The organism is Roseibium sediminicola, assembly GCF_023156505.1.
GTDB classification, from domain to species: Bacteria; Pseudomonadota; Alphaproteobacteria; order Rhizobiales; family Stappiaceae; genus Roseibium; species Roseibium sediminicola.
On record NZ_JALNMJ010000002.1, the window covers coordinates 57,523 to 115,193 of the forward strand.

Genomic DNA, 57,671 nt, shown 5'->3' on the forward strand with positions numbered 1-57,671 from the left:
TACCACATCATTTGCAACACGGAATGGAACGGGATCGCCAAAATCGAGATATGTTCCAGGCTCTATGATTGCCAAATGCATGTCGGGGGTTCTGGGATCGGCAATGATCTCCTGAACTCTTGCAACAGCGAAATAGCCTTTGGTGCCCTTCACCTTGCCGGGTTCGAGGTAAACGATCCAGTCTCCCTGACACTGTTTGGCACGTGTTAGGTATTGTTTTGGGAACTGATACCGCTCGGACGGAACGTCGTCATAGATTGAATCAGTTCGGTGAAGGAAAACACCAAATGTCATGCCTTGAAACATGACGGGAAATTGCGGCCCTGCCAATCCGCGAAGTTGTTGATATTGAGATTTTCAACTAGCTGAACCTTGGGTTGGTCGGTTCGTGGCGAAGGTTTGATTGGCATCAATAAGCCGATGCATTCCAGCCGCTGTTCTCCAGCCCACACAAAAACCCGCCCACCGTCACCGGCAAGCGGGTCTTTTCTTGTCTGGGCGCCGGGAGCCGCGCTGAGACCGGTGGTGAAACCGGCCTGGGCGAACTCCCGGCTAAGCTTGGGACAGTTCAAAAAAGTCAGGCCTCCGTTTGAGCGGAGGCCTGCTGGTTTTTAGCTGCAGCCGCTTGTGCTGCCGCAGGTGTCGCATTTCAGGCAGGTGCCGTTGCGGACCATGGTGAAGTTGCCGCATTCGCCGCAGCTTTCGCCTTCATAACCCTTCATGCGCGCCTGGGCGATCTGCTGGGCGGCCGTCTTGACCGGGGCAGGGGCGGTGGAGACCTCCACGGCTGCCGCCGCTGCCTCGCCGCCGCGCGCAAAGGCCGTTGCCACGGCTGAGGTCTGCGCCGAGACGGAACCCGCCAGTTCGACCTTCACCGTTTCCGTGATCTCACCCGCCGGCTCGGAGCCGGAGACGAGGCGGAAGCGTTCGGTCTGGCCGCGGACCAGGCCGTGGGAGACGACGCCGCCCGAGGAGCCCTTGTCCATGGTCTTGACCGCGCCGGCGCTGACCGGGCCGTTGAAGGCTTCCGGCGGCACATGGGCCAGGTCATGGCGGCCGAGATAGGAGACCGCCAGCTCGCGGAAGACATAATCGAGGATCGACGTCGCGTTCTTGATCGCGTCGTTGCCCTGGACCATGCCGGCCGGCTCGAATTTGGTGAAGGTGAAGGCGTCGACATATTCCTCCAGCGGCACACCGTATTGCAGGCCGAGCGAGACGGAGATGGCGAAGTTGTTGATGAAGGCGCGCAGGGCCGAGCCTTCCTTGTTCATGTCCAGGAAGATCTCGCCGAGACGGCCGTCGTCATATTCGCCGGTGCGCAGGAACACCGTGTGACCGCCGATCTTGGCCTTCTGAGTGTAGCCTTTGCGGCGTGCCGGCAGCTTTTCCTGTTCGCGCACGACCCGCTCGACGATGCGCTCGACAATGCGTTCGGCGACAACCTCGGCCTTGGCGGCCAGCGGCTTGGCGGCAATTTCCTCGATCGCCTCATCCTCGTCCTCGTCGTCATCGGCCAGAAGTTGGGCGTTGAGCGGCTGGGAGAGCTTGGAGCCGTCGCGGTAGAGCGCGTTGGCCTTCAGCGCCAGCTTCCAGGACAGCATGTAGGCTTCCTTGCAGTCCTCGACCGTCGCATCGTTCGGCATGTTGATCGTCTTGGAGATCGCGCCGGAGATGAACGGCTGGGCCGCGGCCATCATGCGGATATGGCTTTCGACCGACAGGAAGCGCTTGCCGATGCGGCCGCACGGGTTGGCGCAGTCGAAGACCGGCAGGTGCTCGTCCTTCAGGAACGGTGCGCCTTCCAGGGTCATCGCGCCGCAGACATGGGTGTTGGCGGCTTCGATCTCGCCCTTGGAATAGCCGAGGAAGGTCAGGAGGTCGAATTCCGGATCTTCCAGCTGCTCGTCGGAAACGCCGAGGGCCTTCATCTGCTCGTCGCCGAGGGTCCAGCGGTTGAAGACGAACTTGATGTCGAAGGCCGACTTCATGCCGTCTTTCAGCTTGGTCAGGCTCGCGTCGGTGAAGCCTTTTGTCTTCAGCGCCGACGGGTTGATGCCCGGGGCCTGGTCGATCGAGCCGTGGCCGACCGCATAGGCTTCGATCTCGCCGATCTCGCTTTCCGAGTAGCCGAGCACTCTGAGGGCTTCGGGAACCGCGCGGTTGATGATCTTGAAGTAACCGCCGCCGGCCAGCTTCTTGAACTTCACCAGGGCGAAGTCCGGTTCGATTCCGGTGGTGTCGCAGTCCATGACGAGACCAATCGTGCCGGTCGGCGCGATCACGGTGGACTGGGCGTTGCGGTAGCCGTTCTTTTCACCCAGTTCCAGGGCGCGGTCCCAGGCCTTTCTGGCCCGTTCCACGATGACCGGATCCGGGCAGGAGGCATGGTCGAGGGCGACCGGGTTGGTGTTCAGGTCCTCGTAGCCGTCCGTCTCGCCATGGGCGGCGCGGCGGTGGTTGCGGATGACCTTCAGCATGTGCTTGGCGTTTTTCTTGTAGCCCGGGAAGGAGCCGAGCTCGCCGGCCATCTCGGCCGAGGTCGCATAGGCAACACCGGTCATGACGGCGGTGAGCGCACCGCACAGCGCGCGGCCTTCATCCGAATCGTAGGAAATGCCGGAGGTCATCAGCAGGCCGCCGATATTGGCGTAGCCGAGACCGAGGGTCCGGAACTTGTAGGAGAGCTCCGCGATTTCCTTGGAAGGGAACTGCGCCATCAGCACCGAGATTTCCAGGACGATGGTCCAGAGGCGAACGGCATGCTCGTAGTTGTCGATGTCGAAGGAGCGGTCTTCGCGGCGGAACTGCATCAGGTTCAGCGACGCCAGGTTACAGGCCGTGTCGTCGAGGAACATGTATTCCGAGCAGGGGTTGGACGCGCGAATTTCGCCATCGGCAAGGCACGTGTGCCAGTCGTTGATGGTGGTGTGGTACTGCAGGCCCGGGTCGGCGGAAGCCCAGGCGGCATAGCCGATCTGTTCCCACAGTTCCTTGGCCTTGACGGTCTTCAGCACGCCGCCGGTCTTGCGGGCGGTCAGGTCCCATTCGCTGTCCTCGACAACGGCATTGAGGAAGCCGTCGGTGACGCGTACGGAGTTGTTGGAGTTCTGGCCGGCAACGGTCAGATAGGCTTCGCTGTCCCAATCCGTGTTGAAGGTCGGGAAGTCGATCTTGGTGAAGCCTTGGCGTGCGAACTGGATGACGCGCTGGATGTAGTTTTCCGGCACCATCATCTTCTTGGCGGCGCGGATCTCGCGCTTCAGCGCCGGGTTCTTGGACGCATCGAAGCAGTCGCCATTGTCCGCCTCGCAATTGACGCAGGCGCGCATGATGGCGGTCAGGTGCTTCTGGCAGATCTTGGAGCCGGTGACGAGCGCGGCCACCTTCTGCTCTTCCTTGACCTTCCAGTTGATATATTCCTCGATATCCGGGTGATCGACGTCGACCACGACCATCTTGGCCGCGCGGCGGGTGGTGCCGCCGGACTTGATCGCGCCGGCCGCCCGGTCGCCGATCTTCAAAAAGCTCATCAGGCCGGAGGACTTGCCGCCGCCGGAGAGCTTTTCGCCTTCGGACCGCACATGGGAGAAGTTGGAGCCGGTGCCGGAGCCGTATTTGAACAGGCGCGCCTCGCGGACCCACAGGTCCATGATGCCGCCTTCGTTGACGAGATCATCGCCGACGGACTGGATGAAGCAGGCATGCGGCTGCGGATGCTCGTAGGCGCTCTTGGACTTGGTGAGCTTGCCGGTCTGGAAATCGACATAGAAGTGGCCCTGGCCCGGGCCGTCGATGCCATAGGCCCAGTGCAGGCCGGTGTTGAACCATTGCGGGGAGTTCGGCGCCACCTTCTGGGTCGCCAGCATGTAGCGCAGCTCGTCATAGAAAGCCTGGGCGTCACTTTCCTTGTCGAAATAGCCGCCTTTCCAGCCCCAATAGGTCCAGGTGCCGGCGAGACGGTCGAAGACCTGACGGCCGTCGATTTCCGAGCCGTATTGCTCGTCTTCCGGCAGGTCGGCAAGGGCGGCCTCGTCAGCCTCGTGGCGCCACAGCCAGGACGGGACGGTGTTTTCCTCAACGGCCTTCAGCTTGGCCGGAACGCCGGCCTTGCGGAAATATTTCTGCGCCAGGATGTCGGACGCGACCTGAGAAAACTGGGCCGGGACCTGGATGTTCTCCAGCCGGAACACGATGGAGCCGTCCGGATTCCGGATCTCGCTGGTCGCGTTCCGGAATTCGATGCTTGCGTAAGGCGATTGACCTTCCTTGGTATAGCGCCGCTCGATCCGCATTCTCAATGTCCCCTTTAAATCCCGGCCGGTTCCCCCGAACCGGTCTTGTCCGCATCTCATCCGGCGCGGCGTTTCCGCCTGCCTCGTCACCGGATGTCGCCCTGCATGGTACAGGCTTGTGAGCCTGTATGTAGCGTATCTTGTATCTTGATCCACTATATATAGTGGTCATCAACAGGTTTGTCACGACATGCGCCGGAAAAACGGCACACAAATACCCGTCTCCCGGCTTTGGCTGAAAAGGCGCGGAAGCGGTACGCGGATACTGGTGGATTTGGATGACCGGAGCGCCCGGAAGGGCTCCGACTACGCACATCGCAATGATTAGGAAACTAATGTAAATGAATTCTTAAGGTCAAGGCGCGAGTGACAACAGCTAGTGCCGAGATTGTGGGCAAACGCAAAATATTGTGTGCTGGTGTGGATAGTGGGGAGCGGAGTGGGGACGGCCTGGAGCCTAGGAAATTAGCGCTTGCTTTCCAGGCGAAGGAGTGCCCGATCCAATGGCAGCGATCCCTGTGGATGAGGATAGATCGAATTTTATGAAAATTTGAAGAAAATGGCGCTGACCAATTTGAACCGGGTTTAAGCCGGGTCTGGTTTTATGCGGAACCGTTAGGGAAAGGGTCCGCATTTCATGAAACATCACGCCGCTTTCGGACTTGCGATGGAGGACATCGATGCTGTCGTCGTTGAGGACAGCAAACCGATGCAGACGATTCTCCGGTCGATTCTTCTGAGCTTCAAGGTCGCGCGGGTGCGGGTCTTTGATTCGGTCGACGAGGCGCTTGAAGCGAGCCTTGCCGAACCGCCCAATGTGATTCTCACCGACTGGCGCATGGCGCCGACCTCGGGCTATCAGTTCCTGCGGCTGGTGCGGCACCGGCACATGGAGCCGCTGTGTTATGTGCCGATCCTGTTCATCACCGCCCATGGCACGCGGCCGCTGGTCGACAAGGCTTTGAGGGCAGGGGCCCATCACGTCCTGGTCAAGCCAGTGTCGCCGTCGACCCTGTTCAAGCGCCTGCGCTGGCTTTTGAACGACGACCGGCCGATGATCCTGGAGCATTCCGGCTTCTACAACATCTATGGCATCCAGAAGACGATGGACGAACAGGCGGAGAAGATGCAGTCGCTTGCCGGCGCGCGCCTCCACCATCGAATCGCCACCCAGAAGCGGGCGGAAGTGGAAGACGCGGTCGAGGCCGCCTTCGACAAGAAGGAGCCGGAACCGCGGAACGCCTTTGCCAGCACACGCAAGGGCAGGGCGAAGGACGAGCAGCAGGACAAGCCCAGGCAATCGGCCGCCGCGAGACACATCCGCAACGCCGGTTTCGCCGCCGTCAAGGGCATAAAGGTCCACTGAAATCCTGTCCTTTGTCCGGCCATTGCCAATGCGGCTGCGGCACAAGGACCGAACGCCGATATTCCCGCGCTTTTTAGGGACTTGCGTCTGGACAGACGCGGTTGTTGCCGCCATAGTCCGCGAAATTCCTCTGGGCTCTTTCCGGGGGAACACCGCGCGTTTCCGATTTGCAATCAAGGGACCTTCTAAGGGCCATGAAAACACTGCTCCTCGAATTCTTCACCTGGTGGAACGGCCAGACCATGGGCACCCGCTTCTTCACGTGGCGCAAGGGTGAGTTTGTCGGGGAAGACGAGTTCGGCAACAAGTACTACAAGGAACGCGCCGGCAAGAAGCGCTGGGTGATCTATAACGGTGTCGCCGAAGCGTCCTCCATTCCTCCGGGCTGGCACGGCTGGATGCATCACCGCGTCGACACGCCGCCAACGGAAGAAACCTATCACGCCAAACACTGGCAGCAGCCGCACAAGGTCAACCCGACCGGCACTCCGGGCGCCTATCGCCCGCACGGCTCGATCCTGACCCCGGAAAAACGCCCCGAGGTCACCGGCGACTACGAGGCCTGGACCCCGGGTAACTGATCAGCGAGCGACCCGCGCGACATTCGATGAGCCCCGCAAATGCGGGGCTTTTTGTTTTCGGAGACCCTCACGGTCGTCATCCCGGACGCAGCGCAGCGAAGATCCGGGACCGGGGTGCCGAGGACCAATCGAATGTATGTTTCCGTCAGACGCCAGACTTGTGGCTCCCCAGTCCCGGCTCGCGCTGCGCTTGGCCGGGATGACGCAAGTGAGGGTGGGGGGATCAGGGCCTCGTGAGTGAACCACAGCCGTGCAGCTGCACTCTTATCAGCCCGGGCGAGTGAAGTGAGACCCGAGCCCCACTCATCATTTCCAGAGCGTTTCGATCCTGCAAGTGGTTTTCTGACGCCAGCAGATCATTAGCGAGCGAGTCCCGGATCGGCGCTGCGCTTGACCGGGGTGACACCTGATCCGCCTACCGCGCCTTCCAACTGTCGAGAACGTCCAGGATCTCCGCGCCGCAAGCATGGGGGGAGAGGGCGTAGAAATCGGTTTCCAGTTTGAGGGCGTCCGAGAGCCTCGTGTTGTAGTCCGCCTGGGTGACTTCCATCGTGCCGAACCTGCTGAGGTGGTCCGTCACGAACTGGGTGTCGAGCAGGGAATAGCCGCCGACGATCAGCCGGGCGACCAGATGGGCCAGACAGACCTTGGAGGCGTCCGTCCGGAACGTGAACATGCTCTCGCCGAAAAACGCCCCGTTCAGGCTGACGCCGTAAAGACCGCCGACCAGCTCGCCGTCCTGCCAGGCTTCGATCGTGTGGCAATAGCCCATGTCGAAGAGTTCGCCGTAGAGGCGGCGGATCTCGCGGTTGATCCAGGTTTTCTGCCGCCCGGGCATGGGCTCGGCGCAGCCGTCGATGATGCCTTGAAAATCCGTGCTCACCCGGATCTCGAAAACGTCATTGCGGATCGTGCGGCGCAGGCGCCGGGGCAGGTGGAAACTGTCAAAAGGGAGAATGCCGCGGCGTTCCGGTTCGAGCCAGAACAGGCCCGGATCGTCCGCGGACTCGGCCATCGGGAACAGGCCGCAGGCATAGGCCTTGAGAAGCACCTGCGGCGTGATTTCCATGACGATGTCGTCTTTGTAACCTGCCATTTGGTCTCACTGTCCAAGCGCCGGGGGGGCTGGGCCCCCGGCCTCTGTCGGTCAGCTGGACTTCGTAGCCAGGTATTTTTCCAGCCAGTGGATGTCGTACTGACCGTTCGCTATGTCCTGATTGTCCACCAAATCGCGGAAAAGCGGAATAGTCGACTTGATTTCGTCAACGACAAATTCGTCCAGGCAGCGGCGCAGGCGCATCATGCATTCCACCCGGTTGCGGCCATGCACGATCAGCTTGCCGATCAGGCTGTCGTAATAGGGCGGGATCTTGTAGCCCTGATAGACGCCTGAGTCGACGCGCACGCCCAGACCGCCCGGCGGGTGGTAATAGGTGATCGTGCCCGGGGACGGGGTGAAATTGACCGGGTCTTCCGCATTGATGCGGCATTCGATGGCATGGCCCTCGAAAGTGATGTCGTCCTGGGTCATGTCCAGATCGCCACCGGCGGCAATGCGGATCTGCTCGTTGACGAGGTCAATGCCGGTGATCATCTCGGTGACCGGGTGTTCCACCTGCAGGCGGGTGTTCATCTCGATGAAATAGAACTCGCCATTCTCATAGAGGAACTCGACCGTACCGACGCCGCGATATTTCAGCTTGCGCATGGCGGCGGCGACAATCTCGCCGATCTCGTTGCGCTGGTCGGCATTGAGGCTCGGCGACGGTGCTTCTTCCAGAACCTTCTGGTGACGGCGCTGCAGCGAACAGTCGCGTTCGCCAAGATGCACCGCGTTGCCCTTGCCGTCGCCAAGCACCTGGATTTCGATGTGGCGCGGCTTGCCGAGGTATTTTTCCATGTAGAGCGCATCGTCGCCGAAGGCAGCCTTGGCTTCGGCGCGGGCGGTCGACAGGGCGGTGTTCAGCTCGGCCTCGGTCTGGGCGACCTTCATGCCGCGGCCACCGCCGCCTGCGGCGGCCTTGACCAGAACCGGATAGCCGATCTCACGGGCGATCGCGTGGGCATCGTCCTGGGGCGTAACCGCACCGTCGGAGCCCGGTACCACCGGAATGCCGAGATCCTTGGCCGTCTGCTTGGCCTGGATCTTGTCGCCCATGATGCGGATATGTTCGGCCGTCGGGCCGATAAACTCGATGTTGTGAGCTTCGAGAATTTCCGCGAACCGGGCGTTTTCCGACAGGAAACCGTATCCGGGGTGGACTGCGTCGGCGCCGGTGATTTCACAGGCGGCCAGAAGCTGCGGAATGTTCAGATAGCTGTCGCGGGCAGCCGGCGGGCCGATGCAGACGCTTTCATCGGCGAGGCGCACATGCATGGCGTCGGCGTCGGCGGTCGAATGCACGGCAACGGTTGGGATGCCGAGTTCCTTGCAGGCGCGCAGAATGCGCAGGGCGATCTCGCCGCGATTGGCAATGAGGATTTTGGAGAACATGGCCGAAGCGGCTCCTTATTCGACGATGATGAGAGGTTCGCCGAATTCCACCGGCTGCGCGTCGTCGACCAGGATTTCCTTGACGATGCCGGATTTGGTGGAGGGAATGTGGTTCATGGTCTTCATGGCTTCGACGATCACGATCGTCTGGCCTTCCGTGACCTTGTCACCGACCTGGATGAAGGCGGCGGCGCCCGGTTCCGGAGACAGATAGGCCGTTCCGACCATGGGGGATGTTACGGTTGTCCCGGATTTCGCCGGTTCCGCAGCAGGTGCTGCGGCCGCGGCGGGAGCCGCAGCAGGCGCGGCAACAGGGGCCCCCATCGGCGCGGCCATGCTGACCGGTGCATTGATCGACATCTGCCGGGCCACGCGGATGCGGGTGTCACCCTGTTCCAGCTCGATTTCCGAGAGGTTGGTCTCATCCAGAAGGACGGCGAGATCCCGGATCAGGGCCGTGTCGAATTTCTTGTTATCATTACGCATCATGTTTGGCTCTCATACTCGGTCCGCAAGTAACGCGGCATGCCGTTCTCCGGAATGCCCGCTCCACATCACGTGGGGGCTGTCCCGGCCGCTCCGGAGAGACCGTTCTTAAAAAGGTCCATCCGACCGCGCAGGTGATGCCGCGTTCTTTGCTTCGCCCGGTTTTCAGGCGGACAAAGGTCTTTTGGCCCGTTTCCTGACGGGAGACGGGCCAAGCTTCTTATAGGGATTCAATTGGAACAGGAAAACCCCCGATTTCTCATTGACATCGAGCACCGGAGGTTTCCAACAGGCTAGATCTCGTCTCCGCGGACGCTGAACCGGATCAGCAGGTTGTCTGATCGCAGTTCTGCAGAGACTTTATCTTCTCGCTGAGCTGGTCGTAGCCGACGGCGCCCATGACAACGTCGCTGCCGATCACATAGGAAGGCGTGCCGGTCAGGCCCAGGCGATTGGCGAGAGTGTAGACTTCTTCGATGGTCTGACCGGCTTCGTCGGTCTTCATGGCGATGAGCAGATCCTCTTCCGCAAGACCGGCATCGAGGGCCGCCTCGATGGCGCTGGTGCGGTTGGCCTGGCCACGGCTCAGCAGCAGCTTTTCGTGGAATTCGCCGTATTTTTCCGGTGCGATCGTGTTCACGGCGACTGCGACCTGAGCGGCTTCCATTGAGCCTTGGCCGAGAACCGGAAATTCCTTCAGGACGACTTTCAGGTCCGGGTTTTCCTCGATCAGCTTGACCATGTCGCCATGGGCGCGTTTGCAGTAGCCGCAATTGTAGTCGAAGAACTCGACCAGGGTAACCGAGCCTTCCGGATTACCAAGAACGACCTGGCGTGTGGAGTTGAACAGGATATCGGCGCTGTCTGTCAGGGTTTGCAGGCGGGCAGCTTCCGCGGCCGCCTTTTCGCGGCGGTCCAGTTCGGTCAGCGCATCCGCGATCACTTCCGGATGTTCCAGAAGATATTCGCGCACGATTTTTTCGATTTCGCCGCGGTTGAGCTCCTGTGCGGCGGCGGGCACCGCCAGCAGCGACAGGAGCAGGGCGCAGAGCGAAAGAATACGCATCAGCGCCGGCGGACAGAGCGGCCGGATGGATTGAAGGGGGTTGGTCATCAAGGGCTCCTTGGGTGGCGATTTCATTGTACTTGCTTACGCCACCGTGCGTGTCACAGATCTTATCGGCGGTTTGGCATGTTAGGTGGTTTGTACGCGACAATGTCGTCCGCTTGAAGCCATGCCGGCGATCCGCGCTTCAAACTTTTTTGAGCGCGGGCGGCGTAGCGTTTCGCAGCCTGGAAATCTCCAGTCACCATCAGGCCCTTCGCAGTCGCCAGATCCGCCTCGGCGCGTTCGCCCTGACGTCCATGGGCAATCGCCAGCTGGCTGTAGGCCACACCCGAATTCGGATCGCGCTGAATGGCCTTTTTCAGGATGCTTTCTGCTTCGGGCAGGTTGGCCTTGTTGTTGGCGGCGACCAGGGCATATCCGAGCCAGACCATGAATTGCGGTTCATCGGGTTTGAAGGAAAGCGCCTTGCGGAATGGGGCAATGGCGCTCTTGGGATCGCCGCCTTCCAGGAGGGCCTGGCCTTTCAGCTCGTAATAATAGGGATTGTTTGGCTGCGTCCGGATCAGGGCGTCGATTTCCTTGACAGCGCCCTTGCCACGGCTCTTCATCGCGGCCACAGCGCGCGCATATTGTGCCGGCGGGCTTTTGTCGCTTCGCGGGTAAGCACGCATCGTGGCCGACGGGTGGTTGGTAAACGCAAACAGCTTGGCTCGTACCAGATCATGCCGGTATTGCAGGACATAGTCCTCGGGTTGATTGAAATATTTCGACTTTTCCGCCTCACGCAGAAGGCCGTTGTACCGGTCCTGGGCCATCGGGTGGCTTTGCGCGTAAGGGTCGGAGTATTGGCTCTGGAACATCTGTTGTTCCGACATGCGCTGGAAGGTCTTGAGCATGCCGCGCGCGCTCTGGCCGGTGGCGTTCAGGTATTTGAGGGCAGCACGGTCGGCTGCGGCTTCCTCGCCGCGCTGATAGGCCAGAAGCGAGCGCCGGCCGACGGAACCGGATCCCATGATGATGGCGCCGCCGCTGCCGGCGACATCGCTAGACCCGGCGGCGGCCCCGGCGGCGGCCGCGCCCGCGCCGACGATCATGCCGATTACCGACATGATTTGCGCATTCGCGGCGGCCGAGCGCAGGCGCACCAGGTGGCGGCCCGCGATATGGCCGCTTTCATGGGCAATCACACCAATGACCTCGCTGGGCGCTTCGGCCTCCATGAGCACACCGATATTGATGAACATGCGCCGGCTGTCGGGCACGAAAGCGTTGAAGCTCTTGTCATTGACCAGAATGATCTGGGGTTCGGAATTGGAAATTCCGGCGACCTTGAAAATCGGCTTGGCATAGTCGCGCAAAAGCGCTTCGGCTTCCGCGTCGCGCACAAGGGGCAGCTTGCCGCGCTGCGCATTGGCCGGCGTGATGGCGACCGGCAGGACCAGTGCGGCGGAACACGCCAGCGCAACCGCGTTTCGAAGCACGCGGCTTGCGAAACGCCGATGTGAATGAGAAAGGCCAGACACAGAACGCGTCACCGTAAGTAGTCTCCAATCCAAGGCAGGGCGCTTCATCCAAGCGCATAATCGTGTGGCGAAGGTATGGAGCGGCGCGGTCCGGGTCAAGAAATCCCCACTTACAAAACTGTCATGTGGACAGCGCAGGCCCGGTTTTGAGTTTCTGCGGGCCGTCCACGCATTGCATCGGCGTTGAAAATTCGCGATAGGGAAGGTTCCTCACAGACCCGCCAGCAGGATCCAATGACCCATTCAGCGTTTCAACCGTCCCGTCGCAGCGACGTTGCCCCCTTCATCGCCATGGATGTTCTGGCCGAGGCGGCGAGGCTGGAGGCGGAGGGACGGAAGATCGTCCACATGGAAGTCGGTCAGCCCTCAGCGCCTGCGCCGCAGGCAGCTCTTGAAGCCGCGCGCCAGGCTTTGGAACACGGCCGGCTCGGCTACACCGAAGCCCTTGGTATCGCGCCGCTGCGCCGGGCGTTGTCAGCCCATTACAGAAGCACTTATGGCGTCGATGTGCCCAGCGGGCGGATCATGGCCACCACAGGGTCGTCCGCCGGCTTCAACCTGGCTTTTCTTGCTGCTTTCGATCCGGGTGACAGGGTGGTTCTGACAGCGCCCGGTTATCCGGCCTACCGCAACATTCTGAAAGCGCTTGGACTGGTGCCGGTGGAGATCGAGGTTGGCGCCGAAACACGCTGGAGCCTGACACCCGAGCATCTGGACAAGGCCCAGGCGGACGGGCCGGTAAGGGGCGTCCTGGTGGCAAGTCCCGCCAATCCGACCGGCACCATGATGACACCGGACGCGCTCGATGACCTGGTCCGTTATTGCGAGGATGCCGGCATTTGGTTCATTTCGGACGAGATCTACCACGGACTGGACTATTCAAGCGGTCAGAAGACCGCGCTTGAGACGTCGCAGAACGTCATCGTGATCAACAGTTTCTCGAAATACTACTGCATGACGGGCTGGCGGATCGGCTGGATGGTGTTGCCGGAGCAACTGGTCCGGCCGACGGAGCGCATCGCGCAAAGCCTCTATATCTCGCCACCGGAACTTTCGCAGATAGCGGCAACAGCGGCACTTGGCGCCGTCCAGGAGCTGGAGGCCGTCAAGGCGGTCTACGCCGCCAATCGCGATCTTCTGGTCTCGGGTCTCCCCAAGGTTGGCCTCGACAAGCTGCTGCCCGTCGATGGAGCCTTCTACATCTACGCCGATATCAGCCGTTTCAGCAGCGACAGCCTGGCTTTTGCCCGCCAGATGCTGCAGCAGGCAGGTGTCGCCGCGACGCCAGGCGTCGATTTTGACCCGGTGCACGGACATGATTTCCTGAGGTTTTCCTTCGCCGGCGCGCATGACGACATGAAGGAAGCACTGGAAAGACTGTCCGGCTTTCTGTCCTGACGGCGTCCTGAACAGGGCAACAAAAAAGGCGGCCAGAAGCCGCCTTTTCACTGATGGAATGCCGTCTTAGAAGAACGAGCGTCCGCGCTGCCACCATCCGCCGCGCTTCGGCTTGTCTTCCTTGTCGTCACCGGACGTTTCGCTGGTCACGACCGGTTCCGCCGGGGCGGACGGCTGCTTCTGATCTTCCGGCTCCGCGGCCTCGTTGGCAACGGGCTGTTCGGATGTCGGCGTGTCGACAACGATCGTGCCTTCGTCACTGTCGGCTTCCGCTGCAACAGCGCCTGCTTCGCCGTCAACAGCATCGTTAGCTAGTGCTTCAGCCGTTTCAGGCTCGGCCTCTGTCTCGGTGCTTTCCTCGGCGGGCGTCTCTTCGGTTTCAGAGGCCTCGGCAGCGGCGGCAACCACTTCTTCGGTTGCAGGTGAAGCCTGCTCGGTCACCTCGGCCGGGCTGTCTTCCGCCACCTGAGCATCGCCTGCTTCCACGTTGGCGCCGGAGTCCGCGACCTGCTCGTCGCCGGCTTCGGCCGCGATTGCATCGCCTTCAACTTCACCTTCGCCTTCACCGTTGCGACGGCCTCGACGGCCACCCCGGCGGCCGCGGCGGCGCTTGCGGCGCGGTTCGTCGTCGGAGCCGTCTTCGTCGTCTGCGCGCGCGTCCTGAGACTGTGCGCCGTCGGCGTCGCCATCGGACTCGTCGTCACCAGCGCTTGCCTGACGGCTGTCGCCGTCGTCCTGCTGGTTGTCCGATCCGCCTCTGCGGCGCTTGCGGCGGCGGCGGCGGCGGCGGCCGTCGCCCTCCGACTCATCGTCCGCTGCGATCTCTTCGACTTCGGGCTGCTCGGTGTCTTCGTCGATAATGTCGATCGTGTCCGGCTGAACGGTCAGCGACGGGGCCGGGAACCGGTCCCTGTCAACCGCAGCGCCGCGCTCCAGGACATAGAGCTGGCCGTTGACCATGTCGTCCGCGTGCACTTCGATGTCCACTGCGAAACGGGTCTCCAGATCGACCAGGTTCGAGCGTTTCTGGTTGAGGATATAGAGCGCGACCTGCGTGGTCGTGCGGATGATCAGGTTGTGCGAGGCACCTTTCAGCAGATTGTCCTCGATCGAGCGCAGGACGTGCAGGGCGACCGATTCCACAGACCGGATCATGCCGGTGCCCTGGCAATGCGGGCAAGGCGTGGTCGAGCTTTCCAGGACGCCTGTGCGGATACGCTGGCGCGACATTTCCAGAAGGCCGAAATGCGAGATTCGGCCGACCTGGATGCGCGCCCGGTCATTCTTCAGGCAATCCTTGAGCTTACGTTCGACGGCCCGGTTGTTCTTCGATTCCTCCATATCGATGAAGTCGATAACGACAAGGCCGGCCAGGTCGCGCAGGCGCAGCTGCCTGGTGACCTCTTCCGCGGCTTCCAGGTTGGTTTGCAGCGCGGTGTCTTCGATGTTGTGTTCCCGGGTCGACTTGCCCGAGTTGACATCGATCGAGACCAGCGCTTCCGTCTGGTTGATGACAATGTAGCCGCCGGACTTAAGCGTCACCTGCGGCGAGAACATCGCATCCAGCTGCGGTTCGACACCATAGCGGATGAAGACAGGCGAGGGGTCCCGGTAAGGCTGGACATTCTTGGCATGGCTCGGCATGAGCATGCGCATGAAGTCCTTGGCTTCCCGATAGCCTTCGTCACCGGCCACAAGGATTTCGTTGATGTCCTTGTTGTAAAGATCGCGGATCGAGCGCTTGACCAGGCTGCCTTCCTCGTAGACGAGGCTTGGCGCGCTGGATTTCAGCGTCAGCTCGCGGACATTTTCCCAGAGCCGCATCAGGTATTCGAAATCGCGCTTGATCTCGGCCTTGGTGCGGCTGGCGCCCGCAGTCCGCAGGATGACGCCCATGCCCTCCGGCACGTCCAGCTCGGAAGCGATCTTCTTCAGGCGCTTGCGGTCGGTCGGCTGCGTGATCTTGCGGGAAATGCCGCCGCCACGGGCCGTGTTAGGCATCAGAACGGAATAACGGCCGGCAAGCGACAGGTAGGTGGTCAGAGCGGCGCCCTTGTTGCCGCGCTCTTCCTTGACGACCTGGACCAGAATGATCTGGCGGCGCTTGATGACTTCCTGGATCTTGTACTGCTTGCGCAGGGGAATAACGCGCTCCGGAACTTCTTCCATCGCGTCTTCGGCGCCGACAGACTCAACCGCGTCCTCATCGGCGTCGCCGTCGTCGTCTTCATCGTTCCGGCGGCGGCGGCGACGGCTGCGTGAAAGGACCGGAGCCTCGTCCTCCGCTTCTTCCTGCTCGTCTTCGTCCTCATCGGCGGAGGCGGCCGCGTCGTCTCCCTCGGTGCTGTCGTCTGTTTCGTCAGGGGCGCGGGCAGCGATTGCGGCGTCGTCCGTTTCGTCGCCGGAAGCGGCTGCTTCGACGGCTTCGCCCTGGTCGCCACCAGCTTCGGTCGAGGAAGCATCGGCGTCTTCGTCTTCGACCTTCTCGCTGGCAACGGTTTCCGCGGCGGCCTCGTTTTTCGCGGCACGTGAGCGGCGACGGCGCTTCGGCTTTTCCTCGGCGTCCGAATCCTCGCGTTGACGATCGGCGGCTTCTGCCGCGAGCAGAGCTTCGCGGTCCGCGACCGGGATCTGATAATAGTCCGGATGGATTTCGCTGAAGGCGAGGAACCCGTGACGGTTGCCGCCATATTCGACGAAGGCCGCCTGAAGCGATGGCTCGACCCGAGTGACTTTTGCTAGATAGATATTCCCGCGCAGCTGCTTCCGGTTTGCTGCTTCAAAGTCGAATTCTTCAACCCGATTGCCACGCACGACGACGACCCGGGTCTCTTCCGGGTGGCCCGCGTCGATCAGCATTTTGTTTGCCATTATTAAACGTCTCCACGGCAGCGCTCATGGGCGCGTATGCAAAACGCGCATCGCCCGAAAGGAGGATGGCTGCCGTACTGGTTTTGCTAAGATGAGGAAGGGCGTCTGCGCCCGGCGCGGTCGTATGATCAACGCAAGCGGCCGCAAAAGCGGTTCCTTGCTGTATGTCGATCACCATGTGCATCGCGCGGGTCCTTCGGGGCAACGCAGGCCCTAGAGTTAAGTCGTTGTACCTTGTCCGGATTGCAGGTTGGCTTCGCCGCTTGACCTGCCTCCGGTCGCGGAAGGGTTCACTCTTTCATCTCCGCCGCGAACCTCGCCGGATAAACTGCCATTTGGTGTGGGCATCACGTCGCGAGGCGGGGCGGTCTCAAAGAGGCACCGTTACCTTGTCCGTTGCCTGTCAGGTGGTGTCTGGAGCTGTCAGAACGGCCTCTGTTCTGGCGCTCGAAGGCCTGGCAGTGCGATGACGTTGTGGATAGACACCCATGTCGGTCAATCGGAAAGGTATCGGTATCGAACCGAAATCCGTAAGGTACTATTACGATCCGCTGCGCCGCATTGCAAGCAATGTGAATTGGATAAGGCATTTTCCTGTCGCATTGGATGGCGTATGAGATGGCGGGCGCGGCCCAGCCGGGCAGAATACAAGCAAGTTAGCCGGAACACTTGAATTGATTGACGGAATGCAACCAGAACGGATCTTGCGCCGGACCGCCGCAGGCAGCCAGCTTGGGGCGCTTGGCCTGCTGCTGGCCGTGATGGCGGCCGTTTTGGGTGTGTTTGCGACGCCATCGCTCGCGCAAACGGAAAAACCCGTTGTGACGGGTGCAAGGGTTGCAGGCGACGAGACGCGCACGCGATTCGTTCTCGACATGGACCGTCAGGTCACTCCCGTCATTTCCGGGCTGGCCAGCCCATACCGGCTGATCATCGACTTGCCTGAGGTGAGTTTTTCCATCCCAGGAGATGCCGGCAAGGCCGGGCGGGGCCTGGTCGCGGACTGGCGGTTCGGGCTGTTCGCTGTCGGCAAGTCCCGGGTCGTGATGGATCTCAAGGGACCGGTTGAAGTCGACAAGACCTTTTTCCTGCCCTCTGTTGACGATCAACCGGCCCGGCTTGTGGTGGATCTGGTCAGCGCGTCACCGGATGCCTTTGCGGCCTTTGTCGAAAAGTCCCGGTCGGGCAGGGCCGAGCAGGTGAAGAAAACCGCTCCAAAAAGCGACCGTCTGACCGATCCCAAGAACAAGGAAAAGCCCTTGATTGTTCTGGATCCGGGCCATGGCGGCATCGACAACGGCGCGACCGGCGTTCACGGGACGCTGGAAAAGGCGATTGTCCTGGAATTTGCCAAGCTGTTAAAGACAAGACTGGACGAAGGCGGTTTGTACGATGTCCGCCTGACCCGGGACGATGACACTTTTGTGCCCTTGTCGCGCCGGGTGGAAATCGGGCATGAGCTGGAAGCGGATCTGTTCATTTCGATCCACGCCGATTCCGTTCGGCGGGGCCAGAAATTTGCCCGCGGCGCCACGGTCTATACCATTTCAGACAAGGCGTCGGACCAGTTGGCCGAAGACATAGCCCAGTCTGAAAACATGTCCGATGTGATTGCCGGGGTCGAGCTTAGGGAAGAACCCACCGAGGTCGCCGATATCCTCATTGATCTGGCGCGCCGGGAAACTAGGTCCTTTTCGGTCCACTTCGCGCGTTCGCTTGTCAGTGAGCTGGAGAGCGCGGTCCGGCTGATCAATAATCCGCACAGATCCGCGGGGTTCCGGGTGCTGAAGGCGCATGATGTGCCGTCGGTGCTTGTCGAACTCGGCTATCTGTCCAACGAACATGATGAAAAACTGCTTGTTTCGGATGAGTGGCAGCAGCGCATGGCCGGCGCCATGACCGAGGCGGTGCACGGCTTCTTCAGGCCGCGTCTGGCGCGGCAGCAAGGGGCACCTTCTCAGTAAAAACGTTGAATTGCCTTGTAAAATCGAGGGCGACCGCCGCGATTGCCTCAGCATCGCCATAATGGTGCAAGAGGAAGACGCATAAGTTTGTGTGTCAGTCGGCATCTGCAGGTGCCGTGATTGGTGTTCCGTGTTAAAACGGATTCCGGTTGAGCGAGACTGATCTAAGACGGGGAAAGACGAGCCCGCAGTATGAAATTCTTGGTGAAATTCTTTGGTTATCTGTTCGGAATCGGGGCGGTGTTCGCGCTTCTGATTGCCGCTGGCGTATGGATGTATCTGCAGACCCTGTCGCAGGATCTGCCCGATTACACCGCGCTCAAGAACTACGAGCCGCCGGTGATGACCCGCGTGCATGCCGCCGACGGCAGTCTCATGGCAGAATATGCCACGCAGCGGCGCATGTTCTTGCCGATCCAGGCGATTCCCGACCGGGTGAAACAGGCTTTCATCGCCGCGGAAGACAAGAATTTCTACAAGCATATCGGCGTTGACCCGGAGGGCATCGCCCGTGCCGTGGTGCGGCTTGTTCAGAATTACGGCTCCGGGCGCCGGCCCGAGGGCGCATCGACGATCACCCAGCAGGTCGCGAAAAACTTCCTTCTGTCCGATCTGGTAAGCGAAGAGCGCCAACGCCGTTCCGCCGCCTATGAGCGCAAGGTGAAGGAAGCCATTCTGTCTCTGAGAATCGAGCAGGCCTACACCAAGGATGAGATCCTCGAGCTTTATCTCAACGAAATTTATTTCGGCTTCGGTGCTTATGGCGTGGCCGCGGCCTCGCTGATCTACTTCGACAAGTCGGTCCATGAACTGAGCCTGGAAGAGATCGCCTATATGGCGGCGCTGCCCAAGGGCCCGAGCAATTATCACCCTTACCGCAAGACGGAAGCGGCGGTTGCGCGCCGCAACTACGTGATCGACCGCATGGTCGCCGATGGCTATGTCACTTCGGAAGAGGGCGAGGAAGCCAAGCAGAAACCGATCGTGGTCAAGCCGCGTGAAACGGGGTCCCGCCTGTTCGCAGCCGAGTATTTCACCGAAGAGGTCCGGCGCGAAGTTGCCGATATTTTCGGCGACAAGCGTCTCTATGAAGGCGGCCTGTCGGTGCGGTCCACGCTGGATCCCGAGCTGCAGAAAATGGCGCGCAAGGCCCTGATGGACGGGCTGATAAATTTCGATCACCAGCGCGGCAGCTGGCGCGGTCCGGTCGACCGGATCACGCTCGGCGCCGATTGGGGCATCGACCTTGCCAAGGTCGAGGCGCTCAGTGACATCCCGGAATGGCAGCTGGCGGTCGTGCTGGACAGCGGCAGCGATCAAGCCAGGGTTGGCATTCAGCCGAAGACACTGGTCAGCGGCAAACTGTCCGATGAACGCCAGACCGGCGCACTGTTTCTCGACACGATGAAATGGGCAAGGGTCAGCGGACGGGCGCCGAACTCCGTGTCGGAAGTGCTGGCTCCGGGCGACGTCGTTTATGTTCAGGAAAGTGCCGTTGCGCCGGGTACGTTTGAATTGCGCCAGATCCCGAAAGTGTCCGGTGCGCTGGTGGCGATGGACCCCTATACCGGCCGCGTCCTGGCCCTGGTCGGTGGCTTCAGCTTCGCCCAGAGCGAGTTCAACCGCGCCACCCAGGCCTATCGTCAGCCCGGATCTTCCTTCAAGCCGTTCCTTTACGCGGCCGCCCTGGACAATGGCTACACACCGTCCTCGGTGATCATGGACGCGCCGCTGGAAATCAGCCAGGGGCCGGGGCTCGGAACCTGGCGGCCGCAGAATTACGGTGGCAAGTTCTATGGCCCGTCGACCCTGCGCACCGGCATCGAACTGTCGCGAAACGTCATGACAGTCCGGCTGGCCCAGGACATGGGCATGCCGCTGGTGGCCGAATATGCCAAGCGTTTCGGCATTTACGACAACATGCTTCCGGTCCTGTCCATGTCGCTTGGCGCCGGCGAGACCACAGTGCTGCGCCTGACGACCGCCTATGCGACCATCGCCAATGGCGGCAAGAAGGTCCGTCCCACCCTGATCGACAGGATCCAGGACCGTTATGGTCGCACCATCTACAAACACGACAGCCGGATTTGCGACGGCTGCACCCAGGACACCTGGAACGGCCAGGACGAGCCTTCGCTGATCGATGACCGCGAGCAGGTTCTCGACCCGATGACGGCCTATCAGATCACCTCCATGATGGAAGGTGTGGTCCAGCGCGGCACCGCGACCCGCGTGAGGGCGCTTGGCCGTCCGGTTGCCGGCAAGACCGGGACCACCAACGACGAGAAGGACGCCTGGTTCATGGGCTTCACCCCGGACCTCGCCGTCGGCGTCTTTGTTGGCTACGACAATCCCAAGCCGATGGGGCGCGGCGCGACCGGCGGCCAGGTGGCGTCGCCGATCTTTGTCGATTTCATGAAACAGGCTTTGGCGGAAAAGCCGCCTGTTGAGTTCCGCGTGCCCAAGGGACTGCAGTTGATCCCGATCAACCGCCGCACCGGCCTTCGGACCGCGGCCGGATCGCCGGGTGCCATTCTGGAAGCCTTCAAGCCGGGCATGGCACCGCCGGACAGCTATTCGGTGATCGGTTTCCAGGACACGATGGGTGTGCCCACAGCCGTGTCGCCGGAGGCTCAGCAGGCCGTTACGGTCGGCACCGGCGGTCTTTACTGACAGCACGCAAAGACACCGAGGCGGTGTGCTCTTCGGGCCGCCGCCAGGACTGTTTACAGGGGCAGCCCGCACGGGTAATGTCCCGCTCCAATTCGCGGCCCGGTGCCCTGGATTTCAGGGTCGGCCGATTTCAGAACAAAAAGCGAGGTATCCGATGCGCGCCGAAATGGAAGCGATCGTCGATGAAATCAAGCAGGCCATAAGCCTGCTGAGGAGGCATCTTTGACTGGGATCAGGCTCTTGTCCGTTTGGACGAACTGAACGCCCTGTCCGAAGATCCGGACCTTTGGAACGATCCGGCTAAAGCGCAGAAACTGATGCGCGAACGCCAGCAACTTGATGACGGCATTGGCGGCGTCAAGGCGCTGGAGCAGGATCTGTCCGACAATATTGAACTGATCGAGCTCGGCGAAATGGAGGACGACAAGTCCGTTATCGAAGACGCCGAAGCGGCCCTGCGCGGCCTGAAGGACAAGGTTGGCGAGCTGCAGCTGCAGTCACTGCTGTCCGGGGAAGCCGACAGCAATGACACCTATCTGGAAATCCATTCCGGCGCGGGGGGCACGGAAAGCCAGGACTGGGCGTCCATGCTGCTGCGCATGTACCGCCGTTGGGCGGAAAAGCGTGGCTTCAAGGTCGAAGTTCTCGAATATCAGGATGGCGAAGAAGCCGGCATCAAATCGGCAACCCTGCTGATCAAGGGCGAGAACGCCTATGGCTGGCTGAAAACCGAATCGGGTGTGCATCGCCTTGTTCGAATTTCACCCTATGACAGCAACGCCCGCCGGCACACGAGTTTCTCCAGCGCGTGGGTTTACCCGGTGATCGACGATTCGATCGAGATCGACATCAACGAAAGCGATTGCCGCATCGATACCTACCGGGCCTCCGGCGCCGGCGGACAGCACGTCAACACGACCGATTCGGCGGTGCGCATCACCCACCAGCCCTCCGGGATCGTGGTTCAGTGCCAGTCCGAACGCTCGCAGCACAAGAACCGCGCCACGGCGTGGAACATGCTGAAGGCGAGGCTTTACGAAGCCGAGCTGAAGAAGCGCGAGGAAGCGGCAAGCGCCGAAGCTGCGTCCAAGACCGATATCGGCTGGGGCCACCAGATCAGATCCTATGTCCTGCAGCCCTATCAGCTTGTGAAGGATCTGAGGACAGGCGTTGAAAGCACGTCTCCGGGCGATGTTCTGGACGGCGACCTCAACAAGTTCATGGAAGCGTCTCTGGCGCAGCGCGTCTTTGGCGGCGATCCGGTCGAGGTCGAGGATATCGACTGACGCTAGGGTCAGGACTCATTAATTTGATCGAAATGGCGCAACAAACGGCAACGAGTTGAAAGGAAAAACGCGAAAAGCGGGCTTCCTGCCCGGTTGAGCGGTTTGACGCAGCAAATCAAAGCCGTATTTGCGTCCCTCCGGGATAGGGTGAATTTGCCCGGCAACGTCGTTGCAAATCTATGGAAACCGGACGGTTTCCTGCAGCTTTGCGCCTCGTATCCGAACAAATTCATCCCTACCATTTCACTCAAATTAATGGGTCCTGACCCTAGAAGCCATCATCCGATCAAAAAAACGGGGCCTTTCGGCCCCGTTTTGTTTTGATGGTCTGCTTACAGAGCCAGGTCGGCCAGCCGATCGCCAGCGGACAAATACGGCGCGGGATTGCTCGGCTTGTCGTGCCTGCGGATCTCATAGTGAAGGTGGGGGCCTGTCGAGCGTCCGGTCGACCCGACATTGCCGACCAGGTCGCCGGCAAGAATATGGTCGCCCTCGGCGACCTGAATGCGGCTCAGATGGGCGTAGCGGGTGACAAATCCATTGGCGTGCCGGATCTCAACCATCTTGCCGTAGCCGCCGTGTCTCTCGGCGCTCAGGACCGTACCCGGTGCCGTGGCAAAAACACGGGCGCCGTAGGGGGCTTTGAAATCGATCCCGGTATGCATCGCAAGACGGCCGAGAAAGGGATCGACACGGGGGCCGTAGGTGCTGGAGACGGAGGCGCTGCGGATGGGGCGTTTGAGCGGCAGTCGCAGGGCCGTGAACTTGACCCGGCGCAGGGCCGTCAGTGCGGCATTGGCGCGCTCCAGGCGGTCCGGGAAATTCTCTTCGGTAATGGGTTGAAACGGGCCGCCGATCGCGGTCTTGCTGCGCAGAGCCTTGTTCACACCGGGCGTGATCGCGGCGGTGATGCCTAGGATCTCGTCGATACGGCTTTCCGTGGCGACGGTGATGGCATCTACCGCCGCGGTACTCTCCACATCCATTTCGGAAATATGCGCTTTTACCGCGTCGAGAGCGGCTTGCTTTTCAGAGTTTTTTTTTAGGTCCTGCGGCACACCCGCATCGCCGGAGATCGGCTGCTGCAGGATGGTCAGCGGATCGAAGGATTTGGTGGCGCCATCGCGCAGGCCAAGTGCCTTGACCGGTTCGTCGATCAGCTCGCTTTCACCGCCGATTGCGGTGTTGTCATCGCCATTGAGGGACGCAAGCCCGCGGCCGTCAAGTGGCGGCTTTTGCGGCGGTAGCGGCTTGTCGGTGCTCAGGTAGATGCCAACGCTCTCGGCCCGTGCGACGAGATCCGCCACGATGGCGTGGCGCTGGTTAAGATCGTGCTGGCGACGCAGGACGTCCATGACCTGGATTTCAACGGTTTCCCGGTCGACCATCTGCCGGCTAGTCAGCGTTTCGATTTCCGCGCGCAAGCGGTCAATGTGATCCTGGTATTCCAGAACGAGTTCCGTGCGTTCTGCGCTGGCTTCCGCGATGATGTCGTTGCGCAGGAGGTAATAGCCGATTGTGCCTGCGACCGTCAGCGTAGCCGTGACACAGGCCAGGGCTCCCGCGGCCAGGTGCATCGGCCGCACACTATAAGTGGTTGTCTTCGCCCCTTTCCCGAGCGCCGCATGATGCGGTGCTTCCGTGGGTGCTTGGTATAGTCGCGTCGATTCTTGGCGCTGTCGCATGGTCACTCAGTCACTGCCTGCATTCTGCAATTAACTGAGTCTGATTAGAGTTTGGTAAGGTTAATAATTCGTCTTCATGCTTGTGAATATTAGCCTACAAGAGGAGCAAGAGGTTTGTAAAAACCGGGGGTTAGTCCGGCTTCCGACCGTGCGCGGTCGTTGAAGGGCGGCTTTAAAGGGCCGCGAAAGTGACGGCGGACAAAGTCGTGAAAGGCCGGTTCCGGCCTGATTCCCTGACGGTCGCACAAAAACCGGAACCACTTGGCCCCGAAAGCCACGTGGTTCTTCTCGTCCCTGTAAATGATCTCGAGGCACTTCGCCGTGTCTTCGTCACCGATCTCACGCGCCTTGTCGATCATCGGTGGCGTGATGTCGAGCCCGCGCGCTTCCAGGACCAGCGGAATAATCGCCAGGCGGGCGGCGAGGTCGTGGCCGGTGTCCTGGGCCGCTTGCCAAAGACCGTCATGGGCGGGCAGATCGCCATAGGCCGCTCCGAGCTGCGACAGCCGATCCTGGAGCATGGCGAAATGCTTGGCTTCCTCCAGCCCGACCCGCACCCAGTCATCGTAATAGGATCTTGGCAGGCGCACGGCGGCGAACCGGCCGATCAGATCCCAGGTGAGGTCAACGGCGTTGAGTTCAATATGCGCAAGGGAATGGATCAGGGCCAGGCGGCCCGCCTTGCCCGTCAGACTGCGTTTGGGCATGTCCCGCGGGGCGCGCAGCTCCGGTTTGTCCGGCCGGCCGGGCCGATCGGGCATGTGCCCGTCCCGGGAAGGTGCGCCCAGGGCGAGGTCTCTTTGAAACCAGGCCCTGGAGACGGCATAGGCAAGCCGCACCTTCTCCGCCGTATCCGGTGACGCCACAATGGCACGTGCGCCGGCCACGAGGCTTGACGGCGCTGTTTTCTCGCCGGTGTCAGTCATGGTGTCTGGAACTTGCCTCTCTGTCGGTCGCGGTCACAACGCGCGTACGGCCTCAAGAACGGCTTCCGCGTGGCCGGGTACTTTCACCTTGCGCCAGATCTGGGCGATTTTCCCATCCGCGTCCACCAGAAAAGTGGAGCGTTCCACGCCCATGTATTTCTTGCCATACATGTTTTTCTCCACCCAGACGCCGTAAGCCTCGGCCGTGCTCGTTTCCGTGTCGGCGCCAAGACGGACCGCCAGACCGTGTTTGGCGGCGAATTTGTCGTGTTTGGCCGCCGTATCGGGCGAAAGTCCGATGACCGTTGCGCCGATCTTTGAGAACTCGTCGATCAGACCGGTGAAGGCGATGGCCTCCTTGGTGCAGCCCGGAGTGTCATCCTTTGGATAAAAATAGACCACCACGGGTTTCCCTTTGAGAGCCGTCAACGACACTCTTTCACCGCCATTGCCCTCAAGATCGAAATCCGGTGCCAGGTCCCCTACAGACAATTCACCCATGATGCCTTCCTTCTGTCAAAGTTTGTGCGTTAATGCCCGTTTCCGGCTGCTTCTCGACCCGGCGCGGTCGCTTTCAATGATGCTTTCGAAGTATCATGACGCCGCGCCCGACTCGAATAACCTTGCCAAGGGTTAGCCCGGAGCTCCGTTCTGAATCAAACCGAAGCGCCCGTGATACGCATGCGGGCCGAAGATTGGATTGACGTATTTGCCACAAACTGGCGGATCAAAGAAACCGGTTCCAGAAAAACCGCCGAAACGTCGGCGGCGTTTGCGTTGGGTCGTGCTCGCGGGTTTTATCTTGCTGATTGCCGGGGTCGTCACCCTGTTTGCCTCCGGGCCGGTACGCGTGCCTTTGCTTGGCAGTCTGCTTGCCTATCAGGGAACACGCGGTCCCGTACAGCTGGAGGTGTCGCGAGCAAGCCTCGATTTTACGGCGCCGGACGGCATCAACATCGTAATCGAGGACATGCGGGCCGAGATAGACGGCCCGTCGCCCGTCCAGATCACCTTGCCGAGGCTGACAGCGCCGCTAAACAGAGATGCCCTGCTGTCAGGCAAGGTTCATTTTTCCTGGCTCAGCCTGGACAAGCCGCATGTCAAACTTGTCCTGAATGGCGGTCCGGCCAAGGTGCCGGAAATGGAGCCACTCATGGAGGCGGTCGACCGGATCAGCGATGTCATCGACGACCAGTTCGCGCGCCGTGATTTGCGCTTCGTGAGGATTCGAAACGCGTCTGTAGTCCTGCATGGAACAAAGTCACGGCGGTTCGATGAAATCGACGCCGACATTTTCCGCGGTGAAAGCCGCACGATCCGCGCCTATGCCAAGGTGTCCGGCAATGTCTCGACCTGGCATATGGAACTCGCCAGGAGCGCGCCGGAGGGAGGCCGTCAAAAGAATATCGGTGTGGTCGTCAACGGCATCACGCTCGCGGAGCTCCTCGGACCGGGCGTTGAAGCCAAGCAGGGCAAGGGATTTGGTCTGCCTGCTTCCGCAAAAATCGAGAGCCGGCTCACCGGAGAGGGCAAGTTCCTGAGCGCGAATGCGGTTGCCCGCGTCCGCAATGGCTGGTTCCAGATGGGCAAGACGCTGGTGGCCTTTGACGATGCGGCCATCTCGCTCCTGTTTCGAAAGGGGCGGAGCGACATTGAAGTCACAAAATCGCACATCATTCGCGGCAACACGCGGATATTTTTCACCGGGAGCCTGGCTCCCGTGGTGGGCGGCGGCGGCGATTGGCAAATCAACCTGGATGCGGACTATCCGCAATTCGGGTCGGCCGACGTGCCGGAGGAACCGCATATGCTGGATGGCATTCAGGTGCGCTCGCGCTTCGATCCAGTGAAGCGACTGCTCACTGTCGACCGGTTTACGGCAAGGTCGGGGAAGGCTGTCGCCCAGGGGGTCGCCATTCTGGAGATCACCGCAGACGGACCTTACCTTGCGCTTGCCGCCGAGGGCGAGAATATCCCGGTGGCGCTCGCCAAGCAGCTTTGGCCGATCACCCTCGTGCCGCCGGCGAGGCGCTGGATCAATGAACGGATCAAGGCTGGTCTTATCGAGACCGTGTCCTATACAGGTGCGTTTCAGCCTCCGGCATTCGATCCACGTGATCCCGACCCGGGTTGGTCCGGCAATGACATGCGCATGGACATGACTTTTTCCGGTGCGGCGGTGACCCCGATCGGGGATATTCCCGAGATCACCGGTCTGAGCGGCTCTCTATCCGTGAAGGACGAGACGCTCACAATGTCCTCGCATGCCGGCTCCGCGAGCGCCGCGACCGGAGGCATCGTGCAAGTGCCGGATTCCGTCTTCAAGATCCACCATCTCCCATTGCGGGAAGGCAAGATCGCCGAGCTGACTGCGCGCCTGGAAGGCTCCGCGCTCGATCTTGGGTCCGTGGGCAACAGCGCTCCCTTCAAGGTGCTTGATCGCGCCGGTCTGGAGCAGGGCGGTGTCCAGGGGACCGGTCATTTTGACATCAAGGCCCGTTTCCCACTCGGCAAGCAGATCGATCTGGCCGATGTCGACTGGAGCGCCACCGGACAATTGAATGATTTCACCGATGCCAATCCCATCATGGGGCACACGGTGGCCAAGGCCGATGTCTCGCTGGAAGCGGACCGGGATCAGGTGGCGATTACCGGCAAGGGCATACTCGACGGTTTGCGCGCCGATATTGATCTGGTCGTTCCACTCGGGGAATCCGGCGTAGCCGCCCGGCAGGACGTCGTCGTCAGCGTGACAGCCGAACAGTTGAAAGACAAAGGCATCGATCTGACGGCCTTCCTGGAGGGCGGCATGACCTTGAGCGTGGCCAAGGCCACCGGGGGGCAGGAATTTGTCATTGATCTGAAGCAGACTGAGCTGCATCTGCTGGCCCTTGGTTGGCAAAAGGCCAAGGGCGTGCCGGCAACAGCCTCCTTCAAGCTGATCGAGATCGCTGGCGTCCGCAAGGTGCAGGATTTCAAATTGACGTCGGAAGGGGCCGATGTCTCCGGGCATATGAACCTTTCCGAAAACGGCGACCTGGCCAACGCGTCGTTCGAGACGTTCAAATTGCGTCCAGGCGATGATGTTGAAGTCGACATTCAGCGCGCCTCCGACGGCCGCTACGACATCATCTTTGCCGGTGCCGCATTCGATGCCCGCGGACTGATCCGCAGCATGCGCAGCCCAGGCGGCAGCAAAGGTGCGGGCGACTTCTCCAGCGGTGCACGGATCGCCGCGACTATCGAACGGGTGATCGGTTTCAACAACCAGGAGATCGATGCTTTCAGCGGCCAGATGGAAACCGGCGCAAGAGGGCTGATCTCCGCCGATCTGAAGGGACAGGTCAACGGACGCGACAATTTTGAATTTGCGGTCGCCGACCAGGGGGGCTCTCAGTCGGCGAATGGCCGGTTTGCCAACACCGGTGCGACACTGCGTTTCCTCGATCTCTATGAGCGCATGCAGGGCGGCGCCGGAACGCTCAGCGTTGCCATGGCGGATGAGGACAGCTGGGTCGGGGAATTCAATGTCCGCAACTTGCGCATCACCGAGGATCCCGCGATCAAGCGTATCCGGGAGCGGGACCGCACGAAACTCAACCGAGACGGAACGGCCGCGACTGTGAGCGCGCGGGAATCGACTGGAAGCGCGAATTTTGACACGCTCAACATCAGCTTCACCCGGGAGGGTGACATCTTGTCAATCAGCCGCGGGGCCCTGCAGGGCAACGCGCTTGGCGGAACCGTCAGCGGCACGGTCGATCTTGCGGCACAGTCCCTGAACCTGACCGGCACCTTCGTGCCCATTTATGCACTCAACAATTTCTTCGCCAAGATCCCGTTGCTTGGCTTCGCGCTTGGCGGCAATTCCGGCGAGGGGCTGATCGGTGTGACCTACCGTCTGTCAGGCTCGGTTTCGGATCCGGTGCTCACCGTCAATCCGATCTCTGCGATCGCGCCGGGCATCTTCCGCAAGATGTTCGAGTTTCAGGCGAACTGAAAAAGCCGGGCAGAGGCCCGGCTTTTCGTTTCACAGCTTGTGATCCCGGATCATATCGGCTTAAGCAACACATGCTTTTTCTTGCCAAGCGACAGTTTGACGATGCCGTCCGCAGTGAGGTCGTCCGGTGTCAGCTGACGCTTGTCGTTCTGTTCGCCCTGGTCATTGATCTTGACCGCGCCGCCCTTGATGTTGCGGCGGACATCGCCGTTGGAGGCGCAAAGCCCGGCGGTGACAAAGGCGGACAATACGCCGAGGCCGGCTTCCAGGTCCGCTCTGGGAATTTCAACCGTCGGCAGGCCTTCGGCGGACTGGCCTTCCTCGAAAGCCTTGCGGGCCGTCTCGGCGGCGGCTTCAGCCTTGTCCCGGCCGTGGATCAATGCAGTGGCCTCGGTCGCTAGGATTTTCTTGGCCTCGTTTACTTCCGAGCCCTGAAGCGCCGCCAGACGCGCAATCTCGTCCATGGGCAGCACGGTGAACAGCTTCAGGAACCGTTCCACATCCGCATCTTCGGTGTTGCGCCAATACTGCCAATAGTCATAGGCCGACAGCTGCTCTTCGTTGAGCCAGACAGCCCCGGCGGCGGTCTTGCCCATCTTGGCCCCGGAGGAGGTGGTCAGGAGCGGCGAGGTAAGGGCGAAAGCCTCCACATCGGCCAGGCGGCGAACAAGATCCGTGCCCGACAGGATGTTGCCCCACTGGTCGGACCCGCCCATCTGCAGCCGGCAGCCGGTGCGCCGGTAGATCTCCAGGTAGTCGTAGCCCTGCAGCAGCATGTAGTTGAATTCCAGGAACGACAGGTGCTGCTCGCGTTCAAGGCGCAGGCGCACGGAGTCGCGCTGGATCATCTGGTTGACGGAAAAGTGCCTGCCGATTTCGCGCAGGAAATCGACATAGTTCAGTTTTAGCAGCCACTCGGCATTGTCGAGCATGAGCGCGTCGGTCTGGCCGTCACCGAAAGTGAGCAGTTTTTCAAATACTTTGCGGATGCCGGCCTTGTTCGCCTCGATGAGGTCCTCAGTCAGCATCTTGCGGGATTCGTCCTTGCCGGAAGGATCGCCGACACGTGTTGTGCCGCCACCCATGAGGGCGATCGGGCGGTGTCCGGTTTTCTGGAACCAGTGCAGCATCATGATCGGCACAAGTGAGCCGGCATGCAGGCTCGGCGCGGTGCAGTCGAAGCCGATATAGGCGGTGACAGTTTCCTTTGCACACAGATCGTCCAGACCCTTGGGATCCGATATCTGATGAATGAAACCGCGTTCGGTAAGTACGTTTAGAAAGTCCGACTTGAACTCGCTCATGCCTGCCTGTCCGTAATGTTTTGCCACTTGGCTTCCTTGGCGATGTGCTCTAGCGCGTGCAGACGGGCTTGTAAATTGCAGTGCGAAGGAAAACAGGCCCGTCGCCGCAGGCGCGCGCCCCAAAACGGGCCATTGCTGTTTCGGAGGTGGCGCGGGTGGCAGTCAGAACGTCACTGGAACGTAGAGATTGGTTATAAGGCCGGCTGCAATCAGGACGCCAAAGGAAGCGGCGATCAGAAGTGTCTGCGTGGTGAGGGACAAGCTTGCCATTTCCATCGGGCCTTCGCCGGACATCGCGTGGCTGCCGGCGCCGCTGTGCGCCATGCCCGCATGGTTCATGGCTTCCGGCGACCGGTGCCCGAGCCCGGGCGTGTCCTTGCCGGGCAAGGTCATGCAGCCGTGCTTGAGATGGGCCGTGACCAGCCAGTAATTGACCGGATAGGCAGTCACGAGGCCAACGATCGAGGCAAGGCTCATCCGGAACCAGAAGGCCGCCGACAACGGGTCTTCCGATCCCGGCCACAGGCTGGTGAGGATCATCATTGTGGGAAGCATGCCGGCCATGACGAAATTCATCGAAACGGTCTCGGCAAAGAACGTCTTTTGAACCGCCTTCCAATAATTTCCGTCGAACATGCCCCGCATCATCAAGGCCTGGAAGATGAATAGGCCGCAGACAAAACCGGCGGCATATTCGAACACGCCGTCCCAGCCGTTTGTCAGTCCGAGCAACGGCACGATCGAGGCAGCGATGACGATCCCGGTGGCGTCGCCAGCCAGACAGTGCATTTCGCTGTTCATCGCCTGTTTCCAGGGCTTTTTGGCAAAAGGAACGTGGCCGCCGGGGAAAGGGCGCCGGCAGGTCACCAGGTAAAGGAAACATCCGACGGGGCCGGTATAGGCAACGACCAGGATCCAGGCGAGACGCTGGACCCAGCTGGTGACGCCGTTATAGATCGAATCCCACAATACAAAGGCCAGGCTGGCGGCTGTCAGAACGAACCAGACTATCATTGCGCCTTGCAGCATAGTGTCCCCCTAGCTGTAGCCACGACCGGGAGCCCTAGTGTGGTGAATTTGAAATTCGCCTCATTGTTGCAGCGACCATCGAAGCGAATTTCAAATTCGAAAACCACACTAGAAACTTATGCTTGCTAGTCACCCTTTTGAATCTGAAGCTCGTTCCGAGTGTGCCGGGAAATAAGACGAACTTCAGATTCGGGTGACTAGCCGGTGATGGCACAGGCTGTCTCAGGAATCGCGCACCTTGAGGCAGATGAATTTCAGTTCGCTCTGCTCCCACGCGAGCCGCATGCCGTCGGAGAGGGTGCGCGGCACCGCCTCGGAGAGCGCCGCCTCGCATTCGGCCTCGTTTTCAAACGTTCCCTGATCCGCAACGGCCCAGCTGTTCGGTCCCGACAGCAGCTGGATGGAAACGGCCATGATCACCCACATAGAAAACTCCCAGAATCGAGTTCGAACAGATCCCCCAAATGGTTTTTAGCACATGCACGCGAAAGTGACCTTGCGTGATTGTGGTCACAGAGATCGATTTGTCTCGAAGATAGGGTGTTTTTGTCAGCGGCGAGGAGCCTGCTGAGCCCAACTCGAAAGGACCCGACATGTTCCGCAAGTTTGCCATTGCCGCCGTGACCCTTGCCACAGTGGCGACCGCCGCCGTGACCGTTACTCCGAACGAAGCCCATGCCAAGAACCGCAACCGCGCCGGTGCCGTTGCCGCAGGTGCCATTATTGGTCTGGCCGCCGGCGCCATCATCGCCAATCAGGCCCGCCCGCGCTACTACGCTCCGGTCCGCTGTTCCTACCGTCCGGTCACCCGCTGGGATCCTTACTATGGCCGTTACGTGGTCGTTGCCCACCAGCGCGTCTGCTACTGAGCAACCGTCTCAGGTGTGAACGAATGGCCTCCTTCGGGAGGCTTTTTCGTTTTAGTCCGGGTACATCTGGACTGCGTGTTCTCAGGAATCCTTTTTGCCTGCGAGGGAGCTGGCCGTGCCGCGCACGATAATCTTGCCGCCCTGGTCGTCGATCTCGCCTTCAAGCAGGCCGTAAATGGTCAGACGAGCGTCCTTCTCGACAATGACCGGTCCCTGCAAAACGCCATGCAGGTTTACGATAATGCCGGCCCGCACGGTCAGACCGGTCTCCGCGATGCCATGAAAATTCAGGTGTTCATCGGCGATGCAATGCTCTGAACAAATGCCGTGAAATTCCTTCATGACCGCCCCGCTACTCAAAACGCATTTTTAAAGTATTACAATATTTGGCATTTCCGTCCATGAGAGACAAAGCACCCATTCTGAAGACCAATGCCCGCGTTGCAGCGGCCTTGTGAGCACGCGCTGGCGACGCCAATCTGGGCGCCTTCGATTCTCATATTACAAGGTGTTTCGTGTCAGCTGTGTCTCTATCGCCATGCAGGTCCCATGGCATTACCTGCGGTGCAATGACGCCAGGCCCGGGAAACACGATAACCGATGTTGCCGGGGTTTCGGTCGGTCACCGGACGCTCTCGGAAGGAGACTTCAGAACAGGCTTTACCGCGATCTTGCCGCACCCGGGCAATCTGTTCCGGGAGAAGCTGGTGGCAGCTGTCGAGGTCATCAACGGATTCGGCAAAAGCGCCGGCCTCGTTCAGGTGGAGGAGCTGGGAACGCTTGAGACGCCTATCCTCCTGACCAATACCTTCGGTGTCGGCACAGGCGTCAACACCCTGATCCGCCGGGCAATCTCCGAAAATCCCGAGATCGGCCGGTCGACCGGTACCGTCAATCCCGTGGTGATGGAATGCAATGACGGTTATCTGAACGACATTCAGGCCATGGCCTTGAGCGAAGCGGATGCCGAAGCCGCCCTCGCGGCGGCGTCTACGGCATTTGGTCAAGGCAGCGTTGGTGCGGGAACCGGTATGAGCGCCTTCGGCTTCAAGGGCGGCATTGGCAGTGCGTCGCGCGTATTCGCGCTGGCCGGCCGCTCGTTCACGCTCGGGGCTCTGGTGCTGGCGAATTTCGGCAGGCCCGGCGATCTGGTGCTGCCGGACGGGCGGCGGCCGCATCCCAAAGCGGCCGTGCAGACGGAGGAGCGCGGGTCGGTCATCATCGTCTTGGCAACGGATGTGCCACTGGAAAGCCGGCAGCTGAAACGGATCGCGAAGCGGGCCGGGGCAGGATTAGCCCGTCTGGGCGCTTATTACGGCAATGGCAGCGGCGACATCGCGCTGGCTTTTTCGACGGCTCATCGGCTGGCGCATTTCGAAGAGAGCGATTTCATCGCCCGCGATATTCTGCGGGAAGACAAGATCGACTCTCTTTTTCAGGCCGCGGCTGAAACAACCCAGGAGGCTGTGCTCAACGCCATGATCGCGTCTCCGGCGATGCGGGGCAGGGGGCGGAGCAGACGGCCAAGTCTTGGGGACTGGCTACAAAGTTAGGCGAGAAAGGTCTGAAACCAACAAAAAACCCCGGCCAATGGCCGGGGTTTTCCAAACCGAAAAGAGCGGTGCTCTTAGACGGAGTAGTACATGTCGAACTCGACCGGGTGCGGGGTCATTTCGTAGCGCTCGACTTCTTCCATCTTCAGTTCAATGTAGGCATCGATCTGGTCGTCGTCGAAGACGCCGCCGGCTTTCAGGAACTCACGGTCCGCATCGACGGCTTCCAGAGCTTCACGAAGGGAGCCGCAGACGGTCGGGATCTCTGCGAGTTCTTCCGGCGGAAGGTCGTAGAGGTTCTTGTCCATGGCATCGCCCGGATGGGTCTTGTTCTTGATACCGTCAAGGCCGGCCATCAGGAGTGCGGAGAAGCACAGATACGGGTTCGCGGTCGGATCCGGGAAGCGGACTTCAACGCGCTTTGCCTTCGGCGACGAGGTGAACGGAATACGGCAGGAAGCCGACCGGTTGCGCGAGGAGTAGGCCAGCAGAACCGGCGCTTCATAGCCCGGGACCAGACGCTTGTAGGAGTTGGTCGACGGGTTGGTGAAGGCGTTCAGGGCTTTCGCGTGTTTCAGGATGCCGCCGATGAAGTACAGGCAGGTCTCGGACAGATCGGCATACTGGTTGCCGGCAAAGGTCGGGTCGCCGTTGTTCCAGATCGACAGGTGGCAGTGCATGCCGGTGCCGTTGTCGCCGAAAACCGGCTTCGGCATGAAGGTCGAGGTCTTGCCGTAAGCATGCGCGACCTGGTGCACGACGTATTTGTAGACCTGCATGTTGTCGGCGCAACGGGTCAGGTGGTCGAATTTCATGCCGAGTTCGTGCTGTGCGGCCGCCACTTCGTGGTGGTGCTTTTCGGTCGGGACGCCCATTTCGGCCATGACAGACAGCATTTCGGAGCGGATGTCCTGAGCGCTGTCGACTGGCGGAACCGGGAAATAGCCGCCCTTGGTACGCGGACGGTGACCGAGGTTGCCGGTCTCATATTCGGAGCCCATGTTGGACGGCAGTTCGGCGCTGTCCAGGATAAAGCCGGTGTTGTACGGATCTGCGTTGAAGCGGACGTCGTCGAACATGAAAAATTCGGCTTCCGGACCGACATAGATGGTGTCGCCGAAACCGCCGGACTTGACGTAGGCTTCAGCCTTCTTGGCGGTCATGCGCGGGTCGCGGTTGTAGCCTTCGCCGGTGATCGGGTCGACGATGTCGCAGAAGATCGCCATGGTGGACTGGGCGAAGAACGGGTCCATGTGAGCGGATTCCGGATCCAGGATCAGCATCATGTCGGACTCATTGATGGCCTTCCAGCCGGCGATGGACGAGCCGTCGAAGGCAACGCCTTCAGCGAACATGTCTTCATCGACAAGTGCAACGTCCATGGTGACGTGCTGCATTTTGCCTTTCGGATCGGTAAAGCGCAGGTCGACGAATTTCACGTCCTTTTCCTGAATCTCCTTCAGGACTTCAGCGGCAGTGGTCATAATGTCCATCCCTTTGATTTTTCGTGTGAACGGTGGGTTTGGTTCCGGCCCGGCAGAGTGTTTTGCAATTTGGCTCTGGGACTAACGGACCGGAATTCGGAATACCGGCGGACGCCGGAACGGTGGGTCAGATGGCGTCGATACCGGATTCGCCCGTCCGGATGCGGACCGTCTCTTCGATACTGGAAACAAAAATCTTGCCGTCGCCGATGCGGCCGGTCTGCGCGGCGGAACGGATGGCTTCGACGGCCTTTTCGACCATGTCATCGCCCAGGACGATTTCTACCTTAACCTTCGGCAGGAAATCGACAACATATTCCGCGCCGCGGTAGAGCTCCGTATGGCCTTTCTGGCGGCCGAAACCCTTGGCTTCGGTCACAGTGATGCCCTGGAGACCGACCTCCTGGAGCGCTTCCTTGACCTCATCCAGTTTGAAGGGCTTGATGATCGCCTCGATCTTTTTCATCACCTTGTGTCTCTCTCCGCTGTGAAGGCCTGGGTGTCGGCGGGATCTCTTCCGGATGATCGGGTCAAAACAACCCGGCCGGGCCCGGAGGGACCGTTGCGACCATTGAAGCACGATGTGTGCCAAACGCAGGATGCACCCTTGAAAAATTTTTCGAGCCGGGAATTCCGCCACTAAAAGCGGCAGATCCGGCATTTGCAGCGCAGCTTACAGTGCCGCACCGCAGTAAGCTTGGTTAATATTTGTGCAAGCAGCCTATTAGTTAGGCAGATTCTTCGTTCACATCGTCATCATGTCTGCGACGCTCGACAAATCTGCCGATCCCGGCCACTTTGCGCCTGCGAGCAGGAGGCCCAAGCAATGACGGCTGAAAAATCACGGAAAAACGCGGCTTTGCTGACGCCGGAAGAGATGGCGGCGGCGGATCGACTGACCATTGCTGCCGGAGTTCCGGGCATAGTGCTCATGGAACGGGCAGGTCAGGCCGTGGCAAGGGCCGCCCTGAAGCTTGGCGCGCCGGGCGGCGCTGTCCTTGTGCTGTGCGGTCCGGGCAACAATGGCGGCGACGGCTTCATCGCCGCCCGCTGTCTGGCCGCCGCCGGCTACCGCGTCGAGACACGCTTGCTGAAGGCGGCTGAGGCTCTCAAGGGCGATGCTCTGGAAGCCTTCGGTCGCATGGATATGGCCGCTTTGCCCCTGCTGAAGGACGACCGGATCGCGGACGATGCTGCAGAAGCCTTGACGCGCGCGGACCTGATCATAGACGCGCTGTTCGGCGCCGGGCTGGACCGGCCGCTGCAAGGCGGTGCGGCTGAATTGGTGGAGGCCGTCAACCGAAGCGGCAAACCCCTTCTGGCCGTCGATCTTCCCTCCGGTTTGAACGGCGCCGACGGCGCAGTGCCGGGCGTTGCGATCAAGGCGCGCGCGACCGTCACGTTCTTCCGGCAAAAGCCGGGACATCTGCTTTACCCGGGTCGTGCCTTGTGCGGCGAAATCACCGTGGCCGATATCGGCATTGAAGCCTCTGTATTCGATCAGATCGCGCCCGATACGTTCATCAATGGTCCCGATCTGTGGCTGGAGGCCTGGCCGCGCCCCGATCCGGCCGGGCACAAATATTCCAGAGGTCATGTCATTGTCTTCGGCGGACCTGTTACCGCCACCGGCGCCGCGCGGTTATCGGCCGGAGCAGCGCTGAGGGCGGGGGCGGGGCTGGTCACATTGGCCTCGCCACCGGATGCGGTCATGGTCAATGCCTGCCATCTGACGGCGGTGATGCTGAAGAAACTGGCAGGTGTGGAGGCAATTGCGGATTTGCTTGCCGACAGACGCCTGAACGCGGTGCTGATCGGTCCGGGCTTCGGTGTTGGCGACAAGACGCGCGCCGCAGTCACGGAAATTCTCAAGGCCGGCCGGGCGACCGTTCTCGATGCTGATGCCTTGACCAGCTTTGCCACGTGCCCCGATGCCTTGTTCGCGGCGATCAAGGACAATCCCGAGCCGGTCATCCTGACACCGCATGACGGTGAATTCGCGCGATTGTTTCCCGGGCTCGAGGGCGGCAAACTCTGTCGTGCGCGCAACGCCGCCGCCAAATCCGGTGCCGTCGTCGTTCTGAAGGGGCCGGACACGGTCATTGCCGCGCCGGACGGGCGCACCGCGATCAACCGCAACGCGCCTCCCTGGCTGGCAACAGCCGGCTCCGGCGACGTACTCGCCGGCATCGCCGCCGGTCTCCTGGCCCAGGGCGTGCCCGGATTCGAGGCGGCTTCACAGGCGGTCTGGCTGCATGGCGAGGCTGGCCGCGAGGCCGGGCCGGGGCTCTCGGCGGAAGACCTTGCTTCGGCGCTGAAACCGGCGATCCGCACGCTTGTGGAGAAAACCGGGCAGGGGTGAGGAAGATGCCAGCTTTTTCCTTTGACGGGAAAATCAGCGGTGTTATAGAGGCCCCGCTTCAATCGCGGGGCGCCCAAAGCCCTTGCGACGCGGATGTGGTGGAATTGGTAGACACGCCAGATTTAGGTTCTGGTGCCGCAAGGCGTGGGGGTTCAAGTCCCTCCATCCGCACCATGCATTTCTGATCTTTCGGCATTCAATGCGCGAACTCGAATGCGTGTTCCGTTCTGGCCGCAAGGCGCCTTCATTCGCTGCTTTTCTCCCGCAAATCCCCGCTCTCCCCTTGACACTTTCGGACCTACGCTTTATCGCGCTCCCATCGTGCGTCCCGGATTCCGTTCGGGGCGAAGCATGGCCGTTTGAACGCTCCTGTCAAAAGGGGAGTGCAGGCGATGCGGCACACGGGATTTTAAAAACGAAACCTCCGGGGCGGATTGCCGCTCGGGATCGAGGACGACAAAACCCATGCAGGTAACCGAAACCCTCTCCGAGGGCCTCAAGCGTGAGCTGAAAATCGACATTCCGGCTGGTGATCTCGCCACCAAGCTCGACGATTACATGGCCGACCTGAAAAACAAGGCCAACATCAAGGGCTTCCGCCCGGGCAAGGTTCCGCTCGCCCACTTGAAAAAGATGTATGGCCGCCAGGCCATGGCCGAGATCCTGTCGAACACCATCCAGGAAACCACCCAGAAGGCCGTTGAGGAGCGCTCCGAGCGCCCGGCTCTGACCCCGGAAATCGATCTTCCGGAAGAAGATGCCGAAAAGATCATGGCCGGCGACGCCGACCTGTCCTTCAAGATGACCTATGACGTTCTGCCCGAGTTCGAAATCGTCGATTTCGCCGGCATCGAAATCGAGCGTCCGGTTGTCGAAATCGCCGAAAGCGAAGTCGACGAGCAGGTTGCCGAGATTGCCAAGAACAACACCCCGTTCGACACCAAGAAGGGCAAGGCCAAGGACGGCGACCGCGTGACCATGTCCTATCTGGGCAAGATCGACGGCGAGCCGTTTGACGGCGGTGCCGACGAAAACGGCATGCTCGTTCTCGGCTCCGGCCAGTTCATTCCGGGCTTCGAAGATCAGCTGATCGGCGTCAAGGCCGGCGACGAGAAGGTCGTTGAAGTCACATTCCCGGAAGACTACCCGGCAGCGCATCTGGCCGGCAAAGCAGCCACCTTCGACGTTGTTGTCAAGGAAGTTGCCGCACCGGGCGAAGCCAAGGTTGACGACGAATTTGCCAAGGGCCTCGGCCTTGAGTCTCTCGACAAGCTGAAGGAAATCGTTCGCGGCCAGATCGAAGGCCAGTTCGGTCAGATGACTCGTCAGCGCGTCAAGCGTCAGCTGCTCGACAAGCTCGACGAGCATTATTCCTTCGACCTGCCGGAAAAACTGCTCAACAGCGAGTTCGATGTTGTCTGGCGCCAGGTCGAAGAAGACATGAAGCGCAACGAGAAGACCTTCGAGGACGAAGACACCACGGAAGAAGAGGCGAAGGCGGAATACCGCAAGATCGCCGAGCGCCGTGTCCGTCTCGGCCTGGTTCTGTCCGAAATCGGCGAAAAGAACAACATCCAGGTGACCGACGAAGAACTGCAGCGTGCGCTTTATGACCGCGTCCGCCAGTTCCCGGGCCAGGAACAGCAGGTGTTCGAGTTCTACAAGAACAACCAGCAGGCCCTCGCTTCCCTGCGTGCGCCGATCTACGAAGAGAAGGTTGTCGACTTCATGCTCGAACTCGCCAAGGTGACCGACAAGACGGTTTCCAAGGAAGAGCTGGAGAAACTGGTGGCCGAGGAAGAGGACGAGGCGTAAGCCGAGTTCTCCCCGTCATCCCCAGATGCGGCGGCTGCTTTAACCTTGCATTCACGCCGCATCTGCCATGACTTTGCGTTGAGGGCGACATCCCATATATACGGGATGTCGCTTTTTTCGAGTCAGGCCCAGATTCGATGCGCTTCTGGCCTGTTTCCTGTCCGGTGACCACCGGGCAACATCTCAAGCATATGGATGAGGTATGAAGGATCCTGTCGATATCTACATGAACACTCTCGTGCCGATGGTTGTCGAACAGACCAACCGGGGCGAGCGGGCCTTCGATATCTACTCGCGCCTGCTCAAGGAGCGCATCATCTTCATGACCGGTCCGGTCGAAGATCACGTGGCCACCCTGATCTGCGCTCAGCTTCTGTACCTGGAAGCTGAAAACCCGAGCAAGGAAATCGCAATCTACATCAACTCTCCGGGCGGTCTCGTGACCTCCGGACTGGCGATCTATGATACGATGCAATTCATCCGCCCGGCGGTGTCGACGCTGTGCATCGGCCAGGCCGCGTCCATGGGCTCGCTGCTTCTTGCAGCCGGCGAAAAGGGAATGCGGTTCATTCTGCCGAATGCGCGCGTGATGGTGCACCAGCCGTCCGGCGGTTTCCGCGGCCAGGCAGCCGACATCATGCTGCATGCCCAGGAAATCCTGGCCATGAAGCGCCGGCTGAACGATATCTATGTCAAGCATACCGGTCAGAGCCTGGACCAGGTCGAGGAGGCGCTGGAGCGCGACAACTTCATGACCGCCGAACGGGCCAAGGAATTCGGTATCGTCGACAAGGTCATCACCGACCGCACCACGCTCGGCGATGACGGCGAGGACTAAGCGGGCTTACCCGGCCTTAAGCATGGAATGAATTTCCGTGGGCAAGGCCGGAAAATCCCCGGGAGATGCCGGGTTTTCATCTTCGCCTTAAACCTATATTGATTTTTACTGGCGAAGCATGATGACATCAGTGTGTGAGGAGACGTCCGGCGTCGCTTCAGAACCGGTTCCGCCATACAATGGCCGCAACCGGACAGATAAGGGGAAACACTCCCCACAAACGCGAGGTTGACTACATGACCAAGGCCAGCGGCAGCGATTCCAAGAATACGCTCTACTGTTCCTTCTGCGGCAAGAGCCAGCATGAGGTTCGTAAGCTGATCGCCGGCCCGACTGTTTTCATTTGCGATGAATGTGTCGAGCTGTGCATGGATATTATCCGCGAGGAAAACAAATCCTCGCTGGTGAAGTCACGGGACGGGATCCCGACCCCTCAGGAAATCCGCGACGTTCTGGACGATTATGTGATCGGTCAGGGCAGCGCCAAGAAGGTCCTGTCGGTCGCCGTCCATAATCACTACAAGCGCCTCAATCACGCATCGAAGAACAACGATGTGGAACTGGCGAAGTCGAATATCCTGCTGGTCGGACCGACCGGTTGCGGCAAGACGCTTCTTGCGCAGACCCTTGCCCGCATCCTGGACGTGCCATTCACTATGGCCGACGCCACCACGCTGACCGAAGCCGGTTATGTGGGCGAGGATGTCGAGAACATCATCCTGAAGCTGCTGCAGTCCGCCGACTACAATGTCGAGCGTGCGCAGCGCGGCATCGTCTATATCGACGAGGTCGACAAGATCAGCCGCAAGGCCGACAACCCGTCGATCACGCGCGATGTGTCCGGTGAAGGCGTGCAGCAGGCCCTTCTGAAGATCATGGAAGGCACCGTTGCCTCCGTGCCGCCGCAAGGCGGGCGCAAGCATCCGCAGCAGGAGTTCCTGCAGGTCGACACCACCAACATCCTGTTCATCTGCGGTGGTGCGTTTGCGGGCCTCGACAAGATCATCTCCGATCGCGGCACACAGACCTCAATCGGTTTCCAGGCCAAGGTCCATGCGCCGGAAGATCGTCGCATTGGCGAACTGTTCTCGGAACTGGAGCCGGAAGACCTGCTGAAATTCGGTCTCATTCCGGAATTCGTCGGCCGTCTGCCGGTGATCGCGACCCTGGAAGACCTCGACGAGGAAGCCCTGGTCACGATCCTGACCGAGCCGAAAAACGCGCTCGTCAAGCAGTACCAGCGCCTGTTCGAGATGGAGCAGGTCGAACTGTCCTTCCACGAGGAAGCGCTCAAGGCGATTGCCCGCAAGGCGATCGAGCGCAAGACCGGCGCCCGTGGCCTCCGGTCCATTCTGGAAGCCATCCTGCTGGATACCATGTACGAGCTTCCGGGCCTGAAGGGCGTGAAGGAAGTGGTGATCTCGCCGGAAGTGGTGAAGGGCGAAGCGCGGCCGCTCTACATTTACGAAGATCGGGAAGAGACCTCCGCCACCAGCGCCTAAGCGACGCTGCCTGGAGAACTTTTCCGTGAACAAATGCCGCTTCCCCGGGAGCGGCATTTTGCTTTTTGGGCGGGATCATGCGCCTCGGCGTGGGTTTTCCACCGTCACCGCGAGTCGTCAACAGACAAGACCCGGCGCCGACACGCGATTGCCTTGACACCGGCAGGCCCGGTGTCCACCTAATAGGTCTAAAGGACGGCTTGCGCGGTCCGTCAATGCGCCCAGTCGGGGCATTGCGGTCAGGCCACTCGGATCTCCAGGTCCGGAAGCCGTTTTCCAGTGTTTCGGCTGCCTTTTTGTTGAGTGGGGCCGCGACACGCTGAGAAAGGAAAAAAAATGAGCGACGCAGAAATTCGCGCCACCGATCAGGACAGCACCGCTGTCTATCCTGTCTTGCCCCTGCGCGACATCGTTGTCTTCCCGCATATGATCGTGCCGCTGTTTGTCGGCCGCGAGAAGTCGATCAAGGCGCTCGAAGAGGTCATGACCACGGACAAGCACATTCTTCTGGCGACCCAGATGAATGCGGCCGACGATGACCCGAACCCCGATCAGATTTACAATGTCGGCACGCTCGCGACCGTGCTGCAGCTGCTGAAATTGCCCGACAACACCGTCAAGGTGCTTGTGGAAGGCGGCGCCCGCGCGCAGATCGGCGAATATTCGGGCCGCACCGACTATTTTGAAGCCTCCGCGACGGTTCTGCCCGAGCGTGACGGCGAAAACATCGAAGTCGAAGCCCTGGCGCGGTCCGTCGTCTCGGAATTCGAGAACTATGTGAAGCTGAACAAGAAGGTTTCGCCGGAGGTTCTCGGCGCGGTCAACCAGATCGACGACTATTCCAAGCTGGCCGACACCATCGCCTCGCATCTGGCGATCAAGATCCCGGAAAAGCAGGAAATTCTCGGCGTCGTTTCCGTGGCCGAACGGCTCGAGCGCGTTCTCGGCATGATGGAGAGCGAGATCTCCGTCCTGCAGGTGGAAAAGCGCATCCGTTCGCGCGTCAAGCGCCAGATGGAGAAGACCCAGCGCGAGTACTATCTGAATGAGCAGATGAAGGCCATTCAGAAGGAACTTGGCGACAGCGAGGACGGCCGCGACGAGATCGCCGAACTCGAAGAGAAGATCAAGAAGACCAAGCTGACCAAGGAAGCCCGCGAGCGTGCGGCTGCCGAAATCAAGAAGCTCAAGCAGATGAGCCCGATGTCCGCAGAAGCGACCGTCGTGCGCAACTATCTGGATTGGCTGATCGGCATTCCGTGGAACAAGAAATCCAAGGTCAAGCAGGACCTCAGCTTCGCGGAAAAGGTGCTCGACACGGACCACTACGGTCTCGACAAGGTCAAGGAACGGATTGTCGAATATCTGGCGGTCCAGAGCCGGGCCAACAAGCTGCGCGGCCCGATCCTGTGCCTGGTCGGCCCTCCTGGGGTCGGCAAGACCTCGCTCGGCAAGTCCATCGCCAAGGCGACGGGCCGAGAGTTCGTGCGCATGTCGCTCGGCGGCGTCCGCGACGAGGCCGAGATCCGCGGTCACCGCCGCACCTATATCGGCTCGATGCCCGGCAAGGTCATCCAGTCGATGAAGAAGGCGAAGAAGTCCAACCCGCTCTTCCTGCTCGACGAGATCGACAAGATGGGCATGGATTTCCGCGGCGATCCGTCTTCGGCGCTGCTCGAGGTGCTCGATCCGGAACAGAACTCGTCCTTCATGGACCACTATCTGGAGGTCGAATACGACCTGTCGGATGTGATGTTCGTGACCACGGCAAACACGCTGAACATTCCTGGTCCGCTGATGGACCGCATGGAGATCATCCGCATTGCCGGCTACACGGAAGAGGAAAAGGTGGAAATCTGCCGCCGTCACCTCATTCCGAAGGCCGAGAAGGATCACGGCCTGCGCGAGGGCGAGTTCTCGATCGAGGACGATGCCCTGCATTTCATTGTCCGCCGTTACACCCGCGAAGCCGGTGTGCGTAACCTTGAGCGCGAAATGGCGACCCTGGCCCGTAAGGCGGTCAAGGACATCCTGATGAGCGACAAGGAGAGCATCACGGTCACGACGGAAGTCGTTGAGCAGTATCTCGGCGTGCCGCGCTACCGTTATGGCGAAGCGGAACTGGAAGACCAGGTCGGCGTCGTCACCGGTCTTGCCTGGACCGAAGTCGGCGGTGAGCTGCTCACCATCGAAGGCGTGATGATGCCGGGCAAGGGCAAGATGACCGTGACCGGCAACCTGAAGGACGTGATGAAGGAATCGATTTCGGCGGCGGCGTCCTATGTTCGCTCCCGTGCGATCGACTACGGTATCGAGCCGCCGACCTTCGACAAGAAGGACATTCACGTCCACGTGCCGGAAGGCGCGACGCCGAAGGACGGTCCGTCCGCCGGCATCGCAATGGCGACGGCCGTGATCTCGACCATGACCGGTATTCCGGTGCGCCGGGATGTTGCCATGACCGGCGAGATCACCCTGCGTGGCCGGATCCTGCCGATTGGCGGTCTGAAGGAAAAATTGCTGGCGGCCCTCAGGGGCGGCATCAAGCTGGTGATGATCCCGGAAGACAACGCCAAGGACCTGGCCGACATTCCTGACTCGGTCAAGAACTCGCTGGAAATCATCCCGGTCTCGGGCATGGAAGAAGTGCTGAAAAATGCGCTGACCCGTCTGCCGGAGCCGATCGAATGGGATGAAACGGCTCATGAGGCCGCAACCAAAGCGAGTGATAAAGACGACGACACGGCAGGTGTTTTGGCCCATTAAACGCCTTGTTGCGCCGCACAAAGTGGAAAGCCCCGGGAAAACCGGGGCTTTTCTTTTGAAAAACCGGTCAAAATGGCTGTTTTCTGCGAAAAAACCCCTTGCGTTTCGCGTCAAATCAACCGAATTTCGCGCAACGGCGCTGACAGGAATCGTCGGCACTCTGCCGTTTCTTAGAAAGGTATCTGCTATGAATAAGAACGATCTGATCGCAGCTGTTGCAGAAAAGACCGGCCTCACCAAGGCGCAGGCAGGCGAAGCAGTTGACGCAACTTTTGACGCAGTCACTCAGACGCTGAAAAGTGGCGATGAAGTCCGCATCATCGGCTTTGGCAACTTCACCGTGTCCGCACGCGCTGCGACCGAAGGCCGTAACCCGCGGACTGGCGAAACGATCCAGATCCCGGCTTCTAAGACGCCGAAGTTCAAGGCCGGCAAAGGCCTGAAGGATGCTGTGAACGCCTAAGGCTTTCACACGCTGAATTCTTCGGAAAACCCCGTATCCGGGATGCCGGATACGGGGTTTTTTGCTGCCTTCTTGACAATTTCGGGTTGATCCAATCAGCTGGTGCGCGCCGCTGCCTGACGCAGCGGATTTCTGGCGTTTCGAGCACCTGGGGGAAGCCCGGCATGTCGCTGCAGACAATCATCCAAAACCGGCAGCGGGCCTTGTTCAACGCCTGGATCCAGGATCCGCTGATGCAGGTACAGGTCGAACACCCGGGCCAACTCGGCCGCCTGGCGTTTGCGGACAGGCGCGACGGGACCTTCCAGGCCCGGCAGCTCGCCGGTAGCAGTCTGGAAAACGTCGCCTTCATTGAACGGCCCGGCAATCCGGATCAAAATGCCAGCGTCTGGGTTCGGGCCGGATACAGCGGTTATCAGAAAGCCTGGCTCAATTTCATCGAACAGGTCTACGACCTCAAGGCGACAGCCACGGACCTTGCCGGCTACAATATCGACCATCTCTACAATCGGGCACGTAGCCCGGGTCTCGCGGGCTTTGTCCGGATCGAGGCCATCAACGGCGCGGTCAATCAGGCCTGGGGGCGGAATTTCGAGCGGGCCGTCAGCCGCAATGCCACCGGCAGCAACAAGCGCGAGCGCAACACCATGAGCTGGACCATCGCCGCCAAGCTGATGGGGCAGCCGCCGCCACGCGGTCCCAACGATCATCAGGGCATTGCCCGGCTTGTCCAGTTCTTTGCCCGCAATGGTTTGAGTGCAGCCGACGCCAAACGGGGTGTTGAAAACATGCTGACGCACGCTTACTGGGCGCGGTGATCTGTCATCTCAGGACCTTCAGAAGCGCTCTGGCAGCATCCTGGCCGGTGAGCCAGGCGCCATGGACGGTGGCCGGATAATCCGAACTGGTGGCTTCCCCGGCGAAAAACACACGGCCGGCCACTGGTGCGGCAAGATGCTTTCGCTCGTCGGGATCCGCTCCGGCCGGCAGAAACGAATAGGAGCCAAGGGCCTGTGGATCACTGGCCCAGGCGGTTGAAAGACCGCCCTTCAGCGCCGGGACATCGTCGCCGGCCATGGACTTGAGCGCGTTATAGGCGGCGTCAACGCGATCGGCTGGGGCAAGGCCTTCCAGCTCGTGGGCAAAGGAACCCGCATTAAGCACACCAAGCACCGGTGCGCCGGCCGGTTCTGTGAGATTGATCCAGAAGGGGAAGGCCTGCGGCCGGTCCGAGATCCGGATTACGTTTAGACTGTCCAGATTCGGGAGCGGTTCGGCAAAGCTCAGGTAGACCTTGTTCAAAAGGCCCATGCCCAGGGCATCGATGGCGCTGCGCTTGCGGCCGGGCAGGGCGGGGCTGAAAGCGACGCCGCCTGCTTTCAGAACACCGAGCGGCACGGTCACAAGTGCATAATCGGCTTCGAGCGTCTGGCCGCTGGAATGCAACGAAACGCCCGACGCCGAATAGGCGACGGTTTCGACCGGTGACTCTGTCCGCACGTCCAGCCCCTCAGCGAGACCATAGGCGAGCCGGTCATAGCCCTGAGGCAGGATGGCATCCTCGCCCCCGAAAGCGCCGCCCTCATCCATTGCGGCCAGAGCGAGAGCACCGCTGTCGGCGGCGTATTCCTGTTCGACCAGGAAAACCAGCAAGGCGTCCACTTCGACGTCGGAAAGCTGTGCAAACCTTCGGTCCTTGCGCAGGTGCACTACCGCATCGCGCACGGACTGGCCGTCGGCGCGATCCGCGCTGAGACTTGCCAAGTCCTCCAGAGCCTCCTCCAATTCGTAAAGGCTGGACTCGAGCCGACCCTGGTGCCCCGTCAGGTCGACGATCTCGGCGTCTTCGTAATCCCATTCATAAAGGGGCTGCGACAGATCGCGGGCAAGCGTCGTGATGGGATTGCCGCGTGTGCCATGGATCCAGCTGGCGCCAAGATCCAGGGGAACGCCGAGGGACCGGTCGGTCCACAGCCGGCCGCCAATCCGGTCCCGCGCTTCCAGGACCGTGACACGCAGGCCGTTTTCGGCAAGCTGGCGCGCGGCGGCCAGCCCGGCCATACCGGCGCCGATAATTGCGACGTGAGGCTGCCCGGCTGCTTGCGCGCGCAACTGGGAAGATGGCAGGGCTGGTCCGATCAGACCGAGACCGGCGGCTTTCAGAAGGTCACGTCGGCAAAGCGGCATCGGTACGGCTCCCTATTGCGTCAAGAGGCCAGTGTGCCAGCTGCCCGGTCAATCATCCACAGCTCTCTGAGGCCGTATGAATTTGTCGGAATTTGCTCTTGCCAAGCGCCGGGGGACCTCCTAAAAGGCGTCTCACCTCGTTGAGGGCGATTAGCTCAGTTGGTAGAGCGCTTCGTTTACACCGAAGATGTCGGGAGTTCGAGTCTCTCATCGCCCACCATTCCCTTGAAAAATCTGTTGTTTGCGATGGCTGGATTCCTCTTGGCATTCGGCGACTTGGTGTGTCCGCTGACATGCCGCGGGTCCAGAGCTATCCACCGTTTACCGTCACCGGTATTGCTCGGTGATTTCCTCAAAGGCGGAAATTCGACGCCTCGGTTTCACAACACCTTCGTTTGATGTGTTTTCTTTTTCAATTCTCTCCCATAAGCTTCTCCGGCTAAGCAAAAAACATATTTGCGGAGAGAAGATTAGCTTCATGGGAATCATTGTTGTCATCAAGATGCTCGGCGCTGTCATGCTGCTCCTTTACGCCGTCCGAATGGTGCGCACGGGCTTTGAACGTGCCGCCGGGCCAACCTTGCGGCGTGTGATCGGAAGAGCATCGGCGGGCGCGGTGTCCGGGGCGTTCTCTGGTATGGTTGTGGCGGTGCTACTCCAGAGCGCGACCGCGGTTGCAATGCTGGCAGCGGGCTTTGCAACGTCGGGCTTTATTACCACCGCGGCGGGGCTGGCCGTTCTTCTGGGAGCCGACCTCGGGTCATCGCTTGTTGTTCAATTTCTCGTCTTTGACCTGAGCTGGCTGGTTCCGCTTCTTCTTGCGGCCGGTGCCTGGCTGTTTTTGAAGCTGGACGCGCGCGCGGCCAAGCAGACCGGCCGGATCCTGCTCGGCATCGCCTTCATTTTGCTGGCGCTCGGGATGATCGGCGAGGCGACGTCACCTTTGAAAGATGCCGGGTTCATGCCGCAGATCGCGGCTTATCTCGGTCAGGACGCCCCAACGGCGATGGCGGTCGGAGCGGTGCTCGCCTTTCTGGTACATTCCAGCGTCGCGGCGGTCCTGATGATCGCAGCCCTGGTGCAAAATGCCGGCCTGTCCCTGGAAGCGGCCGTTCCACTGGTACTGGGGGCAAATGTCGGGGCCGGCCTGGTCGCGCTCTGGCTGACACGCGGCATGGACCGGAAGGCCAGGCTGCTGCCGCTCGGAAACTTTCTGTTTCGTACAACAGGGGCGATTCTGGCTTTGCTGCTGCTCGCCCGGCTGACGCCTTTGCTGGAAATAATCGCGAGCAACGCGGCCCAGCAGGTGGTTGCGGCGCATGTCGCCTTCAATTTTCTCCTGGTTGTCGTGTGCCTTCCGCTGACGCGTCCGGTGTCCTGGCTGGTGGAACGGTTGCTTCCTGAAGGCGCGACGGAAGAGAACTCGGATCTCCTGTTGCCCCAGAGTGCGCTGGACCGGCAACTGGTCAGCAATCCCAGGCTGGCACTTGCCAGCGCGACCCGGGAACTGCTGCGCATGGGCGAGCTTGTCGAGATGATGGCCCGTCCGGTCATTCTGATGCTGGAAAAAGGCAGTGAGCCTGAAATCCGGCGCCTCCAGCAGCTCGACAGCCACGTCAACGCCATTCATTCCTCGATTAAGCTCTATATCGCCGAGGTGAACCGCGGAGAACTTGACGCCGAGCAGGCAGAGCGCAGCATGGAACTGGTCAGCTTTGCGGTCAACCTGGAGCGGGCCGGGGACCTGGTGGCCAAGAACCTGCTGGAACTGGCCCTGGAACTGCAATCGAACAAGATCAGCTTCTCCAAGGAAGGTCTGAAGGAACTCACTTGGATGCATGACCGGGTTCTGGCCAATATGGAGCTGGCACTGAATGTTCTGGTGTCCGCCGATGTGGCCTCCGCGCGCGAACTCATCGCCGAAAAGGACAAGATGCGCGCGCTTGAGCGAGAAAGCCACGACCGCCACCTTGATCGCCTGAAGACCAGGACCCTGCAGAGCATGGAATCGAGCAACGCCCATCTGGAGGTCGTGCGCAGTCTCAAGGACATCAACTCCCTGTTCGCCTCGGCAGCTGTTCCAATTCTCGCGAGGGAAGGGCAGCTTCGCGACACGAGACTGGTTCCGGCGGAATAGGAAGCCGTGTTTCGGAGCAAAAGTTGTTGTTCTGGCTCGCCGGCAAAAGAATCCGGTGCATGCAAAGGCATTGGATGGTTGCGGCGGCGACGATATTTACGTTACGAAACAGAAAGTTATCCACACTGAAAGGTGTGGACGGATCCCGAAAAAGCTGGCGCTGAGCCGTGCAATGTCAAAAAACGGCAATTCGGGCGGAATAGGGTGCTTGACTTCGCAATCCAGCCGCCGTACATCAGCGCCACTTCAGGGCGACAGCGCGTCGCCTGACGAAGCGGGTGTAGCTCAGTTGGTTAGAGTGCCGGCCTGTCACGCCGGAGGTCGCGGGTTCGAGCCCCGTCACTCGCGCCACTTCCTCAGTCACGATTGACTGAACCGGAGTGTGGCGCATCATACCGTGAATGTGCGGGTGTAGCTCAGTTGGTTAGAGTGCCGGCCTGTCACGCCGGAGGTCGCGGGTTCGAGCCCCGTCACTCGCGCCACTCACGGTTCCCTCAGTCTTTAGAGACACTTCCCTGTTTTTCCTCAACCGATACTGAAGCAAAGTATCGGCTGCGCTCGCGCCACCGGCGTGGTCCCAATGCCGGTTGCCGTTCGGCGAAAGCGCGTCCGTCCCCCAAAATAATGATTTCTCAAGATTTTTTCCTCCAGCATTTCGCAGGATCCGATTCTTTGCCGGGGGTGGAAATCCCTTGCGGGTGCGTCATTATTCCTCATAACCTGTGCAAAGTTTTTGATGGGCGGCAAACTGGCTGAAACAGGGGATTTGACAGGGATCAGCGTAAAGTTGGTTCAAGTGTGGCAATAGTTTGACTTGGAGAGGGTCTTGCGTTGCACCAAAGCGTAAGCTAAGCGTGCGCTCGCATGTTGGTTTCATTGAGCCGACGGGCGATGCGTGAGCCGCCGGTATAACAAGGCGGGGGATACGCTGCCCAGGCACCGGATCTCCTCCGGATCCGCCTCCATATGCAAGGACGCGAAAGACATGGAAGATCTCTTGCGGGAATATATCCCGATCGTCGTGTTCATCGGCATTGCGCTGGTGATCGGCTTGGCGCTGCTCGTTTCGCCGTTCCTCCTGGCCTACAAGAACCCGGATCCGGAAAAACTCTCCGCCTACGAGTGCGGCTTCAACGCTTTCGACGACGCGCGCATGAAATTCGACATCCGGTTCTATTTGGTGTCGATCCTGTTCATCATCTTCGACCTTGAAGTCGCGTTTCTGTTCCCGTGGGCAACGGTCTTCGGCGAACTTGGCTGGTTCGGCTTCTGGTCCATGATGGTGTTCCTGGGTGTCCTGACCGTCGGCTTTATCTACGAATGGAAAAAGGGAGCGCTGGAATGGGATTGACCACCACCGAGCCGCTCGTCGCTCCGCAGCCGAAAAGCGTGATCGACCCGAACACCGGCAAGCCGGTTGGGTCGGATGACGCGTTTTTTCTCGAAGTGAACAACGAGCTGGCCGACAAGGGGTTTCTTGTCACCTCCACCGACAACCTGATTCAGTGGGCGCGCACCGGCTCGCTCATGTGGATGACTTTCGGCCTGGCCTGCTGCGCCGTGGAAATGATGCAGATGTCGATGCCGCGTTACGACGCCGAGCGTTTCGGCTTCGCCCCGCGCGCGTCTCCGCGTCAGTCCGACGTCATGATCGTCGCCGGCACGCTGACCAACAAGATGGCGCCGGCGCTGCGCAAGGTCTATGACCAGATGCCTGAACCGCGTTATGTCATCTCCATGGGCTCCTGCGCCAATGGCGGCGGTTACTATCACTATTCCTATTCGGTGGTGCGCGGCTGTGACCGAGTGGTGCCGGTCGACATTTACGTTCCGGGCTGTCCGCCGACGGCCGAGGCACTTCTTTACGGCGTCCTGATGCTGCAGAAGAAGATCCGCCGCACGGGAACAATCGAACGATAAGGATCTGCCGCCGGACGGGCGGCGGATTTTTTAAGACACGCAGGCACTTCGGTCTGCGTCTTGGGCTCCAATGGAGTGAGGGTTGAACGCGATGGACGAGACGATGAAGGAACTCGCTGAGCATATCGAGCTCGGCCTGGGTGAGTCCCTTGTGTCCTGGAAGGTCGAATATGGTGAGCTGACGCTGACCGTAAACGCGACTGACATCCTCGATGTGGTCCGCTTCCTGCGGGACAACAGTTCCTGCAAGTTCGTCAACCTGACGGACATTTGCGGTGTCGACTATCCGGAGCGGGAAAAGCGTTTCGATGTCGTCTACCACTTCCTGTCACCGGTTCAGAACCACCGCATCCGGGTCAAGGTGGCCACCGACGAAGTGACGCCCGTCGCCTCGCTGACGCCGCTGTTTCCGGGCGCCGAATGGTTCGAGCGCGAAGCCTATGACATGTACGGCATCCTGTTCTCCGGCCATCCGGATCTGCGCCGCATCCTGACCGACTACGGTTTTGACGGCCATCCTCTGCGCAAGGATTTCCCGGTCACCGGTTTTGTCGAGGTCCGCTACGACGACGAGAAGAAGCGCGTCGTCTACGAACCGGTCCGGCTGAATCAGGAAATGCGGTCTTTCGACTTCCTGTCGCCATGGGAAGGCACGGAATACGTGCTGCCGGGCGACGAGAAGGCAACGACGAATTAAGGGCGGGGCAGGGATGAGCGAACGGCTTTCAGGTGGTTGTCTTTGTGGCGCGGTGCGCTTTGCCGCTACGCCCGTTGACGGCGAAATGGGCGTCTGCCATTGCGGCATGTGCCGCCGCTGGACCGGCGGCACCTACATGGCCGTCAGCTGCGGCCCGATGGACGGCATCGACGTCGAGGGCGAAGACGCCATGGGCGTCTACAAGTCGTCCGACTATGGCGAACGCGTCTTCTGCTCCAAATGCGGCTCCACGCTGATGTGGCGCATGGCGGACGGTTCCCACGTCTCGATGTCCGCACAGGCCTTCGACGATCCGTCCGTGTTCAAGTTCACGTCCGAGATCTTTGTCGACGAACAACCCGGCAATTATGCCTTTGCGAATGAAACCCGCAGAATGACCGGTCCCGAAGTCATCGCCTATTTCACGCAAAAAATGCAGGAACCTCAAAATGGCTGAGGCTCAGGTCCGTAACTTCAACATCAACTTCGGCCCGCAGCACCCGGCGGCCCACGGCGTATTGCGCCTGGTCCTGGAGCTGGACGGCGAGGTGGTGACGCGTGTCGACCCGCATATCGGTCTGCTTCATCGCGGCACCGAAAAACTGATCGAGCAGAAGACCTATCTGCAGGCCGTTCCGTATTTCGACCGCCTCGACTACGTGGCGCCGATGAACCAGGAACATGCCTTCGCGCTGGCCGTTGAGCGCATGCTCGGCATCGAAGTGCCCAAGCGCGGGCAGCTGATCCGGGTGCTCTACTCGGAAATCGGCCGGATCCTGTCGCATCTTCTCAACGTGACCACGCAGGCCATGGACGTCGGCGCGCTGACGCCGCCGCTCTGGGGTTTCGAGCCGCGTGAAGAGCTGATGGTGTTCTATGAGCGGGCCTGCGGCGCGCGCATGCACGCCGCCTATGTGCGCCCGGGCGGGGTCCATCAGGACCTGCCGCGCGACCTGCTCGACGACATCTGGGATTTCTGCGATCCGTTCCTGCAGACCTGCGACGACATCGAAGGCCTGCTGACCGACAACCGCATCTTCAAGCAGCGCAACGTCGATATTGGCGTGGTCGATCTTGACGATGCCTGGGCCTGGGGGTTCTCCGGCGTGATGGTCCGCGGTTCCGGAGCCGCCTGGGACCTGCGCAAGTCGCAGCCCTATGAGTGTTATTCGGAACTCGATTTCGACATTCCGATCGGCAAGAATGGCGACTGCTACGACCGCTATCTGATCCGCATGGAAGAGATGCGCCAGTCGATCCGGATCATGAAGCAGTGCCTGGAGAAGCTGACCGTCGAAACCGGTCCGGCATCCTCCGTCGACGGCAAGATCGTGCCGCCGAAGCGCGGTGAGATGAAACGCTCCATGGAAGCGCTCATCCATCACTTCAAGCTCTATACCGAGGGCTACCATGTCCCGGCCGGCGAGGTTTACGCCGCCGTGGAGGCACCCAAGGGTGAATTCGGTGTCTACCTGGTCGCAGACGGCACCAACAAGCCGTATCGCTGCAAGATCAAGGCACCGGGTTATGCCCACCTTCAGGCCATGGACTTCCTCTGCAGGGGCCACATGCTTGCCGACGTCTCGGCCGTGCTTGGTTCCATGGACATCGTGTTCGGTGAGGTCGACCGCTGATGCGGGCGGCCCGCCACCATTTTTCGACCCTGGCAGCCGCCCGTCCGGCTCCGGTCAGTATGACAGAACGGGGATAACACCATGGCAGTTCGCCGACTTGCCGCGGAACAACCAGAAAGCTTCGAATTCACCGAGAAGAACCTCGCGTGGGCGAAGAAGCTGATCGACCGCTATCCGGCCGGCCGTCAGGCCTCCGCGGTCATTCCGCTTTTGTGGCGTGCGCAGGAGCAGAACGATGGCTGGGTGAGCGAACCGGCAGTCCGCTACATCGCGGAACTGCTGGACATGCCCAACATCCGCGTTCTGGAAGTGGCGACCTTCTACACCATGTTCCAGCTGCAGCCTGTCGGCAAGAAGGCCCATATCCAGGTCTGCGGCACGACGCCCTGCCAGCTGCGCGGCTCGGAGGATCTGATCAAGATCTGCAAGTCGCGCATTGCCAAGCACATGCACGAGATTTCCGAGGACGGCATGTTCTCTTGGGAAGAGGTCGAGTGCCTCGGCGCCTGCGTCAATGCGCCGATGGTGCAGATCTTCAAGGACACCTACGAGGACCTGACCGAAGACAGCTTCAACAAGCTTATCGACGACATTGCCGCCGGCAAGGAAGTCACGCCAGGACCGCAAAACGGCCGCCGTTTCGCGATGGCCGAGGGCGGTCAGACCTCCCTGACCGAAATCGACGACGACACCAAGGGTACGCTGCCGCTGCCGCATGTCGTCGACGGTTCGGAAAAAGCCTCCCATCACTTTGCGGGTGCTGCAATCAACACCGGCGGCAACGACTATGACGGCGTGCCGACGCCGGCCGAGGACGCGGTTGCCAAGGTGGTTGCAGCCCATGCTGCAAAATCTGCCAAGAAGGATGAGGCACCGGCACCGGCTCCCACGCCGAAAAAGGCCGCTGCCAAGACCGCCGACAAGGTTGAGAAGGCCGCCAAGAAGGCTGACGAGCCGAAGCCGGTCTCCAAGGCAAAGCCCAAGGCGGCTCCCGCCGAAACCGCTGAAGTCGCTGAAAAAGAGCCGGCGCTTCTGAAAAAAGCCCGCGGCGGCAAGCCGGACGACCTCAAGAAACTGAAGGGCGTCGGTCCGAAGCTGGAAGCAACGCTGAACCAACTCGGCTTCTTCCATTTCGACCAGGTCGCTGCCTGGGGTGCCGAAGAGATCGCCTGGGTCGACAGCCGGTTGAAGTTCAAGGGTCGCATCGAGCGGGATGGCTGGATCGACCAGGCCAAGATTCTCGCCAGCGGCGAAGACACAGAATTTTCCAAGCGCGTGGAAGCCGGTGAAGTGGCCTCCTCCAAGAGCGAAGACTAGGGGGAAGAGATGCTGAAGGATCAGGATCGGATCTTCACCAATATCTACGGTCTGCATGACTGGGGCCTGGAAGGCGCGAAAAAGCGCGGCCAGTGGGACAACACCAAGGCACTGCTCGACAAGGGCCGTGACTGGATCGTCCAGGAAATGAAGGACAGCGGATTGCGCGGCCGTGGCGGCGCGGGCTTCCCGACTGGCCTGAAATGGTCGTTCATGCCCAGGGAATCCGACGGCCGGCCGGCTTATCTGGTCGTCAACGCCGACGAATCCGAGCCGGGCACCTGCAAGGACCGCGAGATCCTGCGCCATGACCCGCACACGCTGGTCGAGGGCTGCCTCGTTGCCGGCTTCGCCATGGGGGCGATCGCCGCCTACATCTATGTGCGCGGCGAGTTCATCCGCGAGCGCGAGCGCCTGCAGGCGGCCATCGACCAGGCCTATGACGCCGGTCTGATCGGCAAGAACAACAAGAACGGCTACGATTTCGACATCTACGTTCACCACGGTGCCGGCGCATATATCTGCGGTGAGGAAACCGCGCTGCTGGAAAGCCTGGAGGGCAAGAAGGGCCAACCGCGCCTGAAACCGCCGTTCCCGGCGAATGTCGGCCTCTATGGTTGCCCGACCACGGTGAACAACGTGGAATCGATTGCGGTGGCGCCGACCATCCTGCGCCGTGGCGCTGCGTGGTTCTCGGCACTTGGCCGTCCGAACAACACCGGCACCAAGCTTTTCTGCGTCTCCGGTCACGTCAACAAGCCGGCGACTTTCGAGGAAGAGCTCGGCGTGCCGTTTGACGAGATGATCGACAAGCATTGCGGCGGCATTCGCGGCGGCTGGGACAATCTCCTGGCTGTGATCCCAGGCGGGTCCTCCGTGCCGTGCTGCACGGCGGAGCAGATCAAGGAAGCGCCGATGGATTTCGACACGCTGCGCGGTCTCGGCTCCGGCCTCGGTACCGCGGCGGTGATCGTCATGGACAAGTCCACCGACGTCATCAAGGCGATCGCGCGGCTCAGCTACTTCTACAAGCACGAAAGCTGCGGCCAGTGCACGCCGTGCCGCGAAGGCACGGGCTGGATGTGGCGCGTGATGGAGCGCATGGTCAAAGGCGAGTCCTCCTATGAGGAAATCGACATGCTGTTCAAGGTGACCAAGCAGGTCGAGGGTCACACAATCTGTGCGCTCGGGGACGCGGCCGCCTGGCCGATCCAGGGTTTGATCAAGAATTTCCGGCCTGTCATCGAGCAACGCATCGATGACTATGTCGCCAAGTCGAAGTCCTCTTCGACCATGGTGGCGGCTGAGTAAGCGGAACGGGATTTGGAGAGCAACGGATGACGAAGCTCATCATCGACGGCAACGAAGTGGATGTCCCGGCGGACTACACGCTGCTTCAGGCCTGTGAAGAGGCGGGCGCCGAGGTTCCGCGGTTTTGTTACCACGACCGGCTGTCGATTGCCGGCAACTGCCGCATGTGCCTGGTGGAAGTGAAGGGCGGACCGCCCAAGCCGACCGCCTCCTGCGCCATGGGCGTGAAGGATCTGCGTCCGGGCCCGAACGGCGAGCCGCCGGTGGTCGAGACCAAGTCCGAAATGGTCAAGAAGGCCCGCGAGGGGGTGATGGAGTTCCTGCTCATCAACCACCCGCTGGATTGCCCGATCTGCGACCAGGGCGGCGAGTGCGACCTTCAGGACCAGGCGATGGCCTATGGCGTCGACGGCTCCCGTTTCCACGAGAACAAGCGCGCGGTCGAGAACAAGGAAATCGGCCCGCTGATCAAGACGATCATGACGCGCTGCATTCACTGCACCCGCTGCGTCCGCTTTACAACGGAAGTCTGCGGCGTCACCGATATGGGCCTGATCAGCCGCGGCGAAGACGCCGAGATCACCACTTATCTCGACGCGGCACTGTCTTCCGAAATGCAGGGCAACGTTGCCGACCTCTGCCCGGTCGGCGCCCTGACCCACAAGCCTTATGAATTCCATGCCCGTCCGTGGGAACTGACCAAGACCGAAAGCGTCGACGTGATGGACGCGGTTGGCTCGGCGATCCGCGTCGACAGCCGCGGCAAGGAAGTCATGCGCGTGATGCCGCGCCTCAATGAAGAGGTCAACGAGGAGTGGATCTCCGACAAGTCCCGCTACATCTGGGACGGTCTGAAGACCCAGCGCCTTGACAGGCCATACGCCAAGAAAGACGGCAAGCTGCAGCCGGTCTCCTGGGGCGAAGCCTTCCAGATCATCGCCGACAAGGTGAAGGCAAGCTCCGCCGACAAGATCGGCGCGCTCGCCGGTCAGATGGCCGGTGTGGAGGACATGTTTGCGCTGAAAAGCCTGATGGAAAAACTCGGAGTCGCCAACATCGACAGCCGTTTCCCGCGCTCGCCGCTGCATCCGAAAAACGGCCGCGCCAGCTATCTCTTCAATTCCACCATCCAGGGGATCGAAGAGGCCGACGCGATTATGCTGATCGGCTCCAACCCGCGCCAGGAAGCGCCGGTGCTCAACGCCCGTATCCGCAAGCGCTGGACGCGTGGCGATCTGCAAATCGGCCTGATCGGCGAAAACGCCGACCTGACCTATCCGGTGACCTATCTCGGCGCCGGTCCGGACAGCCTGAAACAGTTTATCGACCACGCGCCGGCCAAGGCGGAGCGGCCGATGTTCATCATCGGCCAGGGCGCGCTGAACCGTCCGGATGGTGCCGAAGTTCTGGCGACCATCGCCGCCGCCGCCAAGACGCTCGGCGTGATCAAGGACGGCTGGAACGGTTTCAACATTCTGCATACCGAGGCTTCTCAGGTCGGCGCACTCGACCTCGGCTTCGTGCCGGGCGAGGGCGGCAAGGACACCGGCGCCATGCTGGAGCCGGGCGCTCTTGATGTCCTGTTCCTGCTGGGCGTCGACGAGGTCGAGGTTCCGGAAGGCGCATTTGTCGTCTACCAGGGCACCCATGGCGACCGTGGCGCGCATCGCGCCGACGTGATCCTGCCGGGCGCCGCCTATACCGAAAAATCCGCGATCTACGTCAACACGGAAGGCCGCGTTCAGATGGCCGACCGGGCAGCGTTCCCTCCGGGCGAAGCGCGCGAAGATTGGGCGATCCTGCGGGCGCTGTCCGCCGTGCTCGGCCAGACGCTGGAATTCGACTCGCTCAGCCAGTTGCGTGCCA

At 60.7% G+C, this 57,671-nt stretch carries 44 protein-coding genes and 4 tRNA genes (2 of these 48 only partly in view); 29 read left to right on the top strand and 19 right to left on the bottom strand.

Going from position 1 to position 57,671, the window contains the following annotated elements; translation table 11 throughout:
* The 3 genes in view from M0H32_RS03310 to M0H32_RS03320 are tightly spaced (at most 39 nt apart) and all read right to left on the bottom strand, a layout consistent with a single transcriptional unit that may run on beyond the window.
* On the bottom strand, positions 1-294 hold the start of the coding sequence (locus tag M0H32_RS03310; RefSeq protein WP_248151745.1) for an HNH endonuclease. 606 nt of this gene lie to the left of the window's left edge; 294 of the gene's 900 nt are visible here — the first part of the coding sequence; its start codon is at positions 292-294; the stop codon falls past the left edge of the window.
* Positions 291-572, bottom strand: a complete 282-nt coding sequence (locus M0H32_RS03315; RefSeq protein WP_248150675.1) for a hypothetical protein — start codon at positions 570-572, stop codon at positions 291-293. Before M0H32_RS03315 ends, M0H32_RS03310 begins: the two co-directional genes overlap by 4 nt.
* A 39-nt stretch (positions 573-611) precedes the next feature.
* The gene (locus M0H32_RS03320) at positions 612-4,295 is read right to left on the bottom strand and encodes a vitamin B12-dependent ribonucleotide reductase (protein ID WP_248150677.1); all 3,684 of its coding nucleotides are present in this window, start codon (positions 4,293-4,295) and stop codon (positions 612-614) included.
* A gap of 637 nt (positions 4,296-4,932) precedes the next feature.
* On the opposite strand from M0H32_RS03320, the gene M0H32_RS03325 reads away from it, so the two are divergent.
* Both M0H32_RS03325 and M0H32_RS03330 read left to right on the top strand, forming a co-directional pair.
* Complete coding sequence (locus tag M0H32_RS03325) at positions 4,933-5,661, top strand: response regulator (protein WP_248150680.1); 729 nt, start codon at positions 4,933-4,935, stop codon at positions 5,659-5,661.
* A gap of 194 nt (positions 5,662-5,855) precedes the next feature.
* A complete protein-coding gene (locus tag M0H32_RS03330) occupies positions 5,856-6,242 on the top strand; it encodes an NADH:ubiquinone oxidoreductase subunit NDUFA12 (RefSeq protein WP_248150683.1) in 387 nt (128 codons plus the stop codon).
* A gap of 415 nt (positions 6,243-6,657) precedes the next feature.
* On the opposite strand, the gene aat is transcribed toward M0H32_RS03330, so the two are convergent.
* The 5 genes from aat to M0H32_RS03355 form a co-directional block, all read right to left on the bottom strand.
* Positions 6,658-7,338: a leucyl/phenylalanyl-tRNA--protein transferase gene (gene aat, locus M0H32_RS03335; RefSeq protein ID WP_248150685.1), complete on the bottom strand. Its 681-nt coding sequence runs from the start codon at positions 7,336-7,338 to the stop codon at positions 6,658-6,660.
* A gap of 51 nt (positions 7,339-7,389) precedes the next feature.
* Complete coding sequence (gene accC, locus M0H32_RS03340) at positions 7,390-8,736, bottom strand: acetyl-CoA carboxylase biotin carboxylase subunit (RefSeq protein ID WP_248150687.1); 1,347 nt, start codon at positions 8,734-8,736, stop codon at positions 7,390-7,392.
* Positions 8,737-8,751: 15 nt separating this feature from the next.
* Positions 8,752-9,222: an acetyl-CoA carboxylase biotin carboxyl carrier protein gene (gene accB / locus M0H32_RS03345; protein ID WP_248151747.1), complete on the bottom strand. Its 471-nt coding sequence runs from the start codon at positions 9,220-9,222 to the stop codon at positions 8,752-8,754.
* Between the two features lie 325 nt (positions 9,223-9,547).
* Positions 9,548-10,336: a DsbA family protein gene (locus M0H32_RS03350; RefSeq protein ID WP_248150689.1), complete on the bottom strand. Its 789-nt coding sequence runs from the start codon at positions 10,334-10,336 to the stop codon at positions 9,548-9,550.
* Positions 10,337-10,398: 62 nt separating this feature from the next.
* Positions 10,399-11,772, bottom strand: a complete 1,374-nt coding sequence (locus tag M0H32_RS03355) for a M48 family metalloprotease (protein WP_248150691.1) — start codon at positions 11,770-11,772, stop codon at positions 10,399-10,401.
* Between the two features lie 276 nt (positions 11,773-12,048).
* On the opposite strand from M0H32_RS03355, the gene M0H32_RS03360 reads away from it, so the two are divergent.
* Positions 12,049-13,212: a pyridoxal phosphate-dependent aminotransferase gene (locus tag M0H32_RS03360; RefSeq protein WP_248150695.1), complete on the top strand. Its 1,164-nt coding sequence runs from the start codon at positions 12,049-12,051 to the stop codon at positions 13,210-13,212.
* Positions 13,213-13,278: 66 nt separating this feature from the next.
* Here M0H32_RS03360 and M0H32_RS03365 read toward each other — a convergent pair whose 3' ends face one another.
* Entirely contained in the window at positions 13,279-16,083 is a 2,805-nt protein-coding gene (locus M0H32_RS03365; RefSeq protein ID WP_248150698.1) for an Rne/Rng family ribonuclease, read from the bottom strand.
* Positions 16,084-16,769: 686 nt separating this feature from the next.
* On the opposite strand from M0H32_RS03365, the gene M0H32_RS03370 reads away from it, so the two are divergent.
* From M0H32_RS03370 to prfB, 3 genes are all read left to right on the top strand, one after another.
* Positions 16,770-18,047 carry an N-acetylmuramoyl-L-alanine amidase gene (locus M0H32_RS03370; protein ID WP_248150700.1) on the top strand — a complete coding sequence of 426 codons (1,278 nt, stop codon included), beginning with the start codon at positions 16,770-16,772 and terminating at the stop codon, positions 18,045-18,047.
* A gap of 201 nt (positions 18,048-18,248) precedes the next feature.
* Entirely contained in the window at positions 18,249-20,720 is a 2,472-nt protein-coding gene (locus M0H32_RS03375; RefSeq protein ID WP_248151749.1) for a penicillin-binding protein 1A, read from the top strand.
* A 154-nt stretch (positions 20,721-20,874) separates the two neighbouring features.
* Positions 20,875-22,006, top strand: a protein-coding gene (prfB, locus tag M0H32_RS03380) for a peptide chain release factor 2 (protein ID WP_248150701.1) whose coding sequence is annotated in 2 segments (ribosomal slippage) — positions 20,875-20,943 and positions 20,945-22,006 — 1,131 coding nt in all. Because the reading frame shifts where the segments join, the coding sequence is not laid out codon by codon here.
* A gap of 332 nt (positions 22,007-22,338) precedes the next feature.
* Here prfB and M0H32_RS03385 read toward each other — a convergent pair.
* From M0H32_RS03385 to bcp, 3 genes are all read right to left on the bottom strand, one after another.
* A complete protein-coding gene (locus M0H32_RS03385; RefSeq protein WP_248150703.1) occupies positions 22,339-23,583 on the bottom strand; it encodes a M23 family metallopeptidase in 1,245 nt (414 codons plus the stop codon).
* A 197-nt stretch (positions 23,584-23,780) separates the two neighbouring features.
* Positions 23,781-24,617 (bottom strand): ferritin-like domain-containing protein, encoded by an 837-nt coding sequence (locus M0H32_RS03390; RefSeq protein WP_248150705.1) that lies wholly within the window; start codon positions 24,615-24,617, stop codon positions 23,781-23,783.
* A gap of 33 nt (positions 24,618-24,650) precedes the next feature.
* Positions 24,651-25,118, bottom strand: a complete 468-nt coding sequence (bcp, locus tag M0H32_RS03395; protein ID WP_248150707.1) for a thioredoxin-dependent thiol peroxidase — start codon at positions 25,116-25,118, stop codon at positions 24,651-24,653.
* Positions 25,119-25,419: 301 nt separating this feature from the next.
* Between bcp and M0H32_RS03400 the strand changes: the two genes are divergently transcribed.
* Positions 25,420-28,617: a YhdP family protein gene (locus tag M0H32_RS03400; RefSeq protein WP_248150709.1), complete on the top strand. Its 3,198-nt coding sequence runs from the start codon at positions 25,420-25,422 to the stop codon at positions 28,615-28,617.
* A 50-nt stretch (positions 28,618-28,667) separates the two neighbouring features.
* Here M0H32_RS03400 and tyrS read toward each other — a convergent pair whose 3' ends face one another.
* From tyrS to M0H32_RS03415, 3 genes are all read right to left on the bottom strand, one after another.
* Positions 28,668-29,921 (bottom strand): tyrosine--tRNA ligase, encoded by a 1,254-nt coding sequence (gene tyrS / locus M0H32_RS03405; protein WP_248150711.1) that lies wholly within the window; start codon positions 29,919-29,921, stop codon positions 28,668-28,670.
* A 162-nt stretch (positions 29,922-30,083) separates the two neighbouring features.
* A complete protein-coding gene (locus M0H32_RS03410) occupies positions 30,084-30,935 on the bottom strand; it encodes a DUF4396 domain-containing protein (RefSeq protein WP_248150714.1) in 852 nt (283 codons plus the stop codon).
* 237 nt (positions 30,936-31,172) lie between these two features.
* Complete coding sequence (locus tag M0H32_RS03415; RefSeq protein WP_248150717.1) at positions 31,173-31,376, bottom strand: hypothetical protein; 204 nt, start codon at positions 31,374-31,376, stop codon at positions 31,173-31,175.
* Between the two features lie 167 nt (positions 31,377-31,543).
* On the opposite strand from M0H32_RS03415, the gene M0H32_RS03420 reads away from it, so the two are divergent.
* Positions 31,544-31,819 carry a tyrosyl-tRNA synthetase gene (locus tag M0H32_RS03420; RefSeq protein WP_248150719.1) on the top strand — a complete coding sequence of 92 codons (276 nt, stop codon included), beginning with the start codon at positions 31,544-31,546 and terminating at the stop codon, positions 31,817-31,819.
* An 81-nt stretch (positions 31,820-31,900) separates the two neighbouring features.
* Here the strand turns inward: M0H32_RS03420 and M0H32_RS03425 are convergent, their stop codons facing one another.
* Entirely contained in the window at positions 31,901-32,161 is a 261-nt protein-coding gene (locus M0H32_RS03425; protein WP_248150721.1) for a hypothetical protein, read from the bottom strand.
* A 227-nt stretch (positions 32,162-32,388) separates the two neighbouring features.
* Here M0H32_RS03425 and M0H32_RS03430 point away from each other — a divergent pair, with 227 nt between their 5' ends.
* Positions 32,389-33,372 carry a DmpA family aminopeptidase gene (locus M0H32_RS03430; protein WP_248150722.1) on the top strand — a complete coding sequence of 328 codons (984 nt, stop codon included), beginning with the start codon at positions 32,389-32,391 and terminating at the stop codon, positions 33,370-33,372.
* Between the two features lie 74 nt (positions 33,373-33,446).
* Here M0H32_RS03430 and glnA read toward each other — a convergent pair whose 3' ends face one another.
* Positions 33,447-34,856: a type I glutamate--ammonia ligase gene (gene glnA, locus M0H32_RS03435; protein ID WP_248150723.1), complete on the bottom strand. Its 1,410-nt coding sequence runs from the start codon at positions 34,854-34,856 to the stop codon at positions 33,447-33,449.
* Between the two features lie 127 nt (positions 34,857-34,983).
* Entirely contained in the window at positions 34,984-35,322 is a 339-nt protein-coding gene (locus M0H32_RS03440; protein WP_248150724.1) for a P-II family nitrogen regulator, read from the bottom strand.
* A 360-nt stretch (positions 35,323-35,682) separates the two neighbouring features.
* On the opposite strand from M0H32_RS03440, the gene M0H32_RS03445 reads away from it, so the two are divergent.
* The 8 genes from M0H32_RS03445 to M0H32_RS03480 all read left to right on the top strand — a co-directional run bounded on the left by M0H32_RS03445 (position 35,683) and on the right by M0H32_RS03480 (position 45,420).
* A complete protein-coding gene (locus tag M0H32_RS03445) occupies positions 35,683-37,218 on the top strand; it encodes an NAD(P)H-hydrate dehydratase (protein ID WP_248150726.1) in 1,536 nt (511 codons plus the stop codon).
* 89 nt (positions 37,219-37,307) lie between these two features.
* A tRNA-Leu gene (locus M0H32_RS03450) sits at positions 37,308-37,392 on the top strand.
* A 291-nt stretch (positions 37,393-37,683) separates the two neighbouring features.
* Positions 37,684-39,033: a trigger factor gene (gene tig / locus M0H32_RS03455; RefSeq protein ID WP_248150729.1), complete on the top strand. Its 1,350-nt coding sequence runs from the start codon at positions 37,684-37,686 to the stop codon at positions 39,031-39,033.
* Positions 39,034-39,235: 202 nt separating this feature from the next.
* Positions 39,236-39,871 carry an ATP-dependent Clp endopeptidase proteolytic subunit ClpP gene (gene clpP, locus M0H32_RS03460; protein ID WP_248150732.1) on the top strand — a complete coding sequence of 212 codons (636 nt, stop codon included), beginning with the start codon at positions 39,236-39,238 and terminating at the stop codon, positions 39,869-39,871.
* Positions 39,872-40,107: 236 nt separating this feature from the next.
* Entirely contained in the window at positions 40,108-41,373 is a 1,266-nt protein-coding gene (gene clpX / locus M0H32_RS03465; RefSeq protein ID WP_248150735.1) for an ATP-dependent Clp protease ATP-binding subunit ClpX, read from the top strand.
* 336 nt (positions 41,374-41,709) lie between these two features.
* Positions 41,710-44,139 carry an endopeptidase La gene (lon, locus tag M0H32_RS03470; RefSeq protein ID WP_248150738.1) on the top strand — a complete coding sequence of 810 codons (2,430 nt, stop codon included), beginning with the start codon at positions 41,710-41,712 and terminating at the stop codon, positions 44,137-44,139.
* A gap of 187 nt (positions 44,140-44,326) precedes the next feature.
* On the top strand, positions 44,327-44,602 hold the full coding sequence (locus tag M0H32_RS03475) for an HU family DNA-binding protein (protein ID WP_094070955.1): 276 nt from the start codon (positions 44,327-44,329) through the stop codon (positions 44,600-44,602).
* Between the two features lie 164 nt (positions 44,603-44,766).
* Positions 44,767-45,420 carry a hypothetical protein gene (locus tag M0H32_RS03480; RefSeq protein WP_248150741.1) on the top strand — a complete coding sequence of 218 codons (654 nt, stop codon included), beginning with the start codon at positions 44,767-44,769 and terminating at the stop codon, positions 45,418-45,420.
* A gap of 4 nt (positions 45,421-45,424) precedes the next feature.
* On the opposite strand, the gene M0H32_RS03485 is transcribed toward M0H32_RS03480, so the two are convergent.
* On the bottom strand, positions 45,425-46,789 hold the full coding sequence (locus M0H32_RS03485) for a flavin monoamine oxidase family protein (protein WP_248150744.1): 1,365 nt from the start codon (positions 46,787-46,789) through the stop codon (positions 45,425-45,427).
* Between the two features lie 144 nt (positions 46,790-46,933).
* Here M0H32_RS03485 and M0H32_RS03490 point away from each other — a divergent pair.
* The 12 genes from M0H32_RS03490 to nuoG form a co-directional block, all read left to right on the top strand.
* Positions 46,934-47,009 (top strand) — tRNA-Val (locus tag M0H32_RS03490).
* Between the two features lie 258 nt (positions 47,010-47,267).
* Complete coding sequence (locus M0H32_RS03495) at positions 47,268-48,926, top strand: Na/Pi cotransporter family protein (RefSeq protein ID WP_248150747.1); 1,659 nt, start codon at positions 47,268-47,270, stop codon at positions 48,924-48,926.
* 274 nt (positions 48,927-49,200) lie between these two features.
* Positions 49,201-49,277: transfer RNA gene (locus M0H32_RS03500), tRNA-Asp, on the top strand.
* 54 nt (positions 49,278-49,331) lie between these two features.
* Positions 49,332-49,408, top strand: a tRNA-Asp gene (locus M0H32_RS03505).
* A gap of 503 nt (positions 49,409-49,911) precedes the next feature.
* Entirely contained in the window at positions 49,912-50,277 is a 366-nt protein-coding gene (locus tag M0H32_RS03510; RefSeq protein WP_248150750.1) for an NADH-quinone oxidoreductase subunit A, read from the top strand.
* Positions 50,268-50,846 carry a NuoB/complex I 20 kDa subunit family protein gene (locus M0H32_RS03515; RefSeq protein ID WP_248150752.1) on the top strand — a complete coding sequence of 193 codons (579 nt, stop codon included), beginning with the start codon at positions 50,268-50,270 and terminating at the stop codon, positions 50,844-50,846. Before M0H32_RS03510 ends, M0H32_RS03515 begins: the two co-directional genes overlap by 10 nt.
* Before the next feature lie 103 nt (positions 50,847-50,949).
* The gene (locus M0H32_RS03520) at positions 50,950-51,543 is read left to right on the top strand and encodes an NADH-quinone oxidoreductase subunit C (RefSeq protein WP_425607287.1); all 594 of its coding nucleotides are present in this window, start codon (positions 50,950-50,952) and stop codon (positions 51,541-51,543) included.
* A 13-nt stretch (positions 51,544-51,556) separates the two neighbouring features.
* Positions 51,557-52,000, top strand: coding sequence for a GFA family protein (locus tag M0H32_RS03525; protein ID WP_248150754.1), 444 nt, complete (start codon positions 51,557-51,559; stop codon positions 51,998-52,000).
* Positions 51,993-53,177, top strand: a complete 1,185-nt coding sequence (locus M0H32_RS03530; RefSeq protein ID WP_248150756.1) for an NADH-quinone oxidoreductase subunit D — start codon at positions 51,993-51,995, stop codon at positions 53,175-53,177. Before M0H32_RS03525 ends, M0H32_RS03530 begins: the two co-directional genes overlap by 8 nt.
* An 81-nt stretch (positions 53,178-53,258) precedes the next feature.
* Complete coding sequence (locus M0H32_RS03535; RefSeq protein ID WP_248150758.1) at positions 53,259-54,494, top strand: NADH-quinone oxidoreductase subunit E; 1,236 nt, start codon at positions 53,259-53,261, stop codon at positions 54,492-54,494.
* Between the two features lie 9 nt (positions 54,495-54,503).
* A complete protein-coding gene (nuoF, locus tag M0H32_RS03540; RefSeq protein WP_248150760.1) occupies positions 54,504-55,805 on the top strand; it encodes an NADH-quinone oxidoreductase subunit NuoF in 1,302 nt (433 codons plus the stop codon).
* 26 nt (positions 55,806-55,831) lie between these two features.
* Positions 55,832-57,671, top strand: the 5' portion of a protein-coding gene (gene nuoG / locus M0H32_RS03545; protein WP_248150762.1) for an NADH-quinone oxidoreductase subunit NuoG. 224 nt of this gene lie beyond the right edge of the window; the window shows 1,840 of its 2,064 coding nt (coding positions 1-1,840); its start codon is at positions 55,832-55,834; the stop codon falls past the right edge of the window.

Excerpts from the sequence above, each read along its gene's own strand:
- M0H32_RS03385 (WP_248150703.1), bottom strand. The coding sequence starts at position 23,583 with ATGCACCTGGCCGCGGGAGCCCTGGCCTGTGTCACGGCTACGCTGACG.
- M0H32_RS03330 (WP_248150683.1), top strand. The coding sequence starts at position 5,856 with ATGAAAACACTGCTCCTCGAATTCTTCACCTGGTGGAACGGCCAGACC.
- M0H32_RS03415 (WP_248150717.1), bottom strand. The coding sequence starts at position 31,376 with ATGTGGGTGATCATGGCCGTTTCCATCCAGCTGCTGTCGGGACCGAAC.
- M0H32_RS03360 (WP_248150695.1), top strand. The coding sequence starts at position 12,049 with ATGACCCATTCAGCGTTTCAACCGTCCCGTCGCAGCGACGTTGCCCCC.
- aat (WP_248150685.1), bottom strand. The coding sequence starts at position 7,338 with ATGGCAGGTTACAAAGACGACATCGTCATGGAAATCACGCCGCAGGTG.
- M0H32_RS03525 (WP_248150754.1), top strand. The coding sequence starts at position 51,557 with ATGAGCGAACGGCTTTCAGGTGGTTGTCTTTGTGGCGCGGTGCGCTTT.
- clpP (WP_248150732.1), top strand. The coding sequence starts at position 39,236 with ATGAAGGATCCTGTCGATATCTACATGAACACTCTCGTGCCGATGGTT.
- M0H32_RS03530 (WP_248150756.1), top strand. The coding sequence starts at position 51,993 with ATGGCTGAGGCTCAGGTCCGTAACTTCAACATCAACTTCGGCCCGCAG.
- M0H32_RS03350 (WP_248150689.1), bottom strand. The coding sequence starts at position 10,336 with ATGACCAACCCCCTTCAATCCATCCGGCCGCTCTGTCCGCCGGCGCTG.
- bcp (WP_248150707.1), bottom strand. The coding sequence starts at position 25,118 with ATGGGTGAATTGTCTGTAGGGGACCTGGCACCGGATTTCGATCTTGAG.
- M0H32_RS03475 (WP_094070955.1), top strand. The coding sequence starts at position 44,327 with ATGAATAAGAACGATCTGATCGCAGCTGTTGCAGAAAAGACCGGCCTC.
- M0H32_RS03440 (WP_248150724.1), bottom strand. The coding sequence starts at position 35,322 with ATGAAAAAGATCGAGGCGATCATCAAGCCCTTCAAACTGGATGAGGTC.
- accC (WP_248150687.1), bottom strand. The coding sequence starts at position 8,736 with ATGTTCTCCAAAATCCTCATTGCCAATCGCGGCGAGATCGCCCTGCGC.
- M0H32_RS03370 (WP_248150700.1), top strand. The coding sequence starts at position 16,770 with ATGCAACCAGAACGGATCTTGCGCCGGACCGCCGCAGGCAGCCAGCTT.
- M0H32_RS03365 (WP_248150698.1), bottom strand. The coding sequence starts at position 16,083 with ATGGCAAACAAAATGCTGATCGACGCGGGCCACCCGGAAGAGACCCGG.
- lon (WP_248150738.1), top strand. The coding sequence starts at position 41,710 with ATGAGCGACGCAGAAATTCGCGCCACCGATCAGGACAGCACCGCTGTC.
- tig (WP_248150729.1), top strand. The coding sequence starts at position 37,684 with ATGCAGGTAACCGAAACCCTCTCCGAGGGCCTCAAGCGTGAGCTGAAA.
- M0H32_RS03420 (WP_248150719.1), top strand. The coding sequence starts at position 31,544 with ATGTTCCGCAAGTTTGCCATTGCCGCCGTGACCCTTGCCACAGTGGCG.
- M0H32_RS03485 (WP_248150744.1), bottom strand. The coding sequence starts at position 46,789 with ATGCCGCTTTGCCGACGTGACCTTCTGAAAGCCGCCGGTCTCGGTCTG.
- M0H32_RS03520 (WP_425607287.1), top strand. The coding sequence starts at position 50,950 with ATGAAGGAACTCGCTGAGCATATCGAGCTCGGCCTGGGTGAGTCCCTT.
- M0H32_RS03320 (WP_248150677.1), bottom strand. The coding sequence starts at position 4,295 with ATGCGGATCGAGCGGCGCTATACCAAGGAAGGTCAATCGCCTTACGCA.
- clpX (WP_248150735.1), top strand. The coding sequence starts at position 40,108 with ATGACCAAGGCCAGCGGCAGCGATTCCAAGAATACGCTCTACTGTTCC.
- glnA (WP_248150723.1), bottom strand. The coding sequence starts at position 34,856 with ATGACCACTGCCGCTGAAGTCCTGAAGGAGATTCAGGAAAAGGACGTG.
- M0H32_RS03535 (WP_248150758.1), top strand. The coding sequence starts at position 53,259 with ATGGCAGTTCGCCGACTTGCCGCGGAACAACCAGAAAGCTTCGAATTC.
- M0H32_RS03495 (WP_248150747.1), top strand. The coding sequence starts at position 47,268 with ATGGGAATCATTGTTGTCATCAAGATGCTCGGCGCTGTCATGCTGCTC.
- accB (WP_248151747.1), bottom strand. The coding sequence starts at position 9,222 with ATGCGTAATGATAACAAGAAATTCGACACGGCCCTGATCCGGGATCTC.
- M0H32_RS03515 (WP_248150752.1), top strand. The coding sequence starts at position 50,268 with ATGGGATTGACCACCACCGAGCCGCTCGTCGCTCCGCAGCCGAAAAGC.
- nuoF (WP_248150760.1), top strand. The coding sequence starts at position 54,504 with ATGCTGAAGGATCAGGATCGGATCTTCACCAATATCTACGGTCTGCAT.
- M0H32_RS03430 (WP_248150722.1), top strand. The coding sequence starts at position 32,389 with ATGACGCCAGGCCCGGGAAACACGATAACCGATGTTGCCGGGGTTTCG.
- M0H32_RS03480 (WP_248150741.1), top strand. The coding sequence starts at position 44,767 with ATGTCGCTGCAGACAATCATCCAAAACCGGCAGCGGGCCTTGTTCAAC.
- M0H32_RS03390 (WP_248150705.1), bottom strand. The coding sequence starts at position 24,617 with ATGACTGACACCGGCGAGAAAACAGCGCCGTCAAGCCTCGTGGCCGGC.
- M0H32_RS03510 (WP_248150750.1), top strand. The coding sequence starts at position 49,912 with ATGGAAGATCTCTTGCGGGAATATATCCCGATCGTCGTGTTCATCGGC.
- tyrS (WP_248150711.1), bottom strand. The coding sequence starts at position 29,921 with ATGAGCGAGTTCAAGTCGGACTTTCTAAACGTACTTACCGAACGCGGT.
- M0H32_RS03445 (WP_248150726.1), top strand. The coding sequence starts at position 35,683 with ATGACGGCTGAAAAATCACGGAAAAACGCGGCTTTGCTGACGCCGGAA.
- M0H32_RS03325 (WP_248150680.1), top strand. The coding sequence starts at position 4,933 with ATGAAACATCACGCCGCTTTCGGACTTGCGATGGAGGACATCGATGCT.
- M0H32_RS03425 (WP_248150721.1), bottom strand. The coding sequence starts at position 32,161 with ATGAAGGAATTTCACGGCATTTGTTCAGAGCATTGCATCGCCGATGAA.
- M0H32_RS03410 (WP_248150714.1), bottom strand. The coding sequence starts at position 30,935 with ATGATAGTCTGGTTCGTTCTGACAGCCGCCAGCCTGGCCTTTGTATTG.